The sequence below is a fragment of the Tardiphaga sp. genome (assembly GCF_041424195.1).
GTDB lineage: Bacteria > Pseudomonadota > Alphaproteobacteria > Rhizobiales > Xanthobacteraceae > Tardiphaga.
Genome location: NZ_JBGMOE010000163.1, coordinates 1 through 50,332 on the forward strand (window position 1 = coordinate 1; position 50,332 = coordinate 50,332).

The window sequence follows — 50,332 nt, forward strand, 5'->3', positions numbered from 1 at the left end:
CGGCGGTGCCGAATGACGACTTCACCGCGCGGGTGCCGTCGAAATCCATGATGAGGTCCTGGCAATCCGCAGCCGGGATCAAGGGGCACGATGCGCCCCCCGGAATGATTGCCAGCAGATTGTCCCAGCCGCCGCGAATGCCGCCGCCGTGCTTCTCGATCAGTTCACGGAACGGAATGCTCATGGCGTCCTCGACGACGCAGGGCGTGTTGACGTGGCCGGAGATGCCGTAAAGCTTGGTGCCGACATTGTTCGGACGGCCGATCGAGGCGAACCACGCCGCGCCGCGACGCAGGATGTCCGGCGCGACTGCGATCGACTCCACATTGTTCACGGTGGTCGGGCAACCATAGAGACCGACATTGGCCGGGAATGGCGGCTTCAGGCGCGGTTGGCCCTTCTTGCCTTCAAGGCTTTCGAGCAGCGCAGTCTCTTCGCCGCAGATATAGGCGCCGGCACCGTGGGCGACATAGAGGTCGAACGGGAAACCGTGGATGTTGTTCTTGCCGATCAGATTGGCCTCATAGGCCTGATCGATCGCCGCCTGCAGATGCTCGCGCTCGCGGATGAATTCGCCGCGGACATAGATGTAACCGACATGAGCGCCCATGGCGCAGCCGGCGATCAGGCAGCCTTCGACCAGCGTATGCGGATCGTGCCGCATGATCTCGCGGTCCTTGCACGTGCCGGGCTCGGACTCGTCGGCATTGACGACGAGATAGCTCGGACGACCGTCGGCATTGTCCTTCGGCATGAAGGACCACTTCATGCCGGTCGGGAAGCCTGCACCGCCACGGCCACGAAGGCCGGACGCCTTCATTTCGGTGACGATCCAGTCGCGGCCCTTGTCGATGATGGCCTTGGTGCCATCCCAGCCGCCGCGACGGCGCGCGCCAGCCAGACCCCAGTCGTCAAGGCCGTAGAGATTGCGGAAGATGCGGTCGTTGTCGTCGAGCATGGCTTCCTCGATCAGCGATTGGTTTGCTTGTAGGCGAGCATCGCGGCGCAACCGCCGAACACGACCGCCCACAACAGACTTGATTCAAGCGTGGCATTCAAAAAGAAGCGCTGCAGCGCGACAATGAACGCAGCCGCCACCATCGTATGCAATGCGATGTAGAGCCACTTGTTCATTGCCGCGTCCCCCGACAGCGTTGCAAATTTCATCGACAGCGCGCGCGTCATTTCTTCGGCTCCTTGGCATCCTTCGGAGCGCCGCCTGTCGGCGGATTGGTCTTGGTCGCGTCGGCAGCCGGCGGCTTCGGCGCCGGGCGCTCCTGCACATTGGCCGACTCGGTCTGCTTCTTCGGCTCGGCATCCGCAAGCACTGGTTCCTTCGGCATATCCAGAACCTTGGTGTAAGTGGCGGCGCCACCGCTCGTCATCACGCGCGCGCCACCTTCGGGCGCTGCGAACTGACGGCCGATCTGCGAACCCGGCTTCGGCGGCGTGCCGGCAGCGAAGCCGTCGATCAGCTTGTTCATGCTCTCTTTGGTGAGGTCCTCGTAGGTGTCGCTCCAGATCATCGCCATCGGGGCGTTGACGCAGGCGCCGAGGCACTCGACCTCTTCCCACGAGAAGTCGCCATCTGCGGAGAGATGGAACGGGTCGTGATGGATGCGGTGCTGGCAGACCTCGATCAGGTCACCGGCGCCGCGCAGCATGCACGGCGTGGTGCCGCAGACCTGAATATGCGCCTTCTTGCCGACCGGCTGCAGCTGGAACTGGGTGTAGAAGGTCGCCACCTCAAGCACGCGGATATAGGGCATTTCCAGCATGTCGGCGACGAAGCGGATGGCCGCCTCCGAGACCCAGCCGGCATTCTGTTCCTGCGCACGCCACAGGATCGCGATCACCGCCGAGGCCTGACGGCCGGGCGGATAATGCGTGATCTGCTCTTTCGCCCACGCCAGATTCTCGGGCGTGAATTCAAACGAAGCGGGCTGAACTTCTTTCGGAGCCAAACGGCGGACGGACATGTCTAGTCTCTCAATGAGTGCGGCGCGCCGCGCTCGCATTCAGGCTGTTGAAACGATCGAGCCAGAATGCACTCGATGTGCCGAACACATTGTAGCCAACGTGTGTGGACACCTTGATGCGATCCAGGATCGACAGTTCGGTCACGGTTTCGAAACGGTTGGTGGCGGGATCATGCACGATCAACTTGAGCGGCGTTTGATCCAGGATAAAGCGCGAGACTGTGTGGGCGGGGTCGTTGCCATGCTCTTCGCACATGATGACCGAGTCGCCCTGCAGCAATCGCGCGCCGCCCTTGATGGCCTCGATCTCGACGCCTTCGACGTCGAGCTTGATCAGATATTTGCCAGACATCGACACCCTGCCATCGTCGAGCAGGTTGTCGAGCGAGATCACCGGCACTTCCTCGCCGCCCGCATTGGGATCGCCGGCAATGCTGAAAGCTTCGTGCTTGGTGCCCGACAGACGTGCCGTGCCGCGCTGCGAGCCGATCGCGCATTTGATGACTTCGAACCGGTCACCGTTGATCCTGGCGTTGTTGGCCAGCTTGGCAAAATTGTCGAACGACGGCTCGATGGCGATCGCCTTGTGCGAGCCGAACGGCGCGCTCGACACCAGCACCGACCAATAGCCGTAATTCGCGCCGCAATCGAGCAGCGTGTAATCGACGCTCACCGAATCCCGAAACAGCAATTCGAGTTCATCTTCATAGGAGAAGGTGCGGTTGAGCAGCTTGCTCCAGTAACCGTCGCCGAACGGGAACGCGAACAGCGCATCCGCATTCAGCTTCACCACGAGATCGCGCACCGGCAGCACCGTCTTGCGCATCAGATTGGCGCACATGTTGTAGCCGCGATGCGAGAAGGACGACGAGATCTTCGAGCCAACTACCAGCGCACAGGCCATCGCACGTTCCCAGAGATTCACGCTCTGGAGAACGCCGGACGCCCGGTCAAACTGGATGGGAGGCGTCAGGGTCACCGATCGACCTCTCCGAACACGATGTCGAGCGAACCGAGAATGGCCGAGACGTCGGCGAGCAGATGGCCGCGGCACATGAAGTCCATGGCTTGCAGATGCGCAAAGCCCGGCGCGCGGATCTTGCACTTGTAGGGCTTGTTGCTGCCATCGGAGACGAGATAGACGCCGAACTCACCCTTCGGCGCCTCGACGGCCGCGTAGACTTCGCCTTCCGGAACGCGAAAACCTTCGGTGTAGAGCTTGAAGTGATGGATCAGCGATTCCATCGAGCGCTTCATCTCGCCGCGACGCGGCGGGAAAATCTTGTTGTCTTCGACAGCGACAGCACCCTGCCCGTCCGCCGCGCGCATCTTGGCGATGCACTGCTTCATGATCTTGGTCGACTGCCGCATCTCCTCGACACGGATGCAGTAACGATCGTAGCAGTCGCCGTTCTTGCCGACCGGAACGTCAAAGTCCATTTCGGCGTAGCATTCATAAGGCTGCGCCTTGCGCAGATCCCAGGCAGCGCCGGAGCCACGCACCATCACGCCGGAGAAGCCCCACTTCCAGGCGTCTTCCAGCGAGACCACGCCGATATCGACGTTGCGCTGCTTGAAGATGCGGTTGCCGGTCAGCAGCGTCTCAAGATCGTCGAGCACCTGCGGGAAGGCATCGCACCAGGCGTCGATGTCGTTGATCAGCTTCGGCGGCAGGTCCTGATGCACCCCGCCGATGCGGAAGAACGCGGCATGCATGCGCGAGCCCGAGGCACGCTCGTAGAACACCATCAGCTTCTCGCGCTCTTCGAAACCCCACAGTGGCGGGGTGAGCGCGCCGACGTCCATCGCCTGCGTGGTGATGTTGAGAAGATGCGACAGGATACGGCCGATTTCCGAATACAGCACGCGGATCAACTGGCCGCGGCGCGGCACGGTGATGCCGAGCAGCTTTTCGGCGGCCAGACAGAACGCGTGCTCCTGATTCATCGGCGCGACGTAATCGAGCCGGTCGAAATACGGGATCGCCTGCAGATAGGTCTTCTGCTCGATCAGCTTCTCGGTGCCGCGGTGAAGCAGGCCGATATGCGGATCGACGCGCTCGACGACTTCACCGTCGAGCTCCAGCACAAGACGAAGCACGCCGTGCGCCGCCGGATGCTGCGGTCCGAAGTTGATCGTGAAATTGCGAACGTTGGGTTGGTCGGTCATCGGGCGCTCCGCGCCAAGGCGAATAGCGAATGGCGAATGGCGAATGGCATTATCTGGCAGCCTTGTCCTGCAAAGACCGTATCAAGGCCCGCAGCATTTTGCCCAAGCTGTCGCACTGGGCGAGGGTTGTTTGCGAAGTGGCCAACGGAAGAATCCCGACGCGCTCCGCCAAAATCAGATGTGTCTCGAGTTCTTTCAAAGATCCCTGCGAGATGCGGAGATACTGAACGAAGCTGCCGGTATTGTCGCGGCCGTGTCCCTCGGCGATATTCGCGGGAACCGATCCTGCCGCTCGCCTGATCTGCGATGTCAGTCCGAACAGCTCGTCGCGCGGAAACGCCTGCGTCAGACGATAGCACGCCTCGGCTACGGCCATGGCATCCTGCCATACCCGCAAATCCCGATACGAACTGATCGTCGACTCGCTCAACGTTCATCCCTATTCGCCACTCGCTACTCGCCATTCGCTAATTCGCCTTCTCGTCACCGGGCAACACGGGGTAATCCGCGCCTTCCCAAGGCGAGAGGAAATCGAATTTACGGAATTCCTGGTTGAGCCGGACCGGCTCGTAAACCACCCGCTTCTCCTGGTCGTCGTAGCGAACCTCGACGAAACCGGTCAGCGGGAAGTCCTTGCGCAGCGGATGACCGTCGAAACCGTAGTCGGTCAGCAGCCGGCGCATGTCGGGATGGCCGACGAAGATCACGCCATAGAGGTCATAGGCTTCACGCTCGAACCAGTCAGCGCCGGGAAACACCGAAATGATCGACGGCACCTGCGTCGTTTCGGATGCCAGAGCCTTCAGGCGAATGCGGGTGTTCAGCACCGGCGACATCAGGTGATAGACGACGTCGAAGCGCTTCTCGCGACCCGGATAATCGACTGCCGTCGCATCGGTGAAACTGACGAAGCGGCAGCGCGGATCGTCGCGCAGGAATTGCGCGACTTCGACGATCTTCGATGTCTCCACCGCGATCGTCAGCTGGCCGAACGCCACCTCATGCGCGAGCGCGGCACCAGGAAGGGCGCCGACAATCGTCTGACCCAGTGTGTCGAGCCTCACATCGTCCATGACAAAGCCTTAAGCGTTCGCGAGTCTTAGCGTTTTGGTCTTAACGTTCGATCGTGCCGGTGCGGCGGATCTTCTTCTGCAGCAGCAGCACGCCGTAGAGCAGCGCTTCTGCGGTGGGCGGACAGCCCGGCACATAGATATCGATCGGAACGATACGGTCGCAGCCGCGAACCACCGAATAGGAATAGTGGTAGTAGCCGCCGCCATTGGCGCAGGAGCCCATCGAGATGACGTAGCGCGGCTCGGGCATCTGGTCATAGACCTTGCGCAGCGCCGGGGCCATCTTGTTGGTCAGCGTGCCGGCGACGATCATCACGTCGGACTGGCGCGGCGACGCACGTGGCGCGAAGCCGAAGCGCTCGACGTCGTAACGCGGCATCGAGACCTGCATCATTTCGACCGCGCAGCAGGCGAGACCGAAGGTCATCCACATCAGCGAGCCGGTGCGCGCCCAGGTGATCAGGTCGTCGGTCGCGGCGACGAAGAAGCCCTTGTCGGACAGCTCGGCATTGACCTCGAGAAAATACGGATCGTTCGCGCCGACCGGCTTGCCGGTGGACGGATCGATGATGCCTTTCGGCGCCTGCGCGATGGCGGGAGCCGAGGCTATGACTGGGCTCAATCCCATTCGAGCGCGCCTTTCTTCCATTCGTAGGCGAAACCGATGGTGAGCACGCCGAGAAACACGATCATCGACCAGAAGCCGGTTGCGCCAAGCTTGCCGAAGGCCACTGCCCACGGAAACAGAAAGGCGACTTCCAGATCGAAGATGATGAAGAGAATCGCCACCAGATAGAACCGCACATCGAACTTCATGCGCGCGTCGTCAAAAGCGTTGAATCCGCATTCATAGGCGGACAGCTTTTCCGGATCCGGCTGCTGGTAGGCGACGAGAAATGGCGCGATCAGCAAGGCCAGACCGATAACGGATGCGATGCCGATGAAGACCACAAGTGGGAGATAATTATGCAAGATGCCGTTCATCGGCGAGCCTTACCCCTGCGGCCCTGACTTTGCCACAGATTCGAACATTGGAATGGTTCTGAGGCTTAGCGCAGCGCAACAAGCCATGCAAGACAAGGGATGTTGACAGTTTCATGCCCTGCCATGCGCCGCGCGACGATTGAAACGCAACCTTGCCGATGCATCGCCGGCTGCAACAAACCTGCCGCAGATTCTCAAAAATCCGGCATGACTTCTCAACAACCGGGACCGTCAAACCTTGCCTGTCGGCGGGTCGGACCTGGCGCTCCTGCCCGGCAGCATCAAGCCCTCCAGTTCGGCGCGTTTCCGCACCAGCAGCAACTCCGCGGCGGCGTTGTCCATGCCCGCCTGTCGCAACAGGCGGATCGCCGCGCCGAGCTCCGCGATCTGAGCCCGCAATGTGATGATCCTGAGCCGCGGCGGCTCGTTCACACCGGACATGCCAGCGCCTCACGCTCCGCAATGAGCGCCAGCGGATCGGCCTGCATCCGCCGCAGGCGCCCGGAGGCATTGGCGCAGTCCAGTCCGGCATTGGTCAGCAGCCGGATATCCGATTGCGCCGCCTTCATCTGGTGGCGCAGCCGGGCGATTCTGAAATTCAGGTTGGCGAGCTTGGTCATTTGCGATATAGAACAAAAAGAGAACAAATTGACAAGCCACTGTTTCGACCCAGATCGGATTTTTGGAGGTTCCCATGACCCTTGCTTTAAAGACCCTGGCTTTGAAGACTCCGGCCTTGAACACCCAAAGCGAGGTCGCCGTTCCCGCGATGGCGGCATCGGTATCGTCGTATGAGAGCCTGCCGGATCGCCTCTCCGGCCCGATGACCCGCGGCCAGGCGCTGACGCTGAAATCGCTGGCGATCGAGGCCTATCAGCCCAGACAGTTCGAAAAGGACCTGACGCGCGCGGAAGCCGCGCGGCGGATCGAGGCGCTGAAGCAGGAAATCGCGTTGGCAGATTCGTTCTGAGCGCCGGCACGTCAAATGCTGCGCGAGACGCCGGCAGTTCTGTTGGGGAAACCTGTGGGGTGACCGCGGATGGACCTAAATCCGCCATTCCCGATGGAATGGCGCGAGAGACGGGACTCGAACCCGCGACCTCTGCCGTGACAGGGCAGCGCTCTAACCAACTGAGCTACTCCCGCGTGGATCGTCTGCAATCCCGCAGTGGGGCTGGACATAAAGGGACGTCCTTTTGAAGTCAAGGACGTTGCAGAACCATTCCCGAGAACATCACAGAACGACGTCGCTGCAGGCCGTGCGAGAAGGCCATTTTAAGGCCGGAAATACAAATAAGCCCCTGTTTGCAGGCAAAACAGCGGGGCGGCATCGCTTCGAATCGTTTAAGCCCTGCTGCGTCACAGGTTTAAGACCGACACCAACGAGAAGGGCCAGATTCATGGCAAAAGCTGCAACCACCGCCGTCGCGAAAGCGGCCACTCCTCCCACCGTCACGCTGAAGCATCTCGCCGCGGCCCTGGCTGAAGATCACGAGCTGTCGAAGAAGAAGGCCGAAGAAATCCTCGGCGACATGGTGGAGCGCATCACCAACCACCTCAAGAATGGCGAGCGTATCCGAATCGTCGGCCTCGGCATCCTTCAGGTTCGCACGCGTGCCGCCCGCACGGGCCGCAATCCTGCGACCGGTGAGCAGATCGAGATCAAGGCCAGCAAAAAGGTCGCGTTCCGCCCGGCCAAGGAACTCAAGGAAGCCGTCTGATCGATGGCCTGAACTGACCTCATTCCGGGCCGCGTCCTCGTGACGGCCCGGAATGAAACTTCTAAGCTGTCAGGACTTCTGCAATCAGATGGTGCCCTTTGACAGAAACTCCCCTCTTCGATTTCGCCCATGACGTGACTGCGCGTTTCCTGCGCTACGTAGTGATCGACACCCAGTCCGACCCGGCCTCCCCCACCTGCCCGTCGACCGACAAGCAGAAGGATCTCGGCCGGCTGCTCGCGTCCGAACTGCGTGATCTGGGGCTCAGGGACGCGCATCTCGACGAGCACGGCTACGTCTATGCGACGATCCCGGCGACATCGGACAAGAAAGTGCCGGTGATATGCTTCTGCTCGCATATGGACACCTCGCCCGACTGCAGCGGCAAGGACGTCAAGCCGCAGATCGTCAGGAACTATCGGGGCGGCGATATCGTGCTGCCGGCAGACAGGACACAGGTCATCCGCGTCGCCGACAATCCGGCGCTGAAGGACCAGATCGGCCATGACATCATCACCACCGACGGCACCACTTTGCTGGGTGCGGACAACAAGGCCGGCCTCGCCGAAATCATGGACGCAGCGCGCTTCCTGATCGCCAATCCTGACATCAAGCACGGCACCATCAAGATCCTGTTCACGCCCGACGAAGAGATCGGCCGCGGCGTCGACAAGGTCGACCTAGCAAAACTCGGCGCCGACTTTGCCTACACCGTGGATGGCGAGACCGCCGGCCATATCGAGGACGAAACCTTCTCGGCCGACGGTGCAGTGATCACCATCGAAGGCGTCAGCGCGCATCCCGGCTTTGCCAAGGGCAAGATGGAGCACGCCATCAAGATTGCGGCTGCGATCGTCGAGCGGCTGCCGAAGGACACCTGTTCGCCGGAGACCACCGACGGCAAGCAAGGCTTCCTGCATCCGATCGGCATATCGGGCGCGCTTGAAAAGGCGACGCTCAGTCTCATCGTGCGCGATTTCACCGATGACGGCCTCGCAGAGAAGGAAGCGCTGCTGCAATCCATCGTCGATGACGTGATGACCGCCTATCCGCACTCGACAGCGACGCTCGAGATCAAGCCGCAATATCGCAACATGAAGCAGGTGATCGACCGCTATCCGCACATGGTCGAATACGCCGTGGAAGCAATCCAGCGCGCCGGGCTCAAACCCGTCCGCAGCAGCATCCGCGGCGGCACCGACGGATCGCGGCTGTCCTTCATGGGCCTGCCCTGTCCCAACATCTTCGCCGGCGAACACGCCTTCCACGGCCGTACCGAATGGGTCAGCGTCCAGGACATGGAAAAGGCCGTGCAGACCATCGTGCATCTGGCGATGATCTGGGAAGAAAAAGCATGATGATTATGCGTCTCTGTCCCGCCAGTTCATCGTCACCGATCGTGCGCTGAGCCATGCGCGCTTCCCTCGACGTGGCGATCATCGGTGCGGGCGTCGCGGGACTTGCGGCGGCGACGCTACTGACGCGAGCCGGTCATCGCGTGGTCGTTCATGAGCGCTTCGAGACGTCGCGACCGCTCGGCTCGGGCCTGATGTTGCAGCCGACAGGTCTGGCGGCCCTGGACCGGCTCGGACTTCGCGGTTCGATCGAGGCGCTGGGCGCGCGTATCGGGCGCCTGCACGGCATCACCGAACGCGGTGGCACGATTTTCGATCTACTCTATGCCGACCTTGCGCCGGAATTCTACGCCATCGGCATTCACCGTGCCGCGCTGCACGGTGAATTGTGGACCGCCTTCGCACGATCGGGCGCCACGCTGGAAACCGGCAGGCTTATCGTCGATATCGAGGCGCGCGCCGACGGGCGCTCGTCGCTGCAAGACGAAAATGGCCCCAGCGGACCGGGCTTCGATCTTGTCATCGATGCGTCCGGAGCGCGGTCGCGTTTCCGTCAGCTGGTGTCGCAAGCGGCCGCGCAGGATTTCAGCTACGGCGCGGTATGGGCTGCAGTCCCCGATATCGGCATCGCCGCCGGCCAACTGGCGCAGCGTTACGTCGCTGCACGGATCATGATTGGCTATCTGCCGGTCGGCCGCGCGTTGCCCGGAGGCCCGCCGCTGGCCGCGCTGTTCTGGAGCCTGAAGCCCGGAGACTATCCGCAATGGCGCGATGGTTTCGAACCATGGCGCGAACAGATCGTAAAATTGTGGCCTGCGCTTGCGCCGGTCGTCGCCGGCTTAACCAGCCCAGATGACCTCACGCTAGCGACTTACGTGCATTACACCGCACGAAAGCCATTCAAGGGCGCGCTGGCCCTGATTGGCGATTCTGCGCACGCGACTTCGCCGCAACTCGGCCAGGGCGCCAACAACGGATTGCTCGACGCACTGGCGCTGGCCGATGCGCTTGCGTCCTGCACCGATGTTCCATCGGCGCTCGCGCGTTACGCCCAAGTTCGACGTGCACATGTCCGCTTCTATCAGCTGGCGAGCCGAGTGATGACACCATTCTTTCAGTCGGATTCCGGCGCGCTGGCTTTGGCGCGTAACCTGACATTTGATCGCGCCGCGAGGTTACCCTATCTGCGCCGGCAGATGCTGCGCACACTTGCGGGTCTCAAGACCGGCATCTTCACGCACCGCTTACCCGGTCATCTGGCCGGCGATCCCGCTGTCGGCTTCGACCGGGCTGCCAATGCAGCCATTTGAACGCAGCGTATTGCTGATCGGAGCCACCGGCTCTTTCGGCGAGCGGCTTGCGGCAGGCCTCATCCGGTCCGGCATCGCCGTGATCGCGGTCGCGCGCAACACGGCGCGGCTGGAAAAACTCGCTCGGCAGCTCGGCCCGCAAATATCAATCGAGACCTGCGAGCGCAGCCGCATCGACACGCCCTTCCTGACTGCCCTCCGCAGCGGCCATCCCGGCCTCTATGCCATCGCCGATGCATCAGGTCCGTTCCAGACCAGCGACGACCGATTGCCGCGCGCGGCCATCGGTGCCCACCTTCACTATGTCGACCTCGCCGATGCCCGCGATTTCGTGGGCCATATCGGCAGCCTCGATCAGCATGCCCGTGCGGCAGGTGTCGCCGTCCTTTCCGGCGCCAGTTCGACGCCAGCTTTATCGCACGCAGTCCTCGACTGGCTTGTCGCCGATGCCCGTACGATCGTGTCGATCGACGTGAGCATCGCGCCCGGCAACCGAGCACCGCGCGGACTGAGCGTGGTCCAGGCGATCCTCTCCACGGTCGGTCAGCCGGTCCGTGTGTTTCGTGGTGGCCGCTGGAGCGAGCATCCGGGCTGGAGCCTGAACAAGGCCGTGACGCTTCCGGGCATTGGCAAGCGTCCTGTTGCACTGTGCGAAACGCCGGATCTCGATCTGCTTGTCACGCGCTACCATCCAACGGTGGACGCGATCTTTCGCGCCGGCCTGGAATTGCGTCTGCTGCATGATGGTGTTGCCGCACTCGCGCTGTTGGTCCGCTTCGGCCTCGTCAAGACGCTCACCCCACTGGCGCGACCGCTGCGCGCCATGGCCGATCTTTTCAAGCCCTTCGGCTCCGACCGCGGCGGCATGCAAATCGACACGCTTCTCATTAACAACGCGAGCAACGTTGTACGCCGCGTCTGGACGCTATCGGCGAATGCGGGCATCGGCCCCTATATCCCGACATTACCGGCGCTTGCGGTCCTGAAAATGCTTGCAGATGATCATCTGTCGTGGCGTGGAGCCGCGCCATGTGCGGGTATCATTCCATATGACACCGTTGCCGCAGAATTCGAACATCACGGCATAATGGCGGAGCACCGCGAAACGGTAGCGCCACCGCCACTGATCAGGCGACTGTTGGGCGCCTCCTATGATACTTTACCAGCCGCCATTCGAGATGGGCACGACGTGAGCGGCATTCTGGTGCTCGAAGGCCAGGCCGATGCGACCGCTCCCGATACGCTCATCGCGGCCGTCTTCTCTCGTCTGTTTCGGTTTCCACGCAGCGGCTCGAACATGCCGTTACGCGTCGAGATGCGCAGCGAGGACGACGGGTCCGAGACCTGGACCCGCATTTATCCGGATGTGACTATGCGCTCGAATCTGCGCAACGCCGATCCATCCACACAATGTCTGGACGAGGTATTCGGACCAGTCGCCATCAGGCTGAAATGGCAAGCGACAGATGTAGGCCTAACACTGAGTCCGATCGGCGCTCGGCTGCTCGGGATTCCCCTGCCATCATTCCTGTGTCCGCGCTCGGTCGCTCGCGAAACCGTGGATAACAATGGCCGTTTCCAATTCGACGTGGACATCTCGATGCCGTTAATCGGCCGTATCGTCAGATACAGGGGATTTCTGGTGCCGATGTCCAAACCGGGCTGAGTAAAAGTCACTCGGCGACGGTAATCAGGAACCACTTCGCACTACCAAGCGCCTCGCTGTTTGACGACGGCGAACTGTGTATAGTTTTGTGGTCAAACGAATGGCGGATTGCGCGCCGTGACGGCGACGATATCCTCCGCCAGTACATTTTATAAATTATCACGCCATAATTCTCGCAAGAATAACTTCCCAATACATAGCTCCATTTCAGCTGATATGCAGGCGCGCCATGGGGTCATTCAAGGGCAAGCATTTTCAGACCGCATTGTCGGCGATCGAGGGCATGGCCGATGCCGCCTCCATGTCTGCGGTTGGCGATATCGTGGCCGCTACGGTCAAATCGTTCGGCTACAACCATATCTGCTTTCTGGCCTCGACCGGCATCCACCAACCGTTCGAAGATCGCGTGTTGCTGAAAGTGTGGCCCAGGCCGTGGGACGAACAATATAGCGCGTCGAATTTCTATGCCTGCGATCCCGTTGCGCCGCGGATCCGCCGGCAACCCGAGCTGTTCACCTGGTCCGACATCCGGCTCGACGAGATCAGCCCGAAATCACGGAGCGTCATGGAAATCGCATCCGTCGATTACGGATTGAAGTTCGGCCTCTGCGCGCCCGTGCACGGCATGAACGGCTATCAGGCCGGCCTGTCACTGGCGGGCTACGAAGTCGAAAATACCAAGGACGCGCACGGCGCCATCGAGCTCGTCACCATGTATGCGTTCAACCGCTTTGCGACGCTTCGCTCTCATCAGCGCGCGAAGTCGATCGCGCTCACCTTGCGGGAGCGCGAGGTCGTCAGCTGGGTCGCTGCCGGAAAGACCGCCTGGGACACGAGCGTCATTCTCGGTATCTCCGAGGATACGGTGAACAAGACCGTCACCGCCGCCATGCACAAGTTGAATGCGCATACGCGCGCGCAGGCCGTGGCCGAAGCAATCAGACAAGGGCTGATCGCTTTCTGAATTGTCAATCCCCTGCCCACGGAATACCGCGACCAAACTCATCATGAGACTCCTCCACGCAGACCAGCGTGGGGAGATTTTCGTGATCGAGGTCATTCACAGCGGTAATGCCGGGCAGTTCGGCGATCTCCTGGACAAGCAATTTCGGCTACGGCACGAGGTCTTCGTCGGCGAGCGCGGCTGGACCGCCCTCGATGTCGATGGCATCTACGAGAAGGACCAGTATGACGATGATGCTGCCATCTATCTGGTCGCGGCCAACGACGCTGGCGCTGTTGCCGGCGGCTTCCGGCTCTATCCAACCGTGTTGCCTCACATGCTCAGCGAGCAATTTCCGCAGCTGCTCGATGGCGCGCTGATCCAGCGTCGCGATGTGCTGGAGCTGACACGCTTTGCCATGCGCAAATCCGAACGCCGCAGCCGTCACTATTTCGAACTGCTGCTGGCTATCCAGGAGTATGGCCTGATGGAGGGCCTGTCCGGTTTTACCTCGGTCATCAACCCCTTGCGCATCCCGATTCTTCAGGGCTTCGGACTGGAGATCGAGCCACTGGGATTACCCACCATGATCGATGGCGAGGCCACCATCGCCGTGATGTTTCATGTCAGCGAAAAGTGCTTCGCCCGCGTCAGAAAGGGCGTTGCCATCGAAGACAGCGTCTTTGCGTTGCCTCAGACATCCCGGCGGATCGCCTGATGCCGATGTCTCCCAGTCAGCTCCAGGTCATTCAGGGCGGCAAAGACGCCGACGAGCTCATTGCCACGATGCTGCAAGCCCTGCGGCTGGCGAACGCGTGCGGGTCCGAGACGACCTACGATCTGCTGCGCATGGCGCTGTTGAACGAAGGCGTTCAACTCGCCAAGGTGCTGGCGGCGCGATAGGCGAAACACTTGCGGGCGGGATCGAAATCCGCACGAGAACGCCTTGCCGCGACCGAATCCCGGCGTTAAAGAGAGGCCGTGAGGGTGATTGCCCGAGGGCGGCTAGCTCAGCTGGTTAGAGCATCTCGTTTACACCGAGAGGGTCGGGAGTTCGAATCTCTCGCCGCCTACCACATCCTCTACGGATCGTTCGATCCCCTCGGCCGCGCCGGCAGTTCCGCAAGATCGTGAATCCAGGGCGCCGCTGACCGGCACCAGATCTGACGTCTAGGCGGAAGTCCGGCGCGCTGGCGGATACTGCCCCAGCGAATGCCCCACTCATTGTCGTCCGCCGCTTCGCCGCTGGCGAACATCGGCGAGCCGCATTCCCCGCAGAAGTGTTGCAGGCGGTTGAGGCCATTGTCGCCGCGCTTGATATAGATCTTCGGCGCACCGCCCGTCATTTCGATCGCGTCCCCCGGCGTCAGCACCGTCACGCGATAGGCCGAGCCGGTCATGGTCTGGCAATCCGTGCAATGGCAAATCGACACCCGCTGGGGATCGATCGTCGCGCGATAGCTGATGAAGCCGCAGTGGCATTGGCCATCGATCTGCATCCAGCGCCTCCCTCTTCGCTCTTAACGTTGCAAGCCGATCGCCGGCGACGCCTGAAGATCCTGCCGTGGCACGACGGGCAGATCGTTGTCCGGCCTCTGGCTCCCGAGAAAATTCGCGCGATCCCTGTTCCTGAATTCCGAACGATGGCCGTCGAATTCCCGCGACGAACGATAGCCGCGCTCGCGGTCCGGTCCAAAGCGCTTGTCCAGCGGTTCACTCATCACGGCATCTGCCGCAATGAGCGAGATCACGGCTGTGAGGATCAATGTCTTCATCAGGAAGGCCTCTGCGGTCATTCTAGCATCGGCCACCGATGGTCGAAAGCAGTCCGACCTGCGATGGCCCACAAACAAAAACGGCGCCCCGAAGGGCGCCGCCGATTGTCGTCGAGAATGTTGGCCTCAGTGCGCCGTAAGGCCGCTGCCGGCCTCTTCCGCGCCATCGGCCTTCACCGGCAGCTTGGTGTCCTCTTCCCAGACGATCGCCTTCGGCGCCCGCACCAGGGCGTTGGCGATCACCTCGTCCATCCGGGCGACCGGGATGATGTTCAAGCCGCCCTTGATGGCGTCAGAGATCTCCGTGAGGTCCTTGGCATTGTCCTCGGGGATCAGCACCGTCTTGATGCCGCCGCGGGCTGCCGCCAACAACTTCTCCTTCAGACCGCCGATCGGCAGGATCCTGCCGCGCAGCGTGATCTCGCCGGTCATGGCGACATCGTGACGGATCGGAATGCCCGTGAGCACGGACACGATCGTCGTCGCCATCGCCACGCCTGCGGACGGACCGTCCTTCGGCGTTGCACCCTCGGGCACGTGGACGTGGATATCGCGCCGCTCGAACAGCGGCGGCTCGATCCCGAAGTTGATCGCGCGCGAGCGGACGTAGGACGCCGCCGCCGAGATCGATTCCTTCATCACGTCGCGCAGGTTGCCGGTGACGGTCATGCGGCCCTTGCCGGGCATCATGACGCCTTCAATGGTGAGCAACTCACCACCGACATCCGTCCATGCCAGACCGGTGACGACACCGACCTGATCGTCGCTCTCGATCTCGCCGTAGCGATACTTCGCCACGCCGAGGAATTCCTCGAGATTCTTGTCGGTGACCTTCACCACCTTCTTCTTCGAGAGCATCAGCTCCTTTACGGCCTTGCGGGCCAGTGTGGAGAGCTCGCGCTCCAGATTACGCACGCCCGCTTCGCGGGTGTAGCGGCGGATCATCAGCAACAATGCGTCGTTGTCGATCGACCATTCCTTGGCATCCAGACCGTGCTTCGAGAGCGCGATCGGAATGAGATGCTTGCGGGCAATCTCGACCTTCTCGTTCTCGGTGTAGCCGGCGATCCGGATGATCTCCATACGATCCATCAGCGGCCCCGGGATATTCAGGGTGTTCGCCGTGGTGATGAACATCACGCTCGACAGATCGTAGTCGACCTCCAGGTAGTGATCGGCAAAGGTGCCGTTCTGCTCGGGGTCGAGGACCTCGAGCAATGCCGATGACGGATCGCCGCGGAAATCGGCGCCCATCTTGTCGATCTCGTCCAGCAGGAAGAGCGGATTCGTCGTCTTGGCCTTGCGCATCGACTGGATGATCTTGCCGGGCATCGAACCGATATAGGTCCGGCGATGTCCGCGGATCTCCGCCTCGTCGCGCACGCCGCCCAGCGACACGCGCACGAACTCACGGCCGGTCGCCTTCGCGATCGACTTGCCGAGCGAGGTCTTGCCGACGCCGGGAGGTCCGACGAGGCACAGGATCGGGCCCGACAGCTTGTTGGCGCGCGTCTGCACCGCGAGGTACTCGACGATGCGGTCCTTGACCTTCTCGAGCCCGTAGTGATCGTCATCCAGCACGGCCTGCGCCGCGGCGAGGTCCTTCTTGACCTTGGACTTCTTGCCCCACGGAATCGACAGCAGCCAGTCGAGATAGTTGCGCACGACGGTCGCTTCCGCGGACATCGGCGACATCTGGCGCAGCTTCTTCAGCTCATGCTGCGCCTTCTCGCGGGCTTCCTTCGACAGCTTGGTCTTGGCGATCTTCTCTTCGATGTCGGCCAGCTCGTCGCGACCTTCGTCGTCGCCGAGCTCCTTCTGGATCGCCTTCATCTGCTCGTTGAGATAGTACTCGCGCTGCGTCTTCTCCATCTGGCGCTTGACGCGCGAGCGGATACGCTTCTCGACCTGCAGCACCGAGATCTCGCTCTCCATCAGGCCGAGCACCTTCTCCAGGCGTGCGGTGACGGACAGCGTTTCCAGGATGCCCTGGCGATCTGCGATCTTCACGGCGAGATGCGACGCGACGGTGTCGCCGAGCTTGGCGAAATCAGTGATCGCCTGCACGACGCCGACGACTTCGGCGGAGATCTTCTTGTTGAGCTTCACATAGCTCTCGAAGTCCGAGACGACCGAACGCGACAGCGCTTCCGCCTCGACGCTCTTCGCATCGGTATCGGCCAGCGCGACTGCAGTCGCTTCGTAATATTCAGTGCGATCGGAATACTTCTCGACCTTGGCGCGCTCGAGCCCTTCCACCAGCACCTTCACGGTGCCGTCGGGAAGCTTCAAAAGCTGCAGCACGCTGGCGAGCGTACCGATCTCGTAAATCGAGTCCGGCGATGGATCATCGTCCGACGCATTCTTCTGCGTGGCGAGCATGATGAGCGCATCGTTCTTCATCACCTCTTCGAGCGCGCGGATCGATTTCTCGCGGCCGACGAAGAGAGGCACGATCATGTGCGGGAAGACGACGATATCGCGCAGCGGCAATACCGGATAGGAGTGGCTTTCGCCGTGAACAATGGTTGGCCGGGGTTTGGAGGCAGTCATGGCCTATTCCTTTTGCTGTGCCCCCTTGCAAGCAGTCCGCCCGATGGCGCAACCGCACAAGGTGCCGATTTTCCGTCTTTGCTCGGCCGTTTCAGGCTCTACGTGTCCGGATCGTTATGGCGAATCTTGAGGGAGAATTTGTGTTCGCCGAGAACATTAGGTGGCTATGGGCCCGGGGGGTGTCAAGTCGCGGGAATACCCATGAACAAGGGCATTATAGAGCGTAGCGACAACAAAAAACGGCTGCCGATCGTCTCGGCAGCCGCCTATTGAACTTAAGTCGAGCGTCTCAAACGCGCGCCGGATCAGGCGCTCGCGCTGCTCTCCGCGGTCCGGTCCGAACGGTCGGCGTAGATGTAGAGCGGGCGTGCCGTCCCATCCACAACCTCCTTGGAGATGACGACTTCCTCGACACCTTCCAGACCGGGCAGATCGAACATGGTTTCGAGCAGAATGCTCTCCAGGATCGACCGCAGACCACGTGCACCGGTCTTGCGCTCGATAGCCCGGCGGGCCACCGCACCCAGCGCCTCGTCGGCGAAGGTCAGCTCGATGTTCTCCATCTCGAACAGGCGCTGGTACTGCTTGACCAGCGCGTTCTTCGGCTCGACCAGAATCTTCTTCAGCGAGGTCTCGTCGAGATCCTCGAGAGTCGCGACCACTGGCAGACGGCCGACGAATTCGGGGATCAGACCGTACTTCAGCAGATCTTCCGGCTCGACATGGCGGAAGATCTCACCGGTGCGGCGATCTTCCGGCGCGAGAACCTGAGCGGCGAAGCCGATCGACGTGGTCCGGCCGCGCGACGAGATGATCTTTTCGAGGCCCGAAAACGCGCCGCCGCAGATGAACAGGATGTTCGTCGTATCCACCTGCAGGAATTCCTGCTGCGGATGCTTGCGGCCGCCCTGCGGAGGCACGGAGGCAACGGTGCCTTCCATGATCTTCAGCAGCGCCTGCTGCACGCCCTCGCCCGACACGTCGCGGGTGATCGAGGGATTGTCGGACTTGCGGCTGATCTTGTCGATTTCGTCGATATAGACGATGCCGCGCTGCGCGCGCTCGACATTATAGTCGGCGGACTGCAACAGCTTGAGGATGATGTTCTCGACGTCCTCGCCGACGTAACCGGCTTCGGTCAGCGTCGTCGCATCGGCCATCGTGAACGGCACGTCCAGAATACGGGCGAGCGTCTGTGCGAGCAGCGTCTTGCCCGAACCGGTCGGACCGATCAGCAGGATGTTCGACTTCGCGAGCTCAACGTCGTTGTGCTTGGTCTGGTGGTTGAGGCGCTTGTAGTGATTATGCACCGCGACCGAGAGAACCTTCTTCGCATGGAACTGACCGATGACGTAGTCATCGAGCACCTTGCAGATTTCCTTCGGCGTCGGAATGCCGTCGCGCGACTTGACCAGCGAGGACTTGTTCTCTTCACGGATGATGTCCATGCAGAGCTCAACGCATTCGTCACAGATGAAAACGGTAGGACCCGCGATCAACTTGCGAACTTCATGCTGGCTCTTGCCGCAGAACGAACAATACAGCGTGTTCTTGGAGTCGCTGGTACCGACCTTACTCATTCCTATCTCCGTCCGCCGTTCGATCTTGTCTGCCGGTCGCCCAGTTACGGGACACCACCCGTAGATAGAGCAAAATCCGTACCAAAAAAGACCTAGTTCCAGAATGCCGCACGAATCACGGCTAACTCGACTCTCCCGCGATACTAACCGATCCGCATCAGCGAACCATGCTGACAGCCGATGATCAAGAATTCGCTAATCGGCACCATCTCCTGGCGCGTGACAATAGCGTGATTTACGGCATTTACGCGAGGGCGCCCGGAAAATTGGGGAACGTTGCGTGAATGACACCACCCGACCAGCACGAAAGCGGAACTCTCGCGTCTGCTGGCGTCGGCACATAGTACCAATTCGGGAAAAGCTTGATCGATATGGCTGGTTTGGGACAGGCGGCGCGCGGGCGCCGTCTGTCTCGGTTGTCGATATGTTCGCCGAATGCGGCGTCGTTTAGGCCGGCTTCGCCGGGCTCGATTCTTCAGCGCGCTTGTCGATGACCTTGTCGATCAGCCCGAAATCCTTCGCCTGATCCGCCGTCATGAAGTTATCGCGCTCGAGCGCGTTGTGGATGTCCTCGTAAGGACGTCCCGTGTGCTTCACATAGATCTCGTTGAGCCGGCGCTTCAGGCTCTCGACTTCCTTGGCATGGATCAGGATGTCGGTGGCCTGGCCCTGGAAGCCGCCTGACGGCTGATGAACCATGATGCGGGCGTTCGGCAGCGCGAAGCGCATGTCCTTCTCGCCTGCTGTCAGCAGCAGCGAGCCCATCGACGCGGCCTGACCGACGCACAGCGTCGACACCGGCGGACGGATGAACTGCATCGTGTCGTAGATCGCCAGACCCGACGTCACCACGCCACCGGGCGAGTTGATGTACATCGAGATTTCCTTCTTCGGATTCTCGGCTTCGAGAAACAAAAGCTGGGCAACGGTCAGCGTCGACATGCCATCCTCGACCGGACCGGTCACGAAGATGATGCGCTCCTTCAACAGGCGCGAAAAGATATCGTAAGCCCGTTCACCGCGGTTGGTCTGTTCGACCACCATCGGGACGAGGTTCATGTAGGTTTCTACCGGATCGCGCATTGATCACCCGAAAGGTTGGAGGAGACACACGTCCATCGGCAAGACTGGAACCGGTTACGGTTTGCCGGGAAAGGACGGACGTCCCGTGATGCAGGAACAACAAACAGAGCCCACAGATATGGACCAATCGAGCAGCAACAAGACCACCGGTCCACATGCCGCCCTGAACCTCAGTTCAAGCCGATTCGGACGGCCACCGCAAAGCGCTGGAGCCCTTTTGGAACCTGTTTCGAGCGGTATCCTTAACGTCAAAACGCCGGCTGGAGGACCCGGCCGGCGTTCTGATTAGAAGGTTCTAAACCGAACGGTCGCGCGCAGGATGGGTAGAGCGTCTTCGCGAAACCCATCGATCACGCATACTGGAAGCGATGGGTTTCGCTGCGCTCAACCCATCCGACGTCTCCAGGCTTAAGCCGCCTTCTCGTCCTCGTCCTTGTACAGGTCGTCCTTGGACACCTTCTTCTCGGTCACATTGGCGAGTTCAAGGATGAAGTCGACGACCTTGTCCTCGTAGATCGGTGCACGAAGCTGGGCCAAGGCTTGGGGATTGCTGCGGTAAAAGTCCCAAACTTCCTTCTCGCGGCCCGGCATCGAACGGGCGCGCTCGATCACGGCGCGGCTGACCTCGTCATCGCTGACGGTGATCTTGTTCTTCTCGCCGATCTCCGAGAGCACGAGACCGAGACGCACGCGGCGGTCGGCGATCTTGCGATACTCTTCCTGGGCAGCTTCCTCGGTGGTGTTCTCGTCGGCGAAGGTCTTGCCCGACGATGCCATCTCCTGCTGGATCGAATTCCACATCAGCTTGAACTCTTCGTCGACCAGCGACGGAGGCGCATCGAACTTGTGGGTCTCGTCGAGACGGTCGAGCAGCAGACGCTTGACGCGCTGGCGGGTCGCGCCGGCGAATTCCGCAACCAGACGCTCGCGCGCAGCTTCCTTCAGCTTGTCGAGGGACTCGAGGCCGAGGGTCTTGGCGAACTCGTCGTCGATCACGGTATCGACCGGTGATTCAACCTTGGTCGCAGTGGTCTCGAACTCCGCGGCCTTGCCGGCCAGCGTCTCGCTGGCATAGTTGGTCGGGAACGACACCTTGAGGGTGCGGGTCTCGCCGGCGGCAATGCCGATCAGCTGCTCCTCGAAGCCCGGGATGAAGGTGTTGGAGCCGATCGCAACCGGGATGTCCTCGCCAGTACCGCCATCGAAAGCGACGCCGTCGATGGTGCCCTTGAAGTTGACGGTGACGCGGTCTCCCGACTCGGCCTTGCCGGCCTTCTCGGTGAACGAACGGTTCTGGTCGGCGACGCGCTTGATGGCTTCATCGACGTCTGCATCGGTCACTTCAGCCACCGGCTTCTCGACGGTGAAGCTCTTGAAGTCGGCGAGCGCGATCGGCGGCACGACTTCGATGGCGACGGTGTAATTCAGGTCCGACTTGCCCGACAGGATGTCTTCGACTTCCTTCTGCTCGGTCGGCATCGTGATCTTGGGCTCGGACGCGAGCTTGAAGCCACGCTCGGTGAAGATCTGCGTGTTGGTGTCGCGGATCAATTCATCGACGGTCTCGGCGGCAACGGAACGGCCATAGAGCCGCTTCAGGTGACCAACGGGAACCTTGCCCGGACGGAAGCCGTTGAGCTTGACCTTGCCCTTCATGTCATCGAGGCGCGCATCGACCTTGGCTTCGATGTCGGCAGCCGGCACGTTGACCGAAAACTCGCGCTTCAATCCCTCGGAGAGGGTTTCATTCACCTGCATGGCGTCAATCTTCTTCCCGCTTGGTCCGGCTCGAGGGCCCGACATTGTAAAATTCGTCCGACGCGCGACCGGAAAGCCTGCGTCGATGGTTCGGCGGACCCATTCACGTGAAGGGCTTGCCTCCGCGGAAACGTGTCCGGAAATCGTCATGGTCAAACGCTATGTGCGCTTGGTGCGGGCGGAGGGACTCGAACCCCCACAACTTTCGTCACTGGAACCTAAATCCAGCGCGTCTACCAATTCCGCCACGCCCGCTAAAAACATCATGTCCGGCCGCGATGTCGCGAGCGGCGGGCTTATAACATGGGGACAGTGGTTCGCAGCAAAAAAATGGTCACATAGCGGCTTACTTGCCGCAGCCCCGGCAACTGGACTTTAGCGCGGCAAAATGGTCGGGATTTGGACATGACGAACCGCTTTCTCCCCCTCACGCGCCGGACCCTGCTCGCGGGCGCCGGGAGCGCCTTGATCGCCCCGATTCTGCCCAGGGGCACCCTCGCCCAGGCCGTCACTGCGCTGGAACTGCAGGCCAAGGCCGGTCCGTTCACCGTGAAGCCCGGCACCTCCACTGAGGCCTGGACGCTGTATTCGGCCCAGAAGGGTCCGCTGCGCTTCAACCGCGGCGACGAGATCTCCGTTCATCTCGCCAATCAGCTACCTGCCCCTATCGCACTGAACTGCCGGGGCATTAACGGCGTGTCCGGGATTGCGCCGCTGCTCGACCGCAAGCCGGTCGCAGCCGGTGGCAAGGACGGGTTCAAGCTGCAGATGCGCAGTGCCGGAACATCGTATCTGGACATGCGCCTTCTCGGCGACGGTCAGGCGCTGCCGTCCCAGGTCCGCAGCCTGGTCGTCCAGGAGAGCGATCCGGTCACGGTGGACCGCGACGAGGTGCTGCTGATCGAGGACTTCCGCCTCAAGCCGGACGGCAGCCTGCTCGCCCCCGGCATGGACCCGAAAGACGCGGTCGCGCTGTTCCTGATCAACCGGAAACCCACGCTGGAGCTGACGGCGCGGCTCAATGAACGGCTCAGACTCCGTCTCATCAACGGCTGCCAACGCAATGTGGTTGCTCTGAAATTCGACGATCACGAGGTGCGCGTCATGGCCATCGACGGACAGCCGTCGGAGCCGTTCCCAGCCCGCAACAATCAGGTGGTGCTGGCGCCCGGAACCCGGATCGACGTCTTCATCGATACCGTCAGGCCGGCGGGATCGACCTCCGCGATCCTGCTCCATGACGGCAAGGCGGCCCGACCGATCGGCCAGATCACCATGTCCAATGCCCCTCCGCTGCGCGCCGCGCCGCTGCCGGCCGCGGCACCGCTGCCATCCAACGGATTGCCCGCGCAACTGGACCTCAAGGGCGCGCTGCGCGTCGACATGGCGCTGAGCGCCGTCAGTCCCGAATGGGTGAAGCCGGCCGATCTGTCCGCCAGCACGCCGCCGGCCTTCCGGACCAAGCCCGGCCGCGCTGTGGTGCTGACGCTGACCAACCGGGCCACCAGCCCGATGGTGCTCCAGATCCACGGCCATCACGTCCGCCTGCTCGACCGGCTCGATGACGGCTGGAAGCCGTTCTGGCTCGACACCCTGGCGCTGGACGCCGGCCAGACCCAGCGCATCGCCTTTGCCGCCAACAATGTCGGGCGCTGGCTGATGGAGGCTTTCATGGCCGACTGGGCCGCCCCGCGGCAGGTCCGCTGGTACAGCGTCGACTGACAGCGCGTTTTCAAGCGAAGTGGATACCGGGTCGCGTCAAGAAAACGCGACCAAACAAGACTCTTAGCTCAGTACTGGATACCGAGCTGGTCATAGAGCCGGCGGAATACCGCCGGCAGCACTTCGGTCAGATCCTCGGCGATCAGCCCCGGCCCGGCCTCGCTACCCGCCTCGCCATGCATCCACACGCCGATACAGGCCGCCTCATAGGCCGGAACGCCCTGGGCCAGCAGCGCGCCGATGATGCCGGCCAGCACGTCGCCGGACCCGGCAGTTGCCAGCCAGGGCGGCGCATTGGCTGATATGGCGGCGCGGCCGTCCGGCGACGCCACGACCGTATCCGGCCCTTTCAACAGGACGATAGAACCGGACTCTTTCGCCGCCAGACGAACACGTTCAAGCTTAGATACTGCTGGATGTTCCCGATCTACTTTGCTGAAGATGCGTGAAAATTCACCTTCATGGGGTGTCAGCACGACACCCGCTTCGGGATTGCCCTTGATCAAGCCGAACAGCCGATCGGGCGCCTCCGCAAAACTGGTCAGCGCATCCGCGTCGAGCACCGCATGGCGCCTCGCAGCCAGGATGGCCTCCACGAACATGCGCGTCCGCTCGCCCACACCGGCGCCCGGCCCGATCACGCAGGCTGACACCTTGCTGCCGATCAGCGCGGCGAACTCCGCCGCCGTATCCACCGGCCGTACCATCACCGCCGTCAGTGCCGTGGCATTGACGGCGAGCGCATCGCGCGGCGACGCCACCGTCACCAGGCCTGCCCCGCCGCGCAAAGCGGCCCGGGCGGACAGCCGGGCGGCGCCCGTGGACGCGATGTCGCCGGAGACAACCACGGCATGCCCCCGCGAGAATTTGTGGCTGTTGATCTTCGGCACCGGAAAGGCGTCGGCCCACAGGTCGGGATTGTTCTCGGAGGTCTGCGGACGGATTTCGTCCAGCACGTCCTCATCGATGCCGATATCGATCACCCGCAGCCGGCCACAATGCACCCGGCCCGGCACCAGCAGATGGCCCGGCTTGGGCCTGAAGAACGTCACGGTCTCGGTCGCCCTGATCGCGCCGCCCATCACGGCCCCTGAATCGCCATTGATGCCGCTCGGCAGATCGACGGCCAGCACCGGAACGCCGGCTGCATTGATGGCGTCGATCATGATCAAGGGATCGCCCTTGACCGGACGATTGAGCCCGGCGCCAAACAGTGCATCGATGATGAGTGCCGGTTGGCCGATCAGGGAGGGATCGCAGGGCAGCACGTCGCCCTTCCATCCCTTGGCCGCCAGCGCCGCATCGCCCTTCAGCGTCGCCCGGTCGCATAGCAGGATCACCGAAACGTCCCGCCCCTGCGCTGCGAGTTCGGCCGCCGCAACGAAACCGTCGCCGCCATTGTTGCCGCGCCCGGCCACGATCAGGATCGGCCCCTCTTCAGCGAGTTCGCCGGCCACATCTGCTACGGCCCGCCCGGCTGCGCGCATCAGTTTGAAGCCTGGCGTTCCGGCTGCAATCGTCAGTTGATCGGCACGCGCCATCTCGTCGGTCGTCAGAATATTCATATCGCTTCCTACTACGCCTTTTTGGAAGGCACTCGCGTCACGCGCGAACGCAGCAGGGCAAAACTGCACAACGCGCGATCAATTTGATCATTCTCTAGGCAAAAGTAGTTGAATACTCTTGATGCAAACCTCTTCAGGTGCGATGTAATAACCTGATAATGCTCCAAAAATAGCCGAAGAGCGAACTTGGCACGGACCCTGCTTTTAAGGAAGCCAGCTTCGGGTCCGTCGCGCTCACCGGCAAATGTTGAAAGACACCTGTTTAAGAGACAGGGGGTGGCCGACCGTCTACCGCATCAGGCGAGATTTCGTCGATGCGGCGTGGCGGCAGCGCAATAACGCCCGAAATTGGGTATCGAACAGTGTGCGCAAAACGCGCAATGATCAAAGCTATGTGCGGCCTGATTAGAAGTGCCGAGGAGACGTTCAGTGAAAAAGATCGAAGCCATCATCAAGCCGTTCAAGCTGGACGAGGTCAAAGAGGCTCTTCAGGAAGTCGGGTTGCAGGGCATTACGGTCACGGAAGCCAAGGGCTTCGGTCGTCAGAAGGGCCACGCCGAGCTCTATCGCGGCGCTGAATACATCGTCGACTTTCTACCCAAGGTGAAGATCGAGATCGTGATCTCCGACGACCTCGTCGAAAAGGCGATCGACGCCATCCGTCGCGCCGCGCAAACCGGCCGCATCGGCGACGGTAAGATCTTTGTGTCGAACATCGAGGAAGCCGTGCGCATCCGTACCGGCGAGTCTGGACTCGACGCGATCTGACGGCTGGGACCTGCGACACAGGACCCGACGGACTGGACGCTCTCCAAGCCGGGTGCTATCCGACATTCAACGCTTCAAGGCGTCACCAAAAGGGCTGCTTCGGCAGCCTTCTCTTGTTGACGGTTTGACTTGTTGAAAACATGCCGTTGTGACCTGATCGTCACGACAGATTGTTACGTCCCGGAAATCGGCCCGCAAATAAAGGTAGGGAGCCCCATGACGACCGCCAAAGAAGTCCTTCAGTCCATCAAGGACAATGACGTCAAGTACGTCGACCTGCGTTTCACCGATCCCCGCGGCAAGTGGCAGCACGTGACCTTCGACGTCTCGATGGTCGATGAAGAGATGTTTGCCGAAGGCACCATGTTCGACGGCTCCTCGATCGCCGGCTGGAAGGCGATCAACGAGTCCGACATGATGCTGATGCTCGATCCGGCAACGGCGACCATCGACCCGTTCTTCGCAGAGACCACCATGGTCATCACCTGCGACATTCTGGAGCCCTCCACCGGCGAGCCCTATAACCGCGACCCGCGCGGCATCGCCAAGAAGGCCGAAGCCATGGTCAAGTCCATGGGTGTCGGCGACACCGTGTTCGTCGGCCCTGAGGCCGAATTCTTCGTGTTCGACGACGTGCGTTTCTCGGCCAATCCCTACAACACGGGCTTCAAGCTGGACTCGTCGGAACTGCCGACCAACTCCGACACCGAATATGAAGGCGGCAATCTCGGCCACCGCATCCGCACCAAGGGCGGCTACTTCCCCGTCCCGCCGCAGGACTCGGTGCAGGACATGCGCTCGGAAATGCTCGGCGCCATGGCCCGCATGGGCGTCAAGGTCGAGAAGCATCACCACGAAGTGGCGTCGGCCCAGCACGAACTCGGCATGAAGTTCGACACGCTGACCTACATGGCCGACCAGATGCAGATCTATAAGTATTGCATCCATCAGGTCGCGCATATCTACGGCAAGACCGCCACCTTCATGCCGAAGCCGATCTTCGGCGACAACGGCTCGGGCATGCACGTGCACCAGTCGATCTGGAAGGACGGCAAGCCGGTGTTCGCCGGCAACAAGTACGCCGACCTCTCGGAGACCTGCCTCCACTACATCGGCGGCATCATCAAGCACGCCAAGGCGATCAACGCCTTCACCAACCCGTCAACCAACTCCTACAAGCGTCTGGTCCCCGGCTATGAAGCCCCGGTGCTGCTCGCCTATTCGGCGCGCAACCGTTCTGCCTCCTGCCGCATCCCCTACACCACCAACCCGAAGGCCAAGCGCGTCGAAGTCCGCTTCCCGGATCCGATGGCCAATCCGTATCTCGCTTTCGCCGCGATGCTGATGGCCGGTCTCGACGGCATCAAGAACAAGATCGATCCGGGTCCGGCCATGGACAAGGATCTCTACGACCTGCCGAAGGAAGAGCTGAAGCAGATCCCGACGGTGTGCGGTTCGCTCCGCGAAGCTCTCGAGAATCTCGACAAGGACCGCGGCTTCCTCAAGAACGGCGGCGTGTTCGACGACGACTTCATCGACAGCTACATCGAACTGAAGATGACCGAAGTGATGCGTTTCGAAATGACGCCGCACCCGGTCGAATTCGACATGTACTACTCGCTGTAAGCCTTCGGGCCTCACAGCCAGAACCGATCAGGGCGCTCCGGAAACGGAGCGCCCTTTTTCGTGGCTGCTATTTGCGCGTGAAAGCGCGCGATGCCTCAAGCAGATCGGAGAAGCCGACGGCGGTGACCGCGCGCGCCGCCTCTACTTCGCTGTCCGCCCATGGCAGCTTTGCGGTGACACTGCGCGTGACCGGGGCACCGAGAACGCCACCGAAATCGACCGGCCAGAATCCATTGGCCACGGTCTCCACCGTGACACCGCGCAAGCGCACGCCAGCGCCTAACGACGACAGGTCATCCGGCTGCATCCTGCGCATGGTCGAGGCGTCCCGGGGGTCTGTGAAACTCGCCAGCACCGGCATCAATTCGCCGGTGACCGGAACGGCGCCGGTCTGGCTGCTGACGTCGCGAAAGGCGATCTTGCGTCCGGCTGCCTGATAGGCCCGCATCGCCACGAAATTGGCGCCGTCGAAATCCGCGCTGCCCTTGTCGTCATGCAGCATCAGCGCGGCAAGGTTCCTGCCGCCGCCGAGATCCACGACCACCGCATCGCCCCGTGACGTCACCTTGCCGCCCGGCTGGTAGCCCCGATAGGGATGCACGGAGACGACATGCGAGGCCGACTTTACGCCATCGGGCGTATCGACCTCCATGGTCAGCCGATATTTGTGCGCGGGCCGGTTGATCCGGATCTGGTCCCCGATCACCAGGGCTGCCAGCAATCCGACCGGACCGACCCATTTCAGCATGTTCATTGTTATTGGCCTCCCCCCAATCGGCCATGCACGATCGCGACGGAGACGTCAAAGCGGCGATATGTCTTGATCCCCGATGCAATTGACGGAACAGTGAAAGTCCAATCGATCCAGGGGATTCACCGTGCCCGCAGAAGCCAATGTCCAGACGCGTAGCGACCTTGCTTGGGCGATCACGGCGGGCGGAATCGCCACGGTGTCCTTCGCGATCCTCATAGGCTTTGCCTGGTACTTCTCGGGAACGCTCTTCCTGATCTTTGCAGGCGTCCTGCTCGGCGTGGCGCTCAACGCGCTGACGGAATTATTCGGGCGCTTCATGGGCGGCCCGCATCCCATGCGGCTCGCAATGGTCTGCATCGTGCTCGCCGGCATGCTCGTCGGCGTGATGTATCTCGGCGGATCCACCATCGCCAATCAGGCGAAGACGCTGTCCGGAACCCTCAAGTCACAGGTCGTCAACGTAAAGACCTATCTCGAGCAGCACGGCGTCGACACCAGCTATTTCGATTTCAACAGCATCACGTCGGATACGCCTGCCGAGCCCGGCACGTCGCCGGCCACCTCAACGCCGAAATCCGGCAGCGGCCTTCCGAGCGCCGGCGCCATCGCATCATCAGGCGGCGCCATCGTCAGCCAGACACTGAAAATCCTGCTCGGTACCGTCGGCGCGGTCGGCAACTTCTTCATCGTGCTGTTTCTGGGATTATCGTTTGCCGCACAGCCCAGCGTTTACCGCAAAGGGCTGTTGCACCTGACACCGCCGAAACGTCGCGGGCCGATGACGGTCATCGTCGATCGCATCAGCGACACGCTGCAGCGCTGGCTGATCGCGCAGATGATCACCATGGTCGTCGTCGGCGCCATCACCTGGATCGGGCTGAAGCTGATCGGGATTCCCAGCGCCTTCATTCTCGGCGTTCAGGCCGGCCTGCTCGCCTTCATTCCCACCGTCGGCGCCCTGCTCGGCGGCCTGATCGTGGTGCTCGCCAGCCTCGCCTCGGGCTGGGTCGCCGCCGCATCAGCCTTTGCGCTGTTCATGGGCGTGCATGCGCTGGAGAGCTACATCCTGACGCCCATCCTGCAGCGGCAGGCGCTGGACATTCCGCCGGCCACGCTGTTCGCGTTCCAGATCCTGCTCGGCGTAGTATTCGGCGTCTGGGGCCTTGCACTGGCGCTGCCGGTGCTGGCGATCGTCAAGGTCGTCATCGACTTCATGCGTGAAGAGGACGAAGCCTCTGCGCAGGATCAGGCGATGGCGGCGTAACCTGATCCCTCATCCTGAGGAGCGCGCCGAAGGCGCGCGTCTCGAAGGATGGCCACAGGCTTCGAGCCAAGTCAGCTCATGGTTCGAGACGGCGCTGAAGAAGCGCCTCCTCACCATGAGGGACTGAGTTTGGGTTACCCCTACGTGGTCAGTACGGTTTCGGTGTGCTCGACATAAGGCGGCGTTTCGAAATACGGGCCCACCAGCGCGCGCCATTCGGCGAAATCGGGCGAACCACGGAAATCGACGGTGTGGTTTTCAAGCGTCTCCCACTTGGCGACGAGACGGTAGCGCGACGGCATCTCGACCGACTTGTGCAGCTCAAAACCCTTGCCGCCCTTGGCGCGGAGGAACAGCGGCTTCGCCTTGGCGACGGCTGCCTCGAAATCCTTCTCGGTGCCCGGCTTGACGTCGATCTGTGCGATTTCAGTGATCATGGTTTCCCGACCCTTTGTTTTGCGGTCGGTGTCTTTACCGCAAAGTCGGGGTTCGGTGAAGGCGGCGCGGGGCCGTGATCAGACGAACAGCAAGACCGTGCCGACGACCATGACGCAGCAGCCGATGAAAGCGATGACCGGCAGTTTGCTGTGCGGCGCGCCGTAGCGCCCCTGCGCACGACGCTCGGTGATCAGCGCGGTCTCGTATTCGTCCGAACTCGAAAACATGCAGGCAAAGCCGGCACGGGCCGAAGCAGCGGCTGCTTCAAGCGACATCAGGGCTGTAGTCGAGGTCGAGTCACGCGAGGTCATCATGCGATGACCATAGGGATCGAATGGTAAACGGATCCTTTATCGCACGCCGTTTGCCGTCATCGTGACGGCAGCCCGCACGACGCTCGGCTTCGCCGTTTGCCCGACCACCGCGGCGCGGCGCCCCTGCTCCAGCGACAACGGTTCTTCTTCCGCGGCCTGCACGCGGTTACGCCCGCTGCGCTTGGCCTGGTAGAGCGCAGTGTCCGCGGCAGCCAGCAGGACGTCGAGCTCGGTCCCGGCCGGTCCGCCGGCGACGCCGATACTCACGGTGGTCGCGACCGGCGCCTCGTCGACCTGGATGCCGCAGGTCGCAAATGCCTCGCGCACGCGCTCGGCCGCCTGCATCGCCTCGTCCAGGCTGCAGGGCAACATCGCTGCAAACTCCTCGCCGCCGATGCGGCCCGACAGATCGGTGATCCGCAGCGTATGCGTGATGACCGTGGCAAACAGTTTCAGCACCTCGTCGCCGGCGGGATGGCCGAAACGATCGTTGATCGACTTGAAGTGGTCGATGTCGAAGATCATGACCGTGACCGGCCGGCCGGCTTTCGCCTCGCGCTCGATCATCCGCGCCGTAGCCTCGGAGAAGCCTCGGCGGTTGAACAGGCCGGTGAGCGGATCGCAGGAGGCGGCAACCTTATGCGCCGTCACCGCGCGCTCGGAGACCAGCATGAAGATCAGGAACACCGTGCCGACCGCATAGAGCACGAGCTCGATGGCGAAGGCCGTGACCCAGATGCTGCTGCCGAAACTACTGTGATCCGGATGCAGGAAATCGCCGAGCAGGATCGGCAGCATCAGGACGAAGCCGTGCAGCATCGGCACCAGGATGGTCGGCCAGCGCCGTTGCACCGCCTTGCGACGTTCGTTCCACAACTCATGCGCCGTCAGCATCGCATAAAGCGCCACGATGCCGGCGCCGATGGTCATGCGCAGCGAGGCGGCCTCGGCCGGCAGCGTGACGATGACAGCGATCCAGGCGACAGCGCCGAGAAACAGGCCGGCCCAGCTGGGGCTGCGGCCATGGAACACGCGTGCGGCGTTCCACACCATGCCGCAAGCGACGAAGCCCACGGCATTGAATGCCAGCGACAGCATCTCACCCAGGAGCGACGAGGCAAGCGTCCACAATGCGACCGATACGGCGCCGAGCAGGTAGGCCACCCCCCACCAGTTGAGGGCCGCAATTTTCTCCTGCCGTCCGAAGAACAGCAGCATCCCGCCCAACATCGCTGCAACCAGGGTCGCGACCAGATAGAGCGTGGAAGAATCGAGCGACATGTTCGAGCACCGGCAATTGTTGCGAGATTTCCAAACCATCATGATTCGGACTGGCCTCTTCGCCATCATCGAACATAGGAGTGTACCGATTGGAAATCCGTTTGCGCGCCCGCACAAGTTTTCTCGAAAAACTGCGTCAATCTGTCAGCATCCGGCGGTGGACCAGAACGCAAAAAGGGCGCCCGAAGGCGCCCTTTTCAAAATTGCATTCACCGCATTTGCAGCAAATTTTATCGAAGCAGAAATTAGCGCTTCGAGAACTGGAAGGACTTGCGGGCTTTCGCCTTGCCGTACTTCTTGCGCTCGACGACACGCGAGTCGCGGGTCAGGAAGCCGCCCTTCTTGAGGACGCCGCGCAGATCCGGTTCGAAGTTCGTCAGAGCCTTGGAGATGCCGTGACGCACGGCACCGGCCTGGCCGGACAGACCGCCGCCGGCAACGGTGCAGATCACGTCGTACTGGCCAGCGCGGGCTGCTGCGACCAGCGGCTGCTGGATGAGCATGCGCAGCACCGGACGTGCGAAGTACACTTCGACTTCACGGGTGTTGACGACGACCTTGCCGGCGCCCGGCTTGATCCAGACGCGGGCAACCGCGTCCTTGCGCTTGCCGGTGGCATAGGCGCGGCCCTGCTTGTCGACCTTCTTCTCGTAACGCGGCGCGTCCGGTGCGGACACCTTCAGCGACGACAGCTGGTCGAGAGACTGCATGGTATCGGACATTATGCGGCCCTCTTGTTCTTGCGGTTCAACGCGCCAACGTCGAGCGCTTCTGGTTGCTGGGCCTCATGCGGATGCTCGGCGCCGGCGTAAACACGCAGATTGCCGAACTGGACGCGACCGAGCGGACCGCGCGGGATCATGCGCTCGACAGCCTTCTCGACAACGCGCTCCGGGAAACGACCTTCGAGGATCGACTTCGCAGTCTTTTCCTTGATGCCGCCGATGAAGCCGGTGTGGTTGTAATAAACCTTGTCTTCACGCTTGCGACCGGTGAACACCACCTTGTCCGCGTTGACGATGATGACATGGTCGCCGCAATCGACATGCGGGGTATAGGTCGGGAGGTGCTTGCCGCGCAGCCGCATTGCGACCAGCGTGGCCAGCCGGCCCACCACGAGACCAGTGGCGTCGATGACGATCCACTTCTTCGTGATCTCGGCGGGCTTTGCCGAAAACGTCTTCATTGTGAATATCCATGAAAAGGGGATATCGGCGGTGATCCGCCGAACTGAGGGCGTTTCTAGATAGACAACCGGATTCCGTCAATGCCAAAGATGGCTAAATTCACCAGCTAAATCATCGCGTTATAATTATGGTTCTATAATACCCTTGGAATTACCCAACGTTCGGAATGGAATAGGTCGACGTCACATGGGCGATCGGGTCGGCCGAAGTGCCTGATAACAGGGTCACTTCCCCTACTGCGAGGCGTTTTCCGAGCTTCAAGAGCTTGGCGGCCGCCAGCACATCCTGCCCCGGCAGGCCCTTGCGCAGGAAATTGATGTTCAGGCTGGTGGTCACCGCGAGGCCCACAGGGCCGATCGCCGACAGCAGCACGACATACATGGCGAAATCGGCCAGAGCCATCAGCGTCGGGCCCGACACTGTTCCGCCCGGGCGCAGCATGCGCTCGCCATAGGTCTGGCGCAGCAGGCACGTGGTACCGTCAGCGCTTTCAATCGCAATATCGCCGGCGCCAAAGGCCTGTGGGAACTCGCGTTTCAGAAACGACTCCAGTTCAGCCACGCTCATTTTCGCAGTCGCCATGTCTCTACCCTGCTCTCGCTTGTGCCGTCCTGTTACAATATGGTGACGGTCCTGCCCAGCGATGGAATCTCAAGTCATGGTTCAACCAGCACGCGCGGAAACAGCGCAACCATCCATTCTTCTGCGTGAGACGGTCGGCAACATCGGCGTATTGACGCTGAACCGCCCGGCCGCCCGCAACAGCCTGTCCGAAGGCCTGATCGGCGAGTTGCACGCCGCCTTGGATGACATTGCCAGTGACAAAGCCGTGCGTGCCGTTGTGATCGCCGCCAACGGCTCGGTCTTCTCCGCCGGGCACGACCTGAAAGAACTCACCGCGCGCCGCGCCGATGCTGACCGCGGCCGCGCCTATTTCGCGCATATGATGACCATCTGCAGCGCCATGATGCAGGCCGTCGTGCGGCTGCCGAAGCCGGTGATCGCAGCGGTGCAAGGCGTTGCCACTGCCGCAGGCTGCCAGCTCGTGGCGAGCTGCGATCTCGCCATCGCCTCCGAGCAAGCCAAATTCGCGACGCCGGGCGTCGATATCGGCCTGTTCTGCTCGACCCCCATGGTGGCGCTGTCGCGCAACGTCCCGCGCAAACAGGCGATGGAGATGCTGCTCACCGGCGAGCCCATCTCGGCAGAACACGCGCGCGAGATCGGCCTGGTCAATCGCGTCGTCCCCGCCGGCACCGAACGCGATGCAGCGATCGCACTGGCGCAGCAGATCGCGCGCAAGTCGGCGCATACGGTGAAGATCGGCAAGGAAGCGTTCTATCGCCAGGCCGAGATGAACCTCGCGGATGCCTATCGCTTCGCCGCCGAGGTGATGACCGAGAACATGATGGCGCGCGACGCTGAGGAAGGGATCGGCGCGTTCATCGCAAAGCGCGAGCCGAAGTGGGAAGATCGATGATCGCAGGATGGGTAGAGCGCAGGCGTCTGGCGCCGTAGCGAAACCCGTCAGCCATCTCGCATGTGGATTTGATGGGTTTCGCTGCGCTCTACCCATCCTACGGCTCTGCAGTTTGGAAATTCGGAATGAACCACGACAGCTACAACGACGCCTATATCCGCGAGATCCTCAACACCGTCAAAACCGTCGCGATGGTCGGTGCCTCCCCGCAAAACGTGCGGCCGAGCTATTTTGTGTTCAAGTATCTCGCCGAACGCGGCTACGACATGATCCCGATCAATCCGGGCCAGGTCGGCAAGAGCCTGCTGAACAAGCCGTTCGTCGCATCGCTGCAGGAGATCGACCGCCCGATCGACATGATCGACATTTTCCGCAGCGCCGAGCATGTGATGCCGATCGTCGATATCACGCTGACGCTCAATCCGCTGCCCAAGGTCGTCTGGCTGCAGCTCGGCGTGCGCCACGATGAAGCTGCCGCCAAGCTCGAGGCCGCGGGCATCAAGGTGGTGATGAACCGCTGCCCGAAGATTGAATATGGCCGGCTGTCGTCGGAGATTCAGTGGATGGGTGTCAATTCACGTACGCTCAGCTCCAGGCGCGCGCCGATTCCAACCCAGGGCATGCGGCTGTCGCTCAATCGCAGCAGCGTCGGCGGTGGCAGCACCACTGCGGCCGATCGCGCCGCGCAGGAAAACAACAAAGACAAGAACGACACCGCCTGATCGCAGGTTTCGCGATTTTATTTCCCTTGAAATGACACAGCGCAGCATGGCTGTTGCGAAGTCGGGGCAAAATGCCGCCTCGCCTTGACGGCGGCGCTGCGCGCCATCAGGTTGGCGCCAACAAACCGACTATTCGACAGGGCAAGCGCTAAGGAGACAAGATGAACGATCGTATTCCAGGCTTCGGCACCCTCGCCGTCCATGCCGGGGCGCAGCCCGACCCGACCACCGGCGCGCGTGCGACGCCGATCTACCAGACCACGTCCTTCGTCTTCAACGACAGCGATCATGCGGCCTCGCTGTTCGGCCTGCAGTCGTTCGGGAATATCTATACCCGCATCACCAATCCGACGACCGCCGTGCTCGAGGAACGCGTCGCGGCGCTCGAAGGTGGCACTGCAGCCCTCGCCGTCGCCTCCGGCCATGCCGCGCAGGTGGTGGTGTTTCAGCAGCTGCTGAAGCCCGGCGACGAATTCATTGCCTCGCGAAAGCTCTATGGCGGCTCGATCAACCAGTTCAGCCACGCTTTCAAGAGCTTCGGCTGGAACGTGGTGTGGGCCGACAGCGATGATATCGCGACGTTCGAACGGGCAGTGACGCCGCAGACCAAGGCGATCTTCATCGAGTCCATTGCCAATCCCGGCGGCTCGATCACCGATATCGAGGCGATCTCGGCCGTGGCCCGCAAAGCGGGCGTACCGCTGATCGTCGATAACACGCTGGCAACGCCCTATCTGATCCGCCCCATCGATCACGGCGCCGACATTGTCGTGCACTCGCTGACCAAGTTTCTCGGCGGCCACGGCAATTCGCTCGGCGGCATCATTGTCGATGCCGGCACCTTCGACTGGTCGAAGGACAACAAGTATCCGATGCTGTCAGAGCCGCGTCCGGAATATCACGGCATCAAGCTGCAGGAGACGTTCGGCAACTTCGCTTTCGCCATCGCCTGCCGCGTGCTTGGCCTCCGCGACCTCGGCCCGGCACTATCGCCGTTCAACGCCTTCATGCTCCTGACCGGCATCGAAACGCTGCCACTGCGCATGGCGCGCCATTGCGAAAACGCCAAGGCCATCGCCGAATGGCTGTCGGCGCATCCGAAAGTAGCCGCAGTGAACTATGCCGGCCTGTCGGATAACCGCTATCACGCCCTCGCCCGCAAATACGCGCCGAAGGGCGCAGGCGCCGTGTTCACCTTCAGCCTGAAGGGTGGCTATGACGCCGGCGTGAGTCTTGTGTCGAACCTGAAGCTGTTCTCGCATCTGGCCAATGTCGGCGACACCCGCTCGCTGGTGATCCACCCGGCCTCGACCACCCACAGCCAGCTCGACGACGACGCCAAGACGCGCTCCGGCGCGGGTCCCGACGTGGTGCGCCTGTCCATCGGCATCGAGGACAAGGAAGATCTGATCGCGGATCTCGAACAGGCGCTGAACGCGTAAGTTCTTCCCTCGCCCCGCCTAGCGAAGCAAAGCTTCGCGAGGCGGGGCGAGGTCAAGAAGCGCTAGGCCTGGCCGCGCATCGCTTTCGCTTCGCGGATCAAACGCGCATGGCGCTGGAACACCGCATAGGTCGCCAGCGCGAGCAGCACCACCAGCAACTGGATCGACAGCGCTTCCAGCGTCGGATTGAAGCCGATCGCCGTCAGGAATGCGCTGCCCGGCGCGTCGGTGACCGGAATCATCGCCTGCTCCTGGAATTCCTGGATGGCTTCGCCGATGAACTTGATGCCCATCACGAACAGGAAGGCCGAGGTGATGATGAATAGCGGCCGCAGGGGGATGCGCCGGGCGATCATGTTGATGAGGTAAAACAGCACGACGAGGCCGGCCGTCGCCGCCGCCAGACCGCCGAACAATGCGATGCTCCAGCCGCCTTCGGTGGCGGCCAGTGTGTCGATGAACAACACGGTCTCGGCGCCTTCGCGAAACACCGCGAGGAATGCCAGCATTGCGACGGCGAGACCCGTATCCTGCGCCAAGGCATGATCCGCCTTCGCCGCCAGATAATCCTGCCAGCCGCGCGGATCCTGCTTCACCATCAGCCAGCCGCTGACATAGAGCATCAGGCCCGCGGCAAACAGGATGACGATGGCCTCGAAGACATCGCTGTGATCGCCGGAATTGAACACCGCGAACGCCCAGGCCGCGATCAGGCTGGCGAGGATCGCCGCCAGCGCACCCATATAGAGCGCGGTCACGCGGTGGCCGCCGCCGGACTTGCGGAGATAGCCGGCCAGCGCCGCAATCACGAGCATGGCCTCGAGCCCCTCGCGCAGCAGAATGACGGCAGCCTGAATGAATGCGGACGACATGACCCAACCCTGTGTGGTGCTGTGCCGTATCTATTGCGCGGCGCGCATCAGCGAAAGCCGCGCCGCCACACGACTGCGTCAACTCCGTTACAATCGTTCTAGGGTGCGGACGCGTTGGTGCGCCGCCGGCCACAGCCTCCGAATCCATCGAAAATGCCCCGCAGCCAACAATCATGTGGTAGTCATTGGAGCAGCAAACGTGATGACGGGTGACAGGCCATGTTGGAAACCGACAAGGTGTTCGCCGGCCGGATTCCGGAAAATTACGACCGCTATATGGTGCCGTTGATTTTCGAGCCATATGCCGCGGATCTTGCACGACGCGCAGCGTCCTTGTCGCCAGCCGCCGTTCTGGAAACCGCCGCGGGCAGCGGGGTTGTCACCCGTGCCTTGGCGCCGGAATTGCCCCAGGGTGCAAGCTATGTCGTAACCGACCTGAACCAGCCGATGATCGACTACGCCGCGTCGCGACAACCTCCCGACACGCGCATCACTTGGCAGCAGGCGGATGCTCTGGCGTTGCCGTTTGAAGATTCAGCCTTCGATCTCGTTTGCTGCCAGTTCGGCGCGATGTTCTTTCCCGACCGCACATCGGGCTACCGCGAAGCGAGGCGCGTCCTGAAGCCCGGAGGACATTTTTTATTCAGCGTATGGGATCGCATCGAGGAGAATGTATTTGCGGATGATGTGACGAATGCGCTCGCAAGGATTTTTCCGGGCGATCCGCCGCGCTTTCTGGCACGCACGCCGCACGGCTATCACGATACGGCGCTGATCCGTCGCGAACTGGAGGGCGCAGGTTTCTCCGATGTGGTGATCGAGACGAGGGCCGAACAAAGCCGTGCATCATCGCCTCGCCTTCCGGCCGTTGCCTATTGCCAGGGAACTCTTCTTCGCACCGAAATCGAGGCCAGGGATGCAGGAAGCCTGGAATCTGCAACCGACTATGTCGCGTCCGCGATTGCCGACAGACATGGCCGCGCCGAGATTGCAGCCAAGATTCAGGCGCACGTCATCATGGCTGTAGCCTGAATATCAGGATGTCTCCTGCGCGGTGGTCAGGCAGCCTTGCCGACCGCGAGGTCGAGCTGACGGTCCGTCAACGCCGCCCCGCGCGGCTTCATCCGCTCCACCTGCAGGATCGCCAGGGTCAGTACCACGATGGCGACCGCCTGATGGGTCAGCGCCAGATCGATGGGCACCTGATGCAGCAGCGTGAGAATGCCGAGCACCGCCTGCACCACGATCGACGCCGCCAGCCATAGCGCGCCGTTGACAACCTGTGCCCCTGCCCGCGCGCGGATCGCATCGACCACATGCCAGATCGCCAGCGCGAACAACACGTAGGCGGTCATGCGATGCTGGAACTGAACCGTCAGCGTGTTGTCGAACATGTTGCGCCACCACGGGTCCTCGAAGAACAACCGTGAGGCGGACGGGATCAGCGCGCCGTCGATCTCCGGCCAGGTGTTGAACACGCGGCCGGCGCGCAGCCCTGCGACCAGCGCGCCGAAATAGAGCTGCAGGAAGGTCAGCCCCAGCAGCACCCAACTGGTGACCCGCAGACGGCTGGCCGCCAGCACCGGCGCATGATCGCTCAGGCGCCGCAGCGTCCAGACGATGGCGGCGAAGATGATCAGCGCCAGCATCAGATGCGCGGCGAGACGATATTGCGAGACCTCGATGCGCTTGGTCAGGCCCGACGCCACCATCCACCAGCCGACGGCGCCCTGCAGGCCACCAAGGCCGAAGATCACCCACAGCCGCTTCTTCAATTCCGATGTCAGGATGCCGCGCCACAGGAACCAGAGGAACGGCAACAGGAACACCATGCCGATGACGCGGCCGAGCAGACGATGGCTCCATTCCCACCAGAAGATGGTCTTGAACTCGTGAAGCGTCATGCCGGAATTGAGCTCGCGATATTGCGGGATCTGCTTGTAGGCCTCGAAGGCCGCGATCCAGTGCGATTCATCCAGCGGCGGGATCGCGCCCGTCACCGGCTTCCACTCCACGATCGACAGGCCGGATTCGGTGAGCCGCGTCGCGCCGCCAACCAAGACCATCGCCACGATCATCGCAGCCACGGCGATCAGCCACCAGCGCACCGGGCGTAATTCCTTGTGGCGGGTTCGGGACGGAGCGGTCATTGCAAGGGTCTCGGGAACAGCAGCGAAATCAGCGCCAAAATCAGCGCTTTGAATGAAATTTCGAGCCCCTTATAGTCCGCCCGCAGAGGCCTGCAAAGTTGGGCACTTTGCCTAACCCGATGCCAGGCCGACTTTGGACCGCACATTTCCGTCATGACCATCCGCACACGCAAATTCTTCGGAACCATCTTTCTGCTGATCCTCGTGGTGGTGTGGTCGCTGCTCGGCATGACCGTGGCGCAGACGCCGTGGCTGGCCAATAATGGCTGGCTGCAGGCCGCCTTTTACGTGATCGCCGGCCTCGGCTGGGTTCTGCCGGCGATGCCGATCATCAGCTGGATGGGCAAGGCCGATCCCGAGCAGGACGTCGGCTGACATCGTAGGATGGCTAGAGCGCAGGCGCGGAGTGCCGGAACGAAACCCGTCATGCCGGCGCAAGGCGACAGGTTTCGCGAAGACGCTCTACCATCCGACGACGGCTAGCGCCGCGCCCCCGCGCCGAGCATCACGCCGGATACCATCACCCGCAAGGCGCGCAGCGATTGTCGCCGGCCGTCCCAGGCCAGCCGCGGCAATGCATGCAGATCCGATCCGCCATTGGCCTTGACGACACCGGGGACCGACGTCACGGCACTGGCAAAGCCCGCCTGCGCCGTCATGGCGACGTGACGCCTGTCGAACGAGGTCTCATCGCCGAACGGATAAGCGAAGTGCCGGGGTTCATATGGCAGCGCGGATGTCGCGACTGCCTGCCCCATCGCGATCTCGCGCAGCGCCTCTGCATCGGCGAGATGGGCCAGGACGGGATAATTCACCGTGCTGCTGCCGATGGTCGCCTTCGGGTTCGACACAAAAGTCGCCACGTCGTCCCAGCTCAACGCCGCATGGCGTGACAGCGACGCGAGATCGACCGCGTAGCGCCCGCAGAGATCATCCGTCGCAACGGCCAGTTCGTGCGACGGCAGTGTCCGCATCCAGCTATCGAGATAGAAATAGGCGCGATACTTGTCGGCGACCGAAGCCGTCTCGAAATGCCGCTGCCGGTGATCGACGATCAGGCTGATCCGGTCATGCGTCGCGATCGCCTGCTCCAGCGCCAGCCACCACATGGCGCCAAGCCCGTCGGCAAACGCAGTCGGCAGATAGACCGTGAATGGCACCTCATGCGCGGCCAATAGCGGATAGGCGAAATCGACGAAATCGCGCGTGCCGCCATCGAATGTCAGCGCAACAAAGCGGCGCCCCGCAGGCGGTGCGCTGGCGCGGCGACAGGCTTCGTCCATGCCGACGATATCGAGCGGCCAGCGCTTCAGCGCGCGAATGGCGCGGTCGAGAAAGCCCGGCGTGATCTCGTGGGATCTCAGCGGCTGGAAGGCGTCCTGCCGGGGCGGTCGCACGCGTTCGAATTTGAGGATGATACCGGCGCCGCCATGCGTGCGCTCCAGCAGGCGATGCAAGCCACCGAGATAGGCGGCTTCAAAGCGGAGCGCCGCGCCCCAACCGGTCTTGTATGACACCGCAGTTTCCCCCAAGCGGCGTCATGCCTCTCGCCAGTCGCCTATTGTCATTACTGTTTGTTGACATTTCTTTGCAAAGGTCGGCCCAAATCTGAAAATCTAAACAAAATCTGAAACAGGCATCGCGATGACCATGGCTGCTGTGATGGAAACACCTGTGGCAATGGCAGCCGTGAGCCGCATCGCACGCGTCGATGTCATCGGCGATTTCAGCGCAGCCGAGCCGGTGTGGCGCAGCCTCGAGACGCGCGAACAGCTCTCCACCCCCTATCAGCGTTTTGACTTTCAATCTGCCTGGCAGACCCATATCGGCGCGCAGGAAGGCCTGCGACCATTCATTGTTGTCGCCTATGATGCCGCGCAGCAGCCCCTGCTGCTGCTGCCGCTCGCGGTCAGCCGCGAGAACGGCATGCGCGTCGCCGGCTATCTCGGCGGCAAGCATGTCACTTTCAACATGCCGCTGTTCCAGCGCGATTTTGCGGCGCAGGCCACGAAAGCCGATATCGACGCGCTGCTGCGGGGTATCCGGCAACATACCGACACCGTCGACGTTCTGGCGCTGGTGCGTCAGCCCAAAAGCTGGATCGGCATCGACAATCCGCTCGCGCTGCTGCCAAGCCAGGCCTCCACCAATGATTGCCCTGTGCTGAAGATGGTGCCCGGCGAAGCGCCGACTGATCGCATCAGCAATTCATTCCGCAAGCGCCTGAAGACGAAGGAAGGCAAGTATCGAAATCTTGCTGGCTATCGCTACATGCACGCCAAGACGGATGCCGAGATCAAGCGCGTGCTCGACGCATTCTTCGCCATCAAGCCGCTGCGCATGGCCGAGCAGAACCTGCCCAACGTATTCGCCGAGCCCGGCGTCGAAGCCTTCATCCGCCAGGCCTGCACGACGCCCCGCGCGGATGGCTACACTATCGATATCCACGCGCTGGTCTGCGACGAGGAAGTGATCGCGATGTTCGCCGGCGTTGCCGACGACAGCCGCTTCTCGATGATGTTCAACACCTACACCATGTCGGAGAATGCGAAATACAGTCCCGGCCTGATCCTGATGCGCAGCATCATCGATGCCTATGCCGAGCGCGGCGTGACCTCGCTGGATCTCGGCATCGGCGGCGACGACTACAAGCGGATGTTCTGCAAGGACGACGAGCCGATCTTCGACAGTTTCGTGCCGCTCACGACACGCGGCAGGCTCGGCGCCATGGGCCTGTCATCCTTCGCCCATGCCAAGCGGCTGGTGAAACAGACCCCGGCCCTGTTGCAGATGGCGCAGATGCTGCGCCACGCATTTCAGCGGTAGCCCCGCTCGCGGGGAAAGATAACGCAAGTATCACGCCGCAAACACACGGCCGCCCGGCCCGACCGGGTCGTTGGCCGGCGGGGCAGAGCGCAGCATCTTCACATCGGCGAAACCGACAGCCTTGAGCTGCTCGGCCATCATCTCGCGCGCATCCATGCTCATGGTCACTTCCGGCACCACTACGGCGCGCGCGTGGTCGGTCAGAAGTCCCGCCGGCAGATCGGCTGCCGTGCCGGCATCCAGCAGTACGTGGTCATAGACGCGCAGCAGCGCATCGAGCGCCATGGTCAGGCGCGGCGACTGCAACAGCGAACGGTCGGCGCCGGCGCGGCCGGCCGCCACCAGATGCAGGCCGGACATCCGGTCCTTGGTGATGACCTGTCCGAACGAGGCCTCGCCCAGCATCAGCTCGGCCAGTCCGGGGGCACGCGGATCGTTCGATACAGCGTCAAGCGTCGGTGACGACGACGAGGCCAGATCCACAAGCACGACTTTCGCGTCGCGCGACAGGATGCGCGACAGCGTCAGCGCGGTGAGCGCGATATTGTCATTGTGGCCGGTGCCGAGGATCGTGATCTTGCGCGCCGATTTGCCGGCCGCACGAAACTCCTGCGCGAGCTGTTCTATTTCGCTCACGCCAGCCGCCAATTCGGGATGGGTGTCACGCACCGCCGGCTGCGGCGCGTCAACGGGCGCGGGCTCCGGCACGATGGGCGGTGCCACGATGGCCTGCGGCTCGGGCGCAGCAACAGGCACGTCATTCACGAACGGCTTGAACACCGGCTCTGTGGCGCGGGCCTGCGCGGCCTGGACCGTCGGCGCCGCGCCGCGCGGCGCGGTCATGCGCAGCAGCTCAGAGGTGACGATGCCGCCCGCGGTGAGCATCAGCGTCGCCAGTGTTGCGATCAGCACGATCGGCAGCTTCTTCGGATAGGCGGGCGTGTTGGACACGATGGCGCGGGAGATGATGCGGCCATCGGTCGGCGCCGCATCGATGTTCTCGCGCGTCGTCGCCTCGCGATATTTCGCCAGATAGGATTCCAGGAGATCGCGCTGCGCCTTGGCTTCGCGCTCCAGCGCACGCAACTGCACATCCTGACCGTTGCTGGATGAGGCCTGGCGCTTCAATTGCTCGAGATTGTTGGTGAGGCCATCGACACGTCCGCTGGCAATGCGGGCATCGTTCTCGAAGGTGCGCGACAGCTTGGCGGCCTCGTCACGCAACTGTTTGTCGAGATCGCCGAGCTGGGCGCGCAATTCCTTGATGCGCGGGTGATTGTCGAGCAGCGTCGAGGACTGTTCGGCGAGCTGCGCGCGCAACGTCACGCGCTGTTCGGACAGCCGGCGGATCAGGTCGGAATTCAGCACTTCGGAGAATTCGATCGGCTTGCCGGTCTGCAGCATGTCCTTGATCAGCCGCGCCTTGGATTCGGCATCCGACTTCAGCGACCGCGCATTGTTGAGCTGGCTGTTGATCTCGCCGAGCTGCTGGTTCGACAGCGAGGTGTTGTTGGTGCCGATGAACAGACTCGACTTGGAGCGGAAATCCTCGGCGCGCGATTCCGCGTCGTTGACCTTCTTGCGCAAGTCGTCGATCTCGCCGGACAGCCACTGCCCGGCAGCCTTGGCCTGATTCTGCCGGGCATTCTGCTGCATGACCAGATAGCCGTCGGCGATTGAATTGGCGACGCGCGCGGCAAGCTCGGGATCGCGCGACATGAATTCGACGACGATGACGCGCGACTTGTCGACCGCATAGGCGGTCAGACGCTCGTAATAGGCATCGAGCACGCGCTCTTCCGGCGTCATGGAAAACGGATCACGGCCGATGCCCAGCAGGCCCAGCAGCGACTTCCACGGCTGGGCGCCCTGCAGCACCGGATCGAATTCGGGGCGCTCGGCCAGTTTATTCTTCTTGATAATCTCGCGGGCGAGATCGCGCGACAGCACGAGCTGCACCTGGCTGGTCACGGCTTCTGCATCGAGCGATGTCCGCTCTTCGTTGCGCTCGCCATTTGGCCGCAAGAAGATGTTTTCGCGACCGTCGATGAGAATGCGCGCTTCGGATTTGTAGCGCGGCGTGATCACGTTGACGATCACGAGCGAGCCGACGAGCGCCAGCAGCGTCGGGATGACAATCCACATCCTCCTGCGCAGCAGTGCCTGCCACAGCGCGCGCAGATCGAGATCGCCGAGATCAGGTGCCGACGCAGCGATCACACGCTCTGAATTTGTCCCGGAATTTTTCTCGGGCTTTTCGGGAGCCGGAACCGGCTTGGGCGCCGGGGGGACCTTGATGGCCCGCTCGACCGAGGCATCGCCATTGCCTGCACGCCAGAATGCCAAACGCATCGCCTACCCCACCAAAACGCCACTGCGCCTACTCAACGGAATCGATTAAATACGATTAAGGTTGCCGTGCGGTTAATTGGCAGGCTGATACCGGACGTCGCAGAGGAAACCAGCGTCCACACGGTTTCTTAACGACGAAGCCTCTTATTGGATTCAATTGCTTCAGGGATTTTCCGATGCGCGCGGGGCGCCAGGCAACCCCCTCCTCGTCAGCGAACGCCGATTCTGATCATGAGCGCACCTTCGGACAAGCCGCTTCGCATTCTGCATGCCGTCCGCGCGCCGGTCGGCGGCATCTTTCGCCACATCATCGATGTCGCCAACGGCCAGGCCGATCGCGGCCATGACGTCGGCATCGTCGCCGACAGCCTGACCGGTGGCGACCGCGCCCGCGATGCCCTGGCCGAGATCGCGCCGCGCCTGAAACTGGGCACCTATCGCCTGCCGATCCACCGCGAGCCGCATCCGAGCGATGTGCTGGTCTGGATGCAGTTCATGCGCCTCGTCAGCCGGTTGAAACCTGACGTATTGCACGGCCATGGCGCCAAGGCCGGCGCCTTCGTGCGGCTGAAGGCAAAGTCGAACACCGTCATCCGTATCTACACGCCGCATGGCGGTTCGCTGCATTATCCGCAGAATACCGCGAAAGGCGCGTTCTACAGCCGCCTCGAACGCGCGCTGATGAACCGCACCGAACTGTTCCTGTTCGAAAGCGCTTTCGCCCGCGACACCTATCAGCGCATGATCGGCACGCCGTCAGGCCTCGTGAAATGCGTGTTCAACGGCGTGACCTCGGGCGAATTCGATCCCGTCGAGCCCGCCGATGACGCCACCGACATCTGCTATGTCGGCGAATTCCGCCGCATCAAGGGTGCGGATCTGCTGGTCGATGCAGTCGCGCGCCTGCGTGCCGATGGCCAGCCCGTCACCCTGACATTGGGCGGCGACGGCGAAGAGACCAACGCGCTGAAGGCACAGATCCAGCGCCTTGGCCTCACTGACGCCGTGCGCTTCATCGGTCATGTCAAACCGCGCTATGGCTTCTCCAAGGGGCGCTTGCTGGTGGTTCCATCGCGCGGCGACTCGATGCCCTATGTGGTGATCGAGGCGGCCGCCGCGGGCATTCCGATGATCGCCGCCAATGTGGGCGGCATTCCGGAAATCTTCGGATCGCACACATCGGCCTTGTTCCCGTCGAACAATGTCGACGCCATGGCCGCGGCGATCAAAACTGCTCTTGATGACATCGCCGCTGCGCGCGCCCGCGCACAATTACTCCGTGAGCGCATCGCGGAACACTTCTCTCAGGACGCGATGGTCGCGGGAGTCATAGAAGGTTACCGCAGCGCATTTGCGAAACGTTAACTCTCCTTAACCTGTAACCAAATCTTCCGATTTGTCCGCTAATTCTCACGAAAAGCGGTAGGCTTGGCGTGCGACATCGCATGCCAGCGCAACAACGGACATCTCACCTTGGACCCGATCAACGCACGCTCAATGATTGACGCGGCCGGGACGGACGCGCCCAGCGAACGCCGGTTCGAACGTCGTCGACGCCTCACGCCGGAGGCGCTCGCCGTTGCCGACCAGAAGGTGCGCACCGCCTATTCACCGGTCGTCATCACCGGCGTCGTACGCGTCGTCGATTTCCTGATGCTCAGCATCATCGGCATTGTGCTCAACCTGCTGTATGTCGCGCCAGTCGCAGGCGTCAGGTGGGAATACCTCGCCGCGATCGTCGCGATGGCGGCGGCTGCCGTGGTGTGTTTCCAGTCTGCCGACATCTATCAGGTGCAGGTCTTCCGCGGCCACATCAAGCAGCTCACGCGCATGATGTCGGCATGGGCCTTCGTGTTCCTGCTGTTCATCGGCGTCTCGTTCTTCGCCAAGGTCGGCGGCGCGGTGTCGCGTGTCTGGCTGTCCTCATTCTTCTTCGTCGGTCTCTTTGCCCTGATCGCGGAACGCGCCGTCGTGCGGGCGCTGATCAAACGCTGGGCGCATCAGGGGCGGCTCGACCGCCGCACCATCATTGTCGGCGCCGACGCCAATGGCGAGACGCTGATCAGGGATCTCAATGCGCAGGAAGATTCCGACATCCATATCCTCGGCGTGTTCGACGATCGCAACGACAAGCGCTCGATGGACACGATCGCGGGGGCACCGAAGCTCGGCAAGGTCGATGACATCATCGAATTCGCGCGGCGCACCCGCGTCGATCTCGTGCTGTTCGCACTCCCGATCTCGGCCGAGACGCGCATTCTGGAAATGCTGAAGAAGCTGTGGGTGCTGCCGGTGGATATCCGCCTGTCTGCGCATACCAACAAGCTGCGCTTTCGCCCGCGGTCCTATTCCTATCTCGGCAAGGTGCCGACCCTCGACGTGTTCGAGGCGCCGATCACCGACTGGGATCTGGTGATGAAGTGGCTGTTCGACCATATCGTCGGCGGCCTGATCCTGATCGCCGCGCTGCCCTTCATGGCGCTGGTCGCCATTGCCATCAAGCTGGACAGCCCCGGCCCGGTGCTGTTCCGGCAGAAGCGCTTCGGCTTCAACAACGAGCGCATCGACGTGTTCAAGTTTCGCTCGCTGTATCACGACCAGGCCGACCCACTGGCCAAGACCGTCGTCACGAAGGGCGACAAGCGCGTCACCCGCGTCGGCCGCTTCATCCGCAAGTCGAGCATCGACGAATTGCCGCAGCTCTTCAACGTGGTGTTCAAGAACAATCTGTCGCTGGTCGGCCCCCGCCCCCATGCCGTTCAGCAGAGGGTGCAGAGCCAGCTGCTGGACGAGGCCGTCGACGGCTATTTCGCCCGCCACCGCGTCAAGCCCGGGATCACCGGCTGGGCGCAGGTCAATGGCTGGCGCGGCGAAGTCGACAGCGAGGAAAAACTGCAGAAGCGCGTCGAGTTCGATCTCTATTACATCGAGAACTGGTCAGTGCTGTTCGACGTCTACATCATGCTGAAAACGCCGGTTTCAATGCTGACGAAGAACGAGAACGCGTACTAATACGACGTACTTTGTCATTCCGGGGCGCAGGACACGGCTGACGCCGCCCGCGCCCCGGAATGACAGCCTTGGCCGACGTCCTCCACGACCTACACCACTCGTCAACCCTGCCTGCGTAGAGTGATGCCACGATGAGCACTCACGCCTCGGCCGATCATTACATCGCCTCGCCCGCGGCGCCTCCCGCCGTGGTGACGCTGCAACGCGCGCTGCTGTGGGCGATGGGTTTTGGCGGCGCCATCGTCTTCATAGAGCCAAGCCCCTTCGAGATCGCGACCCTCACGGCGATGGTCGTGTTCTTCGCGTCGGGCCTGCGCATGCGGCTGGTGTTCGTGCCGCTGCTGATCCTGCTGTTTCTGGTCAATATCGGATACACGATCTGCGCGGCCTACCTGATGGACAAGACACCGGTCGTGAACTGGATCTTCACGTCGTGGTACATGGCCATCATGGCGATCTTCGTCGCGCTGGTGATGTCCGAGGACACGCTGGCGCGTATCGATCTGCTGCGCCGCGGCCTGATCGTCGGCGCGCTCGTCGCGTCGCTGGCAGGCATCCTCGGCTATCTGAATCTGATCCCCGGCGCCGGGATGTTCACCCTCTATGGCCGCGCTGCAGGCACGTTCAAGGATCCGAACGTGCTGGGCGCATTCCTTGTCCTGCCGGCGCTGTTCTGCCTGCAGAGCGTTGTCAGCGACGGCTTCGGCCGCTCGCTCCGCAGCGCCGTTGCGCTCGGCATCATTGCGCTCGCCGTGCTGCTCGCCTTCTCCCGCGCCGCCTGGGGCATGCTGGCGCTGACATCGGCTTTCATGCTGCTGCTGATGGTGCTCACCAGCCAGTCCAACCGTCAGCGCTCGCGCATCATCATCATGGCACTGGCGGCCGCGGCTGTCGTGGCGCTGGTGATCGTGATCCTGCTGCAGTTCGACTTCATCGCCGACATGTTCAAGCAGCGCGCCTCGTTCGATCAGAAATATGACGAAGGCCGCTTCGGCCGGTTCGGTCGCCATATTCTCGGCGCGCAGATGGCACTCGATCTGCCTTTCGGAATCGGCCCGCTGCAATTCACGCGCTTCTTTCCGGAAGACACCCACAATTCCTATCTCAACGCCTTCATGTCCGGCGGATGGATCTCCGGCGTGTGCTATCCCGCGCTGGTCTTCATCACCGCTTTGCTCGGCTTCCGCTATATCTTCGTGCGCGTGCCGTGGCAGCGCGCCTATCTGGCGGTCTTTGCGGCCTATCTCGGCACGGTCGGCGAAGCCTTCATCATCGACACCGACCACTGGCGCCATTTCTGGATGATGCTTGGCATCATGTGGGGCATGTTCGTCGCCACGCAGCAATACATGGCCACGGCACGATTGCGTGCAGCGTCCGCGCAGCCAGGCAGAGGCTGACAAACTCGCAAACGAAAACAGCCCCGCTTGCGCGAGGCTGCCTCGTTAAGACGACCGATTGCTGTTAGCGAACGATCACGGTCTTGGTGCGCGAACCGCGGCGATCCCAGCCGTGGTGGCGGTGACCGTAGTCGCGACGTCCATAGTCGCGGCGCCCATAGGCACGACCTTCGCGATAGCCATGGCCGCGATGATAGCCACGATCATGATGGCCGTAGCCACCGCCGCCGATCTGCACATTGATGCCCTGCGCAGACGCGGGGCCTGCAGGCGCTGCGACATAGAGAACGGCCGCAGCCGCCAGCAAAGCCAGTTTCTTGATCATGACAATTTGTCCTTTTCTTTAAAAGTATCGCGGGACAAGTCGATACCCTCCCGATGGTTCCACGGCAATTCTCCCGGTGCGGCGGAACGACGCGATTTGTGCGAACACCGCGCGATCAAAGGGAACGCACGCGGAATTTTCCCGTTCTATTGGCATGACACAGCAGACAAAGAACCGCGATTTCGACAAGCGGCCGAAGCCTGATCAAAAGGTTTCGCCGGCCGGCCCGCACGATAAGCCTGAGCTGACAGACGCGCACAAGACGCCCGGAAGCGGCGTTCTGCCTGACAGCGATCAGAAGGAGGTCGAAGGCCCGACGGGGTGAGTCAGTCATCACACCGTCACGCAGGTCAGTTAGTCATTTATTAACCTTCTCGACTCACTGTGGAGTCAAGGAAGCGCGGACCGGATGTACGTCTGCGTTTGATGGCTCGGAGTTCGCTCCGGGCCATTATCTTTTCCGGGCCACGTTTGCGGAGACCTCACGCAATTGGTTCCTGGAAGATTTCCGCGCGATATTGCGCGCCTTGGAACCGAACCTTCCAAACACCGACACGTTGCCTCCTCGACACGAAGGAGATGCAACATGAAAAAGACAGCTCTTATTCTCGCGACCGTTGCCGCGGTCGGCGCGGCGTCGATCGCATCGAAACCCGCTGAGGCGCGCGGTGGTCGCGGCGCCGCTATCGGTCTTGGCATCGCTGCCGGCGCATTGGCGGCCGGTGCCTATGGCGCTTACGGCCCGGGTTATGGATATGGTTACGGCCCGCGCTATTACGGTCCACGTTACGCCTATGGTCCGCGCTACGGTTACGGCGGCGGCTACTAGGGGATGTCCCGGTCGCTGTTGAAATTGTGAAGTAGGCGTTGCTCGCCTTGAGCC

52 protein-coding genes and 3 tRNA genes are annotated in these 50,332 nt (G+C 62.1%); 23 read left to right on the forward strand and 32 right to left on the reverse strand.

Features of this window, described 5'->3' with window-relative positions; all coding sequences use genetic code 11:
* From nuoF to ACEK02_RS21730, 11 genes are all read right to left on the reverse strand, one after another.
* Positions 1-958 (reverse strand): NADH-quinone oxidoreductase subunit NuoF (nuoF, locus tag ACEK02_RS21680; protein ID WP_371423620.1); only part of this gene is annotated, 958 nt, incomplete at its 3' end.
* Positions 959-969: 11 nt separating this feature from the next.
* Positions 970-1,185 (reverse strand): hypothetical protein, encoded by a 216-nt coding sequence (locus ACEK02_RS21685; protein WP_371423621.1) that lies wholly within the window; start codon positions 1,183-1,185, stop codon positions 970-972.
* Positions 1,182-1,979 (reverse strand): NADH-quinone oxidoreductase subunit NuoE, encoded by a 798-nt coding sequence (gene nuoE / locus ACEK02_RS21690; protein ID WP_371423622.1) that lies wholly within the window; start codon positions 1,977-1,979, stop codon positions 1,182-1,184. The genes ACEK02_RS21685 and nuoE overlap by 4 nt, the downstream gene beginning before the upstream one ends.
* A 10-nt stretch (positions 1,980-1,989) precedes the next feature.
* Positions 1,990-2,958, reverse strand: coding sequence for an FkbM family methyltransferase (locus ACEK02_RS21695; protein ID WP_371423623.1), 969 nt, complete (start codon positions 2,956-2,958; stop codon positions 1,990-1,992).
* On the reverse strand, positions 2,955-4,148 hold the full coding sequence (locus tag ACEK02_RS21700; RefSeq protein ID WP_371423624.1) for an NADH-quinone oxidoreductase subunit D: 1,194 nt from the start codon (positions 4,146-4,148) through the stop codon (positions 2,955-2,957). Before ACEK02_RS21700 ends, ACEK02_RS21695 begins: the two co-directional genes overlap by 4 nt.
* A gap of 49 nt (positions 4,149-4,197) precedes the next feature.
* Entirely contained in the window at positions 4,198-4,578 is a 381-nt protein-coding gene (locus ACEK02_RS21705) for a four helix bundle protein (RefSeq protein ID WP_371423625.1), read from the reverse strand.
* A gap of 37 nt (positions 4,579-4,615) precedes the next feature.
* Entirely contained in the window at positions 4,616-5,221 is a 606-nt protein-coding gene (locus ACEK02_RS21710) for an NADH-quinone oxidoreductase subunit C (RefSeq protein ID WP_371423626.1), read from the reverse strand.
* Between the two features lie 40 nt (positions 5,222-5,261).
* Positions 5,262-5,849, reverse strand: a complete 588-nt coding sequence (locus tag ACEK02_RS21715; protein WP_089264564.1) for an NADH-quinone oxidoreductase subunit B family protein — start codon at positions 5,847-5,849, stop codon at positions 5,262-5,264.
* A complete protein-coding gene (locus ACEK02_RS21720; protein WP_068730894.1) occupies positions 5,840-6,205 on the reverse strand; it encodes an NADH-quinone oxidoreductase subunit A in 366 nt (121 codons plus the stop codon). The genes ACEK02_RS21715 and ACEK02_RS21720 overlap by 10 nt, the downstream gene beginning before the upstream one ends.
* 231 nt (positions 6,206-6,436) lie before the next feature.
* Positions 6,437-6,646 (reverse strand): hypothetical protein, encoded by a 210-nt coding sequence (locus ACEK02_RS21725; RefSeq protein WP_371423627.1) that lies wholly within the window; start codon positions 6,644-6,646, stop codon positions 6,437-6,439.
* Complete coding sequence (locus ACEK02_RS21730) at positions 6,634-6,825, reverse strand: hypothetical protein (RefSeq protein ID WP_371423628.1); 192 nt, start codon at positions 6,823-6,825, stop codon at positions 6,634-6,636. Before ACEK02_RS21730 ends, ACEK02_RS21725 begins: the two co-directional genes overlap by 13 nt.
* Before the next feature lie 74 nt (positions 6,826-6,899).
* On the opposite strand from ACEK02_RS21730, the gene ACEK02_RS21735 reads away from it, so the two are divergent.
* On the forward strand, positions 6,900-7,175 hold the full coding sequence (locus tag ACEK02_RS21735; RefSeq protein ID WP_371423629.1) for a DUF3072 domain-containing protein: 276 nt from the start codon (positions 6,900-6,902) through the stop codon (positions 7,173-7,175).
* A 99-nt stretch (positions 7,176-7,274) separates the two neighbouring features.
* Here ACEK02_RS21735 and ACEK02_RS21740 read toward each other — a convergent pair.
* Positions 7,275-7,351: transfer RNA gene (locus tag ACEK02_RS21740), tRNA-Asp, on the reverse strand.
* Positions 7,352-7,605: 254 nt separating this feature from the next.
* Here ACEK02_RS21740 and ACEK02_RS21745 point away from each other — a divergent pair.
* The 8 genes from ACEK02_RS21745 to ACEK02_RS21780 all read left to right on the forward strand — a co-directional run bounded on the left by ACEK02_RS21745 (position 7,606) and on the right by ACEK02_RS21780 (position 14,276).
* A complete protein-coding gene (locus ACEK02_RS21745; RefSeq protein WP_371423630.1) occupies positions 7,606-7,926 on the forward strand; it encodes an HU family DNA-binding protein in 321 nt (106 codons plus the stop codon).
* Between the two features lie 98 nt (positions 7,927-8,024).
* Positions 8,025-9,284 carry a peptidase T gene (gene pepT / locus ACEK02_RS21750; protein ID WP_371423631.1) on the forward strand — a complete coding sequence of 420 codons (1,260 nt, stop codon included), beginning with the start codon at positions 8,025-8,027 and terminating at the stop codon, positions 9,282-9,284.
* A 53-nt stretch (positions 9,285-9,337) separates the two neighbouring features.
* A complete protein-coding gene (locus ACEK02_RS21755; RefSeq protein ID WP_371423632.1) occupies positions 9,338-10,591 on the forward strand; it encodes an FAD-dependent oxidoreductase in 1,254 nt (417 codons plus the stop codon).
* The gene (locus ACEK02_RS21760; protein WP_371423633.1) at positions 10,578-12,257 is read left to right on the forward strand and encodes a DUF4166 domain-containing protein; all 1,680 of its coding nucleotides are present in this window, start codon (positions 10,578-10,580) and stop codon (positions 12,255-12,257) included. Before ACEK02_RS21755 ends, ACEK02_RS21760 begins: the two co-directional genes overlap by 14 nt.
* A gap of 229 nt (positions 12,258-12,486) precedes the next feature.
* Positions 12,487-13,221, forward strand: a complete 735-nt coding sequence (locus ACEK02_RS21765) for a helix-turn-helix transcriptional regulator (protein ID WP_371423634.1) — start codon at positions 12,487-12,489, stop codon at positions 13,219-13,221.
* 82 nt (positions 13,222-13,303) lie between these two features.
* Entirely contained in the window at positions 13,304-13,918 is a 615-nt protein-coding gene (locus ACEK02_RS21770) for an acyl-homoserine-lactone synthase (RefSeq protein ID WP_371423635.1), read from the forward strand.
* Positions 13,918-14,103, forward strand: a complete 186-nt coding sequence (locus ACEK02_RS21775; protein ID WP_371423636.1) for a hypothetical protein — start codon at positions 13,918-13,920, stop codon at positions 14,101-14,103. Before ACEK02_RS21770 ends, ACEK02_RS21775 begins: the two co-directional genes overlap by 1 nt.
* 96 nt (positions 14,104-14,199) lie before the next feature.
* Positions 14,200-14,276: transfer RNA gene (locus tag ACEK02_RS21780), tRNA-Val, on the forward strand.
* A gap of 6 nt (positions 14,277-14,282) precedes the next feature.
* On the opposite strand, the gene ACEK02_RS21785 is transcribed toward ACEK02_RS21780, so the two are convergent.
* The 7 genes from ACEK02_RS21785 to ACEK02_RS21815 all read right to left on the reverse strand — a co-directional run bounded on the left by ACEK02_RS21785 (position 14,283) and on the right by ACEK02_RS21815 (position 22,204).
* On the reverse strand, positions 14,283-14,699 hold the full coding sequence (locus ACEK02_RS21785) for a GFA family protein (RefSeq protein ID WP_371423637.1): 417 nt from the start codon (positions 14,697-14,699) through the stop codon (positions 14,283-14,285).
* Positions 14,700-14,720: 21 nt separating this feature from the next.
* Positions 14,721-14,996, reverse strand: a complete 276-nt coding sequence (locus ACEK02_RS21790) for a hypothetical protein (protein WP_371423638.1) — start codon at positions 14,994-14,996, stop codon at positions 14,721-14,723.
* Positions 14,997-15,101: 105 nt separating this feature from the next.
* Positions 15,102-17,528 carry an endopeptidase La gene (gene lon, locus ACEK02_RS21795; RefSeq protein ID WP_371423639.1) on the reverse strand — a complete coding sequence of 809 codons (2,427 nt, stop codon included), beginning with the start codon at positions 17,526-17,528 and terminating at the stop codon, positions 15,102-15,104.
* Between the two features lie 305 nt (positions 17,529-17,833).
* Positions 17,834-19,108 (reverse strand): ATP-dependent Clp protease ATP-binding subunit ClpX, encoded by a 1,275-nt coding sequence (gene clpX / locus ACEK02_RS21800; RefSeq protein ID WP_371423640.1) that lies wholly within the window; start codon positions 19,106-19,108, stop codon positions 17,834-17,836.
* Between the two features lie 447 nt (positions 19,109-19,555).
* The gene (locus ACEK02_RS21805; protein ID WP_371423641.1) at positions 19,556-20,191 is read right to left on the reverse strand and encodes an ATP-dependent Clp protease proteolytic subunit; all 636 of its coding nucleotides are present in this window, start codon (positions 20,189-20,191) and stop codon (positions 19,556-19,558) included.
* Positions 20,192-20,599: 408 nt separating this feature from the next.
* Positions 20,600-21,949 (reverse strand): trigger factor, encoded by a 1,350-nt coding sequence (tig, locus tag ACEK02_RS21810; protein ID WP_371423642.1) that lies wholly within the window; start codon positions 21,947-21,949, stop codon positions 20,600-20,602.
* 170 nt (positions 21,950-22,119) lie between these two features.
* Positions 22,120-22,204 (reverse strand) — tRNA-Leu (locus tag ACEK02_RS21815).
* A 150-nt stretch (positions 22,205-22,354) separates the two neighbouring features.
* Between ACEK02_RS21815 and ACEK02_RS21820 the strand changes: the two genes are divergently transcribed.
* On the forward strand, positions 22,355-23,671 hold the full coding sequence (locus tag ACEK02_RS21820) for a multicopper oxidase domain-containing protein (RefSeq protein ID WP_371423643.1): 1,317 nt from the start codon (positions 22,355-22,357) through the stop codon (positions 23,669-23,671).
* Between the two features lie 68 nt (positions 23,672-23,739).
* On the opposite strand, the gene ACEK02_RS21825 is transcribed toward ACEK02_RS21820, so the two are convergent.
* Complete coding sequence (locus ACEK02_RS21825) at positions 23,740-25,236, reverse strand: NAD(P)H-hydrate dehydratase (RefSeq protein WP_371423644.1); 1,497 nt, start codon at positions 25,234-25,236, stop codon at positions 23,740-23,742.
* A gap of 429 nt (positions 25,237-25,665) precedes the next feature.
* Here ACEK02_RS21825 and ACEK02_RS21830 point away from each other — a divergent pair, with 429 nt between their 5' ends.
* Together ACEK02_RS21830 and glnA are read left to right on the forward strand one after the other, a co-directional pair.
* A complete protein-coding gene (locus ACEK02_RS21830; protein ID WP_143573288.1) occupies positions 25,666-26,004 on the forward strand; it encodes a P-II family nitrogen regulator in 339 nt (112 codons plus the stop codon).
* Positions 26,005-26,220: 216 nt separating this feature from the next.
* The gene (gene glnA / locus ACEK02_RS21835) at positions 26,221-27,630 is read left to right on the forward strand and encodes a type I glutamate--ammonia ligase (protein WP_371423645.1); all 1,410 of its coding nucleotides are present in this window, start codon (positions 26,221-26,223) and stop codon (positions 27,628-27,630) included.
* 67 nt (positions 27,631-27,697) lie between these two features.
* Here the strand turns inward: glnA and ACEK02_RS21840 are convergent, their stop codons facing one another.
* Positions 27,698-28,384, reverse strand: coding sequence for a hypothetical protein (locus ACEK02_RS21840; protein ID WP_371423646.1), 687 nt, complete (start codon positions 28,382-28,384; stop codon positions 27,698-27,700).
* 124 nt (positions 28,385-28,508) lie between these two features.
* Here ACEK02_RS21840 and ACEK02_RS21845 point away from each other — a divergent pair, with 124 nt between their 5' ends.
* Complete coding sequence (locus ACEK02_RS21845) at positions 28,509-29,648, forward strand: AI-2E family transporter (protein ID WP_371423647.1); 1,140 nt, start codon at positions 28,509-28,511, stop codon at positions 29,646-29,648.
* Between the two features lie 140 nt (positions 29,649-29,788).
* Here ACEK02_RS21845 and ACEK02_RS21850 read toward each other — a convergent pair whose 3' ends face one another.
* From ACEK02_RS21850 to ACEK02_RS21875, 6 genes are all read right to left on the reverse strand, one after another.
* Positions 29,789-30,085, reverse strand: a complete 297-nt coding sequence (locus ACEK02_RS21850) for an antibiotic biosynthesis monooxygenase (RefSeq protein WP_092142187.1) — start codon at positions 30,083-30,085, stop codon at positions 29,789-29,791.
* A gap of 78 nt (positions 30,086-30,163) precedes the next feature.
* A complete protein-coding gene (locus tag ACEK02_RS21855; protein WP_371423648.1) occupies positions 30,164-30,400 on the reverse strand; it encodes a hypothetical protein in 237 nt (78 codons plus the stop codon).
* A gap of 36 nt (positions 30,401-30,436) precedes the next feature.
* Positions 30,437-31,681, reverse strand: a complete 1,245-nt coding sequence (locus ACEK02_RS21860; RefSeq protein WP_371423649.1) for a diguanylate cyclase — start codon at positions 31,679-31,681, stop codon at positions 30,437-30,439.
* A gap of 245 nt (positions 31,682-31,926) precedes the next feature.
* Positions 31,927-32,403 carry a 30S ribosomal protein S9 gene (gene rpsI, locus ACEK02_RS21865; RefSeq protein WP_371423650.1) on the reverse strand — a complete coding sequence of 159 codons (477 nt, stop codon included), beginning with the start codon at positions 32,401-32,403 and terminating at the stop codon, positions 31,927-31,929.
* Entirely contained in the window at positions 32,403-32,867 is a 465-nt protein-coding gene (rplM, locus tag ACEK02_RS21870) for a 50S ribosomal protein L13 (RefSeq protein ID WP_371423651.1), read from the reverse strand. Before rplM ends, rpsI begins: the two co-directional genes overlap by 1 nt.
* Before the next feature lie 151 nt (positions 32,868-33,018).
* Positions 33,019-33,450 (reverse strand): PaaI family thioesterase, encoded by a 432-nt coding sequence (locus ACEK02_RS21875; protein WP_371423652.1) that lies wholly within the window; start codon positions 33,448-33,450, stop codon positions 33,019-33,021.
* Between the two features lie 76 nt (positions 33,451-33,526).
* On the opposite strand from ACEK02_RS21875, the gene ACEK02_RS21880 reads away from it, so the two are divergent.
* The 3 genes from ACEK02_RS21880 (at position 33,527) to ACEK02_RS21890 (ending at position 36,512) form a co-directional block, all read left to right on the forward strand.
* Positions 33,527-34,348 carry an enoyl-CoA hydratase gene (locus ACEK02_RS21880; protein ID WP_371423653.1) on the forward strand — a complete coding sequence of 274 codons (822 nt, stop codon included), beginning with the start codon at positions 33,527-33,529 and terminating at the stop codon, positions 34,346-34,348.
* A 125-nt stretch (positions 34,349-34,473) separates the two neighbouring features.
* Positions 34,474-35,070: a CoA-binding protein gene (locus ACEK02_RS21885; protein ID WP_371423654.1), complete on the forward strand. Its 597-nt coding sequence runs from the start codon at positions 34,474-34,476 to the stop codon at positions 35,068-35,070.
* 161 nt (positions 35,071-35,231) lie between these two features.
* Positions 35,232-36,512, forward strand: coding sequence for an O-acetylhomoserine aminocarboxypropyltransferase (locus tag ACEK02_RS21890; RefSeq protein ID WP_371423655.1), 1,281 nt, complete (start codon positions 35,232-35,234; stop codon positions 36,510-36,512).
* 62 nt (positions 36,513-36,574) lie between these two features.
* Here ACEK02_RS21890 and ACEK02_RS21895 read toward each other — a convergent pair whose 3' ends face one another.
* Positions 36,575-37,384 carry an FTR1 family protein gene (locus ACEK02_RS21895; protein ID WP_371423656.1) on the reverse strand — a complete coding sequence of 270 codons (810 nt, stop codon included), beginning with the start codon at positions 37,382-37,384 and terminating at the stop codon, positions 36,575-36,577.
* A 219-nt stretch (positions 37,385-37,603) separates the two neighbouring features.
* Between ACEK02_RS21895 and ACEK02_RS21900 the strand changes: the two genes are divergently transcribed.
* Positions 37,604-38,416: a class I SAM-dependent methyltransferase gene (locus ACEK02_RS21900; protein ID WP_371423657.1), complete on the forward strand. Its 813-nt coding sequence runs from the start codon at positions 37,604-37,606 to the stop codon at positions 38,414-38,416.
* A 26-nt stretch (positions 38,417-38,442) separates the two neighbouring features.
* On the opposite strand, the gene ACEK02_RS21905 is transcribed toward ACEK02_RS21900, so the two are convergent.
* A complete protein-coding gene (locus tag ACEK02_RS21905) occupies positions 38,443-39,534 on the reverse strand; it encodes a COX15/CtaA family protein (RefSeq protein WP_371423658.1) in 1,092 nt (363 codons plus the stop codon).
* Between the two features lie 153 nt (positions 39,535-39,687).
* On the opposite strand from ACEK02_RS21905, the gene ACEK02_RS21910 reads away from it, so the two are divergent.
* Positions 39,688-39,909, forward strand: coding sequence for a DUF2842 domain-containing protein (locus ACEK02_RS21910; RefSeq protein WP_371423659.1), 222 nt, complete (start codon positions 39,688-39,690; stop codon positions 39,907-39,909).
* A 104-nt stretch (positions 39,910-40,013) separates the two neighbouring features.
* Here ACEK02_RS21910 and ACEK02_RS21915 read toward each other — a convergent pair whose 3' ends face one another.
* The gene (locus ACEK02_RS21915) at positions 40,014-41,051 is read right to left on the reverse strand and encodes a polysaccharide deacetylase family protein (protein WP_371423660.1); all 1,038 of its coding nucleotides are present in this window, start codon (positions 41,049-41,051) and stop codon (positions 40,014-40,016) included.
* A 127-nt stretch (positions 41,052-41,178) separates the two neighbouring features.
* Between ACEK02_RS21915 and ACEK02_RS21920 the strand changes: the two genes are divergently transcribed.
* Positions 41,179-42,360, forward strand: a complete 1,182-nt coding sequence (locus ACEK02_RS21920; RefSeq protein WP_371423661.1) for a GNAT family N-acetyltransferase — start codon at positions 41,179-41,181, stop codon at positions 42,358-42,360.
* Between the two features lie 30 nt (positions 42,361-42,390).
* On the opposite strand, the gene ACEK02_RS21925 is transcribed toward ACEK02_RS21920, so the two are convergent.
* A complete protein-coding gene (locus ACEK02_RS21925; RefSeq protein ID WP_371423662.1) occupies positions 42,391-44,712 on the reverse strand; it encodes a GumC family protein in 2,322 nt (773 codons plus the stop codon).
* Positions 44,713-44,943: 231 nt separating this feature from the next.
* Between ACEK02_RS21925 and ACEK02_RS21930 the strand changes: the two genes are divergently transcribed.
* The 3 genes from ACEK02_RS21930 to ACEK02_RS21940 all read left to right on the forward strand — a co-directional run bounded on the left by ACEK02_RS21930 (position 44,944) and on the right by ACEK02_RS21940 (position 49,124).
* Positions 44,944-46,077, forward strand: a complete 1,134-nt coding sequence (locus ACEK02_RS21930) for a glycosyltransferase family 4 protein (protein ID WP_371423663.1) — start codon at positions 44,944-44,946, stop codon at positions 46,075-46,077.
* A gap of 108 nt (positions 46,078-46,185) precedes the next feature.
* Positions 46,186-47,724, forward strand: coding sequence for an undecaprenyl-phosphate glucose phosphotransferase (locus ACEK02_RS21935; protein ID WP_371423664.1), 1,539 nt, complete (start codon positions 46,186-46,188; stop codon positions 47,722-47,724).
* 131 nt (positions 47,725-47,855) lie between these two features.
* Positions 47,856-49,124 (forward strand): O-antigen ligase family protein, encoded by a 1,269-nt coding sequence (locus ACEK02_RS21940; protein WP_371423665.1) that lies wholly within the window; start codon positions 47,856-47,858, stop codon positions 49,122-49,124.
* Between the two features lie 64 nt (positions 49,125-49,188).
* Here the strand turns inward: ACEK02_RS21940 and ACEK02_RS21945 are convergent, their stop codons facing one another.
* Complete coding sequence (locus ACEK02_RS21945) at positions 49,189-49,449, reverse strand: hypothetical protein (RefSeq protein ID WP_371423666.1); 261 nt, start codon at positions 49,447-49,449, stop codon at positions 49,189-49,191.
* A 586-nt stretch (positions 49,450-50,035) separates the two neighbouring features.
* Between ACEK02_RS21945 and ACEK02_RS21950 the strand changes: the two genes are divergently transcribed.
* Complete coding sequence (locus ACEK02_RS21950) at positions 50,036-50,278, forward strand: hypothetical protein (protein ID WP_371423667.1); 243 nt, start codon at positions 50,036-50,038, stop codon at positions 50,276-50,278.
* Positions 50,279-50,332: the final 54 nt, after the last annotated feature.

Bases quoted from the DNA above. Each gene is read 5' to 3' on its own strand.
- ACEK02_RS21905 (WP_371423658.1), bottom strand. From the start codon at position 39,534: ATGACCGCTCCGTCCCGAACCCGCCACAAGGAATTACGCCCGGTGCGC.
- rplM (WP_371423651.1), bottom strand. From the start codon at position 32,867: ATGAAGACGTTTTCGGCAAAGCCCGCCGAGATCACGAAGAAGTGGATC.
- ACEK02_RS21855 (WP_371423648.1), bottom strand. From the start codon at position 30,400: ATGATGACCTCGCGTGACTCGACCTCGACTACAGCCCTGATGTCGCTT.
- ACEK02_RS21685 (WP_371423621.1), bottom strand. From the start codon at position 1,185: ATGACGCGCGCGCTGTCGATGAAATTTGCAACGCTGTCGGGGGACGCG.
- rpsI (WP_371423650.1), bottom strand. From the start codon at position 32,403: ATGTCCGATACCATGCAGTCTCTCGACCAGCTGTCGTCGCTGAAGGTG.
- ACEK02_RS21730 (WP_371423628.1), bottom strand. From the start codon at position 6,825: ATGACCAAGCTCGCCAACCTGAATTTCAGAATCGCCCGGCTGCGCCAC.
- ACEK02_RS21930 (WP_371423663.1), top strand. From the start codon at position 44,944: ATGAGCGCACCTTCGGACAAGCCGCTTCGCATTCTGCATGCCGTCCGC.
- ACEK02_RS21720 (WP_068730894.1), bottom strand. From the start codon at position 6,205: ATGAACGGCATCTTGCATAATTATCTCCCACTTGTGGTCTTCATCGGC.
- ACEK02_RS21885 (WP_371423654.1), top strand. From the start codon at position 34,474: ATGAACCACGACAGCTACAACGACGCCTATATCCGCGAGATCCTCAAC.
- ACEK02_RS21920 (WP_371423661.1), top strand. From the start codon at position 41,179: ATGACCATGGCTGCTGTGATGGAAACACCTGTGGCAATGGCAGCCGTG.
- ACEK02_RS21725 (WP_371423627.1), bottom strand. From the start codon at position 6,646: ATGTCCGGTGTGAACGAGCCGCCGCGGCTCAGGATCATCACATTGCGG.
- ACEK02_RS21820 (WP_371423643.1), top strand. From the start codon at position 22,355: ATGACGAACCGCTTTCTCCCCCTCACGCGCCGGACCCTGCTCGCGGGC.
- ACEK02_RS21760 (WP_371423633.1), top strand. From the start codon at position 10,578: ATGCAGCCATTTGAACGCAGCGTATTGCTGATCGGAGCCACCGGCTCT.
- tig (WP_371423642.1), bottom strand. From the start codon at position 21,949: ATGCAGGTGAATGAAACCCTCTCCGAGGGATTGAAGCGCGAGTTTTCG.
- ACEK02_RS21895 (WP_371423656.1), bottom strand. From the start codon at position 37,384: ATGTCGTCCGCATTCATTCAGGCTGCCGTCATTCTGCTGCGCGAGGGG.
- ACEK02_RS21925 (WP_371423662.1), bottom strand. From the start codon at position 44,712: ATGCGTTTGGCATTCTGGCGTGCAGGCAATGGCGATGCCTCGGTCGAG.
- ACEK02_RS21710 (WP_371423626.1), bottom strand. From the start codon at position 5,221: ATGGACGATGTGAGGCTCGACACACTGGGTCAGACGATTGTCGGCGCC.
- ACEK02_RS21790 (WP_371423638.1), bottom strand. From the start codon at position 14,996: ATGACCGCAGAGGCCTTCCTGATGAAGACATTGATCCTCACAGCCGTG.
- ACEK02_RS21940 (WP_371423665.1), top strand. From the start codon at position 47,856: ATGAGCACTCACGCCTCGGCCGATCATTACATCGCCTCGCCCGCGGCG.
- ACEK02_RS21825 (WP_371423644.1), bottom strand. From the start codon at position 25,236: ATGAATATTCTGACGACCGACGAGATGGCGCGTGCCGATCAACTGACG.
- ACEK02_RS21910 (WP_371423659.1), top strand. From the start codon at position 39,688: ATGACCATCCGCACACGCAAATTCTTCGGAACCATCTTTCTGCTGATC.
- nuoE (WP_371423622.1), bottom strand. From the start codon at position 1,979: ATGTCCGTCCGCCGTTTGGCTCCGAAAGAAGTTCAGCCCGCTTCGTTT.
- lon (WP_371423639.1), bottom strand. From the start codon at position 17,528: ATGACTGCCTCCAAACCCCGGCCAACCATTGTTCACGGCGAAAGCCAC.
- ACEK02_RS21745 (WP_371423630.1), top strand. From the start codon at position 7,606: ATGGCAAAAGCTGCAACCACCGCCGTCGCGAAAGCGGCCACTCCTCCC.
- ACEK02_RS21735 (WP_371423629.1), top strand. From the start codon at position 6,900: ATGACCCTTGCTTTAAAGACCCTGGCTTTGAAGACTCCGGCCTTGAAC.
- ACEK02_RS21880 (WP_371423653.1), top strand. From the start codon at position 33,527: ATGGTTCAACCAGCACGCGCGGAAACAGCGCAACCATCCATTCTTCTG.
- ACEK02_RS21700 (WP_371423624.1), bottom strand. From the start codon at position 4,148: ATGACCGACCAACCCAACGTTCGCAATTTCACGATCAACTTCGGACCG.
- ACEK02_RS21755 (WP_371423632.1), top strand. From the start codon at position 9,338: ATGCGCGCTTCCCTCGACGTGGCGATCATCGGTGCGGGCGTCGCGGGA.
- ACEK02_RS21945 (WP_371423666.1), bottom strand. From the start codon at position 49,449: ATGATCAAGAAACTGGCTTTGCTGGCGGCTGCGGCCGTTCTCTATGTC.
- ACEK02_RS21890 (WP_371423655.1), top strand. From the start codon at position 35,232: ATGAACGATCGTATTCCAGGCTTCGGCACCCTCGCCGTCCATGCCGGG.
- ACEK02_RS21785 (WP_371423637.1), bottom strand. From the start codon at position 14,699: ATGCAGATCGATGGCCAATGCCACTGCGGCTTCATCAGCTATCGCGCG.
- clpX (WP_371423640.1), bottom strand. From the start codon at position 19,108: ATGAGTAAGGTCGGTACCAGCGACTCCAAGAACACGCTGTATTGTTCG.
- glnA (WP_371423645.1), top strand. From the start codon at position 26,221: ATGACGACCGCCAAAGAAGTCCTTCAGTCCATCAAGGACAATGACGTC.
- ACEK02_RS21765 (WP_371423634.1), top strand. From the start codon at position 12,487: ATGGGGTCATTCAAGGGCAAGCATTTTCAGACCGCATTGTCGGCGATC.
- ACEK02_RS21805 (WP_371423641.1), bottom strand. From the start codon at position 20,191: ATGCGCGATCCGGTAGAAACCTACATGAACCTCGTCCCGATGGTGGTC.
- ACEK02_RS21950 (WP_371423667.1), top strand. From the start codon at position 50,036: ATGAAAAAGACAGCTCTTATTCTCGCGACCGTTGCCGCGGTCGGCGCG.
- ACEK02_RS21860 (WP_371423649.1), bottom strand. From the start codon at position 31,681: ATGTCGCTCGATTCTTCCACGCTCTATCTGGTCGCGACCCTGGTTGCA.
- ACEK02_RS21900 (WP_371423657.1), top strand. From the start codon at position 37,604: ATGTTGGAAACCGACAAGGTGTTCGCCGGCCGGATTCCGGAAAATTAC.
- ACEK02_RS21775 (WP_371423636.1), top strand. From the start codon at position 13,918: ATGCCGATGTCTCCCAGTCAGCTCCAGGTCATTCAGGGCGGCAAAGAC.
- ACEK02_RS21850 (WP_092142187.1), bottom strand. From the start codon at position 30,085: ATGATCACTGAAATCGCACAGATCGACGTCAAGCCGGGCACCGAGAAG.
- ACEK02_RS21840 (WP_371423646.1), bottom strand. From the start codon at position 28,384: ATGAACATGCTGAAATGGGTCGGTCCGGTCGGATTGCTGGCAGCCCTG.
- ACEK02_RS21715 (WP_089264564.1), bottom strand. From the start codon at position 5,849: ATGGGATTGAGCCCAGTCATAGCCTCGGCTCCCGCCATCGCGCAGGCG.
- ACEK02_RS21875 (WP_371423652.1), bottom strand. From the start codon at position 33,450: ATGGCGACTGCGAAAATGAGCGTGGCTGAACTGGAGTCGTTTCTGAAA.